Annotated in this window: 49 protein-coding genes, 1 tRNA gene and 1 pseudogene (1 of these 51 only partly in view); 35 read left to right on the top strand and 16 right to left on the bottom strand. The window is 67.1% G+C overall.

What is annotated here, in order from left to right:
• Together LMJ29_RS05065 and LMJ29_RS05060 are read right to left on the bottom strand one after the other, a co-directional pair.
• Window positions 1–830: the 5' portion of a 2-hydroxymuconic semialdehyde dehydrogenase gene (locus LMJ29_RS05065; protein ID WP_229604430.1), read on the bottom strand. 631 nt of this gene lie to the left of the window's left edge; 830 of the gene's 1461 nt are visible here — the first part of the coding sequence; it begins with the start codon at window positions 828–830; its stop codon lies beyond the left edge, outside the window.
• Between the two features lie 16 nt (window positions 831–846).
• The gene (locus tag LMJ29_RS05060) at window positions 847–1770 is read right to left on the bottom strand and encodes a catechol 2,3-dioxygenase (protein ID WP_229604429.1); all 924 of its coding nucleotides are present in this window, start codon (window positions 1768–1770) and stop codon (window positions 847–849) included.
• A gap of 622 nt (window positions 1771–2392) precedes the next feature.
• Here LMJ29_RS05060 and LMJ29_RS05055 point away from each other — a divergent pair.
• On the top strand, window positions 2393–4081 hold the full coding sequence (locus LMJ29_RS05055; protein ID WP_229604428.1) for a sigma-54-dependent Fis family transcriptional regulator: 1689 nt from the start codon (window positions 2393–2395) through the stop codon (window positions 4079–4081).
• Between the two features lie 149 nt (window positions 4082–4230).
• Here the strand turns inward: LMJ29_RS05055 and ald are convergent, their stop codons facing one another.
• Entirely contained in the window at window positions 4231–5352 is a 1122-nt protein-coding gene (ald, locus tag LMJ29_RS05050) for an alanine dehydrogenase (protein WP_229604427.1), read from the bottom strand.
• Window positions 5353–5523: 171 nt separating this feature from the next.
• On the opposite strand from ald, the gene LMJ29_RS05045 reads away from it, so the two are divergent.
• The 3 genes from LMJ29_RS05045 to LMJ29_RS05035 are packed head-to-tail and all read left to right on the top strand — an operon-like array spanning window position 5524 to window position 7748.
• A complete protein-coding gene (locus LMJ29_RS05045) occupies window positions 5524–6414 on the top strand; it encodes a pseudouridine synthase (RefSeq protein ID WP_229604426.1) in 891 nt (296 codons plus the stop codon).
• A gap of 58 nt (window positions 6415–6472) precedes the next feature.
• Complete coding sequence (locus LMJ29_RS05040; RefSeq protein WP_229604425.1) at window positions 6473–6832, top strand: cupin domain-containing protein; 360 nt, start codon at window positions 6473–6475, stop codon at window positions 6830–6832.
• 31 nt (window positions 6833–6863) lie between these two features.
• Window positions 6864–7748, top strand: coding sequence for a Dyp-type peroxidase (locus tag LMJ29_RS05035; protein WP_229604424.1), 885 nt, complete (start codon window positions 6864–6866; stop codon window positions 7746–7748).
• A 158-nt stretch (window positions 7749–7906) separates the two neighbouring features.
• Here the strand turns inward: LMJ29_RS05035 and LMJ29_RS05030 are convergent, their stop codons facing one another.
• From LMJ29_RS05030 to dnaA, 5 genes are all read right to left on the bottom strand, one after another.
• The gene (locus LMJ29_RS05030) at window positions 7907–8254 is read right to left on the bottom strand and encodes a bacteriocin (RefSeq protein ID WP_229604423.1); all 348 of its coding nucleotides are present in this window, start codon (window positions 8252–8254) and stop codon (window positions 7907–7909) included.
• 305 nt (window positions 8255–8559) lie between these two features.
• On the bottom strand, window positions 8560–10980 hold the full coding sequence (gene gyrB / locus LMJ29_RS05025; RefSeq protein ID WP_229604422.1) for a DNA topoisomerase (ATP-hydrolyzing) subunit B: 2421 nt from the start codon (window positions 10978–10980) through the stop codon (window positions 8560–8562).
• A complete protein-coding gene (gene recF, locus LMJ29_RS05020) occupies window positions 10977–12077 on the bottom strand; it encodes a DNA replication/repair protein RecF (RefSeq protein WP_229604421.1) in 1101 nt (366 codons plus the stop codon). The genes gyrB and recF overlap by 4 nt, the downstream gene beginning before the upstream one ends.
• Window positions 12078–12226: 149 nt before the next feature.
• A complete protein-coding gene (gene dnaN / locus LMJ29_RS05015; RefSeq protein ID WP_229604420.1) occupies window positions 12227–13330 on the bottom strand; it encodes a DNA polymerase III subunit beta in 1104 nt (367 codons plus the stop codon).
• 31 nt (window positions 13331–13361) lie between these two features.
• A complete protein-coding gene (gene dnaA, locus LMJ29_RS05010; protein WP_229604419.1) occupies window positions 13362–14810 on the bottom strand; it encodes a chromosomal replication initiator protein DnaA in 1449 nt (482 codons plus the stop codon).
• Window positions 14811–15460: 650 nt separating this feature from the next.
• Between dnaA and rpmH the strand changes: the two genes are divergently transcribed.
• From rpmH to LMJ29_RS04895, 23 genes are all read left to right on the top strand, one after another.
• Window positions 15461–15598 (top strand): 50S ribosomal protein L34, encoded by a 138-nt coding sequence (gene rpmH / locus LMJ29_RS05005; protein WP_229604418.1) that lies wholly within the window; start codon window positions 15461–15463, stop codon window positions 15596–15598.
• A gap of 13 nt (window positions 15599–15611) precedes the next feature.
• The gene (gene rnpA, locus LMJ29_RS05000; protein WP_229604417.1) at window positions 15612–16016 is read left to right on the top strand and encodes a ribonuclease P protein component; all 405 of its coding nucleotides are present in this window, start codon (window positions 15612–15614) and stop codon (window positions 16014–16016) included.
• On the top strand, window positions 16009–16254 hold the full coding sequence (yidD, locus tag LMJ29_RS04995; RefSeq protein WP_229604416.1) for a membrane protein insertion efficiency factor YidD: 246 nt from the start codon (window positions 16009–16011) through the stop codon (window positions 16252–16254). Before rnpA ends, yidD begins: the two co-directional genes overlap by 8 nt.
• Before the next feature lie 4 nt (window positions 16255–16258).
• Entirely contained in the window at window positions 16259–17923 is a 1665-nt protein-coding gene (gene yidC / locus LMJ29_RS04990) for a membrane protein insertase YidC (RefSeq protein WP_229604415.1), read from the top strand.
• A gap of 79 nt (window positions 17924–18002) precedes the next feature.
• A complete protein-coding gene (gene mnmE, locus LMJ29_RS04985) occupies window positions 18003–19370 on the top strand; it encodes a tRNA uridine-5-carboxymethylaminomethyl(34) synthesis GTPase MnmE (RefSeq protein WP_229604414.1) in 1368 nt (455 codons plus the stop codon).
• A 513-nt stretch (window positions 19371–19883) separates the two neighbouring features.
• Entirely contained in the window at window positions 19884–21776 is a 1893-nt protein-coding gene (mnmG, locus tag LMJ29_RS04980) for a tRNA uridine-5-carboxymethylaminomethyl(34) synthesis enzyme MnmG (RefSeq protein ID WP_229604413.1), read from the top strand.
• Entirely contained in the window at window positions 21776–22423 is a 648-nt protein-coding gene (gene rsmG, locus LMJ29_RS04975) for a 16S rRNA (guanine(527)-N(7))-methyltransferase RsmG (protein ID WP_229604412.1), read from the top strand. The genes mnmG and rsmG overlap by 1 nt, the downstream gene beginning before the upstream one ends.
• 13 nt (window positions 22424–22436) lie before the next feature.
• Entirely contained in the window at window positions 22437–23228 is a 792-nt protein-coding gene (locus tag LMJ29_RS04970; RefSeq protein ID WP_229604411.1) for a ParA family protein, read from the top strand.
• A 10-nt stretch (window positions 23229–23238) separates the two neighbouring features.
• Window positions 23239–24108, top strand: coding sequence for a ParB/RepB/Spo0J family partition protein (locus LMJ29_RS04965; RefSeq protein ID WP_229604410.1), 870 nt, complete (start codon window positions 23239–23241; stop codon window positions 24106–24108).
• Between the two features lie 143 nt (window positions 24109–24251).
• On the top strand, window positions 24252–24650 hold the full coding sequence (locus LMJ29_RS04960) for a F0F1 ATP synthase subunit I (protein ID WP_229604409.1): 399 nt from the start codon (window positions 24252–24254) through the stop codon (window positions 24648–24650).
• Window positions 24651–24664: 14 nt separating this feature from the next.
• Window positions 24665–25483, top strand: coding sequence for a F0F1 ATP synthase subunit A (gene atpB / locus LMJ29_RS04955; protein WP_229604408.1), 819 nt, complete (start codon window positions 24665–24667; stop codon window positions 25481–25483).
• Window positions 25484–25547: 64 nt separating this feature from the next.
• Window positions 25548–25775: a F0F1 ATP synthase subunit C gene (gene atpE / locus LMJ29_RS04950; protein WP_072325766.1), complete on the top strand. Its 228-nt coding sequence runs from the start codon at window positions 25548–25550 to the stop codon at window positions 25773–25775.
• 101 nt (window positions 25776–25876) lie between these two features.
• Entirely contained in the window at window positions 25877–26347 is a 471-nt protein-coding gene (locus LMJ29_RS04945; RefSeq protein ID WP_229604407.1) for a F0F1 ATP synthase subunit B, read from the top strand.
• Between the two features lie 12 nt (window positions 26348–26359).
• Window positions 26360–26896, top strand: coding sequence for a F0F1 ATP synthase subunit delta (locus tag LMJ29_RS04940; protein ID WP_229604406.1), 537 nt, complete (start codon window positions 26360–26362; stop codon window positions 26894–26896).
• A gap of 15 nt (window positions 26897–26911) precedes the next feature.
• On the top strand, window positions 26912–28456 hold the full coding sequence (atpA, locus tag LMJ29_RS04935) for a F0F1 ATP synthase subunit alpha (RefSeq protein WP_229604405.1): 1545 nt from the start codon (window positions 26912–26914) through the stop codon (window positions 28454–28456).
• A 50-nt stretch (window positions 28457–28506) separates the two neighbouring features.
• On the top strand, window positions 28507–29376 hold the full coding sequence (atpG, locus tag LMJ29_RS04930) for a F0F1 ATP synthase subunit gamma (protein ID WP_229604404.1): 870 nt from the start codon (window positions 28507–28509) through the stop codon (window positions 29374–29376).
• Window positions 29377–29404: 28 nt separating this feature from the next.
• Entirely contained in the window at window positions 29405–30781 is a 1377-nt protein-coding gene (gene atpD / locus LMJ29_RS04925; protein WP_229604403.1) for a F0F1 ATP synthase subunit beta, read from the top strand.
• Window positions 30782–30857: 76 nt separating this feature from the next.
• On the top strand, window positions 30858–31292 hold the full coding sequence (locus tag LMJ29_RS04920) for a F0F1 ATP synthase subunit epsilon (protein ID WP_229604402.1): 435 nt from the start codon (window positions 30858–30860) through the stop codon (window positions 31290–31292).
• A 143-nt stretch (window positions 31293–31435) separates the two neighbouring features.
• Complete coding sequence (gene glmU, locus LMJ29_RS04915; protein ID WP_229604401.1) at window positions 31436–32803, top strand: bifunctional UDP-N-acetylglucosamine diphosphorylase/glucosamine-1-phosphate N-acetyltransferase GlmU; 1368 nt, start codon at window positions 31436–31438, stop codon at window positions 32801–32803.
• Between the two features lie 278 nt (window positions 32804–33081).
• Window positions 33082–33864, top strand: coding sequence for a DeoR family transcriptional regulator (locus tag LMJ29_RS04910; protein WP_229604400.1), 783 nt, complete (start codon window positions 33082–33084; stop codon window positions 33862–33864).
• Between the two features lie 10 nt (window positions 33865–33874).
• The gene (gene glmS / locus LMJ29_RS04905) at window positions 33875–35710 is read left to right on the top strand and encodes a glutamine--fructose-6-phosphate transaminase (isomerizing) (protein ID WP_229604399.1); all 1836 of its coding nucleotides are present in this window, start codon (window positions 33875–33877) and stop codon (window positions 35708–35710) included.
• A 167-nt stretch (window positions 35711–35877) separates the two neighbouring features.
• On the top strand, window positions 35878–37065 hold the full coding sequence (gene cfaB, locus LMJ29_RS04900) for a C17 cyclopropane fatty acid synthase CfaB (RefSeq protein WP_229604398.1): 1188 nt from the start codon (window positions 35878–35880) through the stop codon (window positions 37063–37065).
• 206 nt (window positions 37066–37271) lie between these two features.
• Entirely contained in the window at window positions 37272–40181 is a 2910-nt protein-coding gene (locus LMJ29_RS04895) for a bifunctional diguanylate cyclase/phosphodiesterase (protein WP_229604397.1), read from the top strand.
• Between the two features lie 42 nt (window positions 40182–40223).
• On the opposite strand, the gene LMJ29_RS04890 is transcribed toward LMJ29_RS04895, so the two are convergent.
• On the bottom strand, window positions 40224–41552 hold the full coding sequence (locus tag LMJ29_RS04890; protein WP_229604396.1) for an OprD family porin: 1329 nt from the start codon (window positions 41550–41552) through the stop codon (window positions 40224–40226).
• 251 nt (window positions 41553–41803) lie between these two features.
• The gene (gene modA, locus LMJ29_RS04885; protein ID WP_229604395.1) at window positions 41804–42565 is read right to left on the bottom strand and encodes a molybdate ABC transporter substrate-binding protein; all 762 of its coding nucleotides are present in this window, start codon (window positions 42563–42565) and stop codon (window positions 41804–41806) included.
• 367 nt (window positions 42566–42932) lie between these two features.
• Between modA and LMJ29_RS04880 the strand changes: the two genes are divergently transcribed.
• Entirely contained in the window at window positions 42933–43973 is a 1041-nt protein-coding gene (locus LMJ29_RS04880) for an NADP(H)-dependent aldo-keto reductase (RefSeq protein WP_229604394.1), read from the top strand.
• A gap of 12 nt (window positions 43974–43985) precedes the next feature.
• Window positions 43986–44351, top strand: coding sequence for a YidH family protein (locus LMJ29_RS04875; protein ID WP_229604393.1), 366 nt, complete (start codon window positions 43986–43988; stop codon window positions 44349–44351).
• Between the two features lie 6 nt (window positions 44352–44357).
• Here LMJ29_RS04875 and LMJ29_RS04870 read toward each other — a convergent pair whose 3' ends face one another.
• Window positions 44358–45164: a DODA-type extradiol aromatic ring-opening family dioxygenase gene (locus LMJ29_RS04870; RefSeq protein WP_229604392.1), complete on the bottom strand. Its 807-nt coding sequence runs from the start codon at window positions 45162–45164 to the stop codon at window positions 44358–44360.
• Window positions 45165–45297: 133 nt separating this feature from the next.
• On the opposite strand from LMJ29_RS04870, the gene LMJ29_RS04865 reads away from it, so the two are divergent.
• Complete coding sequence (locus LMJ29_RS04865; RefSeq protein WP_229604391.1) at window positions 45298–46404, top strand: glycoside hydrolase family 5 protein; 1107 nt, start codon at window positions 45298–45300, stop codon at window positions 46402–46404.
• Here LMJ29_RS04865 and LMJ29_RS04860 read toward each other — a convergent pair.
• Window positions 46390–48168: an ABC transporter ATP-binding protein/permease gene (locus tag LMJ29_RS04860; protein ID WP_229604390.1), complete on the bottom strand. Its 1779-nt coding sequence runs from the start codon at window positions 48166–48168 to the stop codon at window positions 46390–46392. The genes LMJ29_RS04865 and LMJ29_RS04860 overlap by 15 nt on opposite strands.
• Before the next feature lie 429 nt (window positions 48169–48597).
• On the opposite strand from LMJ29_RS04860, the gene siaA reads away from it, so the two are divergent.
• The 4 genes from siaA to siaD are packed head-to-tail and all read left to right on the top strand — an operon-like array spanning window position 48598 to window position 52373.
• Window positions 48598–50583, top strand: coding sequence for a biofilm regulation protein phosphatase SiaA (gene siaA / locus LMJ29_RS04855; RefSeq protein ID WP_229604389.1), 1986 nt, complete (start codon window positions 48598–48600; stop codon window positions 50581–50583).
• 18 nt (window positions 50584–50601) lie between these two features.
• On the top strand, window positions 50602–51144 hold the full coding sequence (gene siaB / locus LMJ29_RS04850) for a biofilm regulation protein kinase SiaB (protein ID WP_229604388.1): 543 nt from the start codon (window positions 50602–50604) through the stop codon (window positions 51142–51144).
• 23 nt (window positions 51145–51167) lie between these two features.
• Window positions 51168–51548 (top strand): biofilm regulation phosphoprotein SiaC, encoded by a 381-nt coding sequence (gene siaC, locus LMJ29_RS04845; protein WP_229604387.1) that lies wholly within the window; start codon window positions 51168–51170, stop codon window positions 51546–51548.
• Between the two features lie 6 nt (window positions 51549–51554).
• Window positions 51555–52373, top strand: a complete 819-nt coding sequence (gene siaD / locus LMJ29_RS04840) for a biofilm regulation diguanylate cyclase SiaD (RefSeq protein WP_229604386.1) — start codon at window positions 51555–51557, stop codon at window positions 52371–52373.
• Window positions 52374–52392: 19 nt separating this feature from the next.
• On the opposite strand, the gene LMJ29_RS04835 is transcribed toward siaD, so the two are convergent.
• The 3 genes from LMJ29_RS04835 to gabD form a co-directional block, all read right to left on the bottom strand.
• Entirely contained in the window at window positions 52393–53463 is a 1071-nt protein-coding gene (locus tag LMJ29_RS04835; RefSeq protein WP_229604385.1) for an FAD-dependent oxidoreductase, read from the bottom strand.
• 208 nt (window positions 53464–53671) lie between these two features.
• Entirely contained in the window at window positions 53672–54952 is a 1281-nt protein-coding gene (gene gabT, locus LMJ29_RS04830) for a 4-aminobutyrate--2-oxoglutarate transaminase (RefSeq protein WP_229604384.1), read from the bottom strand.
• 144 nt (window positions 54953–55096) lie between these two features.
• On the bottom strand, window positions 55097–56551 hold the full coding sequence (gene gabD / locus LMJ29_RS04825; protein WP_229604383.1) for an NADP-dependent succinate-semialdehyde dehydrogenase: 1455 nt from the start codon (window positions 56549–56551) through the stop codon (window positions 55097–55099).
• A gap of 249 nt (window positions 56552–56800) precedes the next feature.
• Between gabD and LMJ29_RS04820 the strand changes: the two genes are divergently transcribed.
• Window positions 56801–56877 (top strand) — tRNA-Arg (locus LMJ29_RS04820).
• Window positions 56878–57050: 173 nt separating this feature from the next.
• Here LMJ29_RS04820 and LMJ29_RS04815 read toward each other — a convergent pair.
• Window positions 57051–57360 (bottom strand): annotated as a pseudogene (locus LMJ29_RS04815) (hypothetical protein); the annotation flags it as partial.

Raw genomic sequence — 57360 nt, 5'->3', positions numbered from 1 at the left:
AGGGTGCCCTCGATGGCCTTGTCCATATCGCAGTCGGCGAACACGATGCCGGCGTTCTTGCCGCCCAGCTCCAGCGACACCTGGCGCACGCCCTTGGCGGCGGCGCGCATGATGGTCTCGCCGGTGCCGGTCTCGCCGGTGAAGGTGATGGCGTCGACGTCCGGGTGGGCGGTGAGGAAGGCACCGGCCGAGTTGCCACCAAAACCGTGCACCACGTTGTACACCCCGGCCGGCACGCCGGCGGCGTTCATCACCTCGCCCAGCAGCGCGGTGGTGGTGGGGGTTTCCTCCGACGGCTTGACCACCACGGTGTTGCCGCAGGCCAGCGCCGGGCCGACCTTCCAGGTCATCAGCAGCAGCGGCAGGTTCCACGGGCTGATCACACCGATCACGCCCTTGGGACGGCGCACGCCGTAGTTGAGCGCGCCGGTGCCGTCCGGGGTGGCCATCTCGAAGGCCTCGGTCGGCACGTTCTTCACCAGGTCGGCGAACACCTTGAAGTTGGCCGCGCCGCGCGGGATGTCGATGTGCGAGGCCAGCGACTTGGGCTTGCCGGTGTCCAGGCACTCGGCCTCGAGGAACTCGTCGAAGCGCGCGGTGATGCCGTCGGCGACGCGATGGAGGATCTCGGTGCGCTCGGCCACGCTCATCTTGCCCCACGGGCCCTTGAGCGCGGCGCGGGCGGCCTTGACCGCGGCGTCGACCTCGGCCTCGCCGGCCTCGTGGATCTTGGCGATCACCTGGCCATTGACCGGGCTGACGTTGTCGAACAGCTTGCCGCTGGCGGAGCCGACGTATTCGCCGTTGATGAAGTGCTTGATCTCTTTCATGGATGCGGTCTCGGGATCAGGTCAGGACGGTGAGGAAGCGCTCGTTGAGCTCGCGGTCGTGGTAGAAGATCGCCTTGCCCAGCTGGTCGGCGGTCCAGGTCACCGGCGGGTGGTCCGGGTAGTGGTAGTCGCCGCCGCAGAACACCTCGTTGCGGTTGCCGGACGGGTCGAAGAAGTAGATGGTCTTGCCGTGGGTCAGGCCGTGGCGGGTCGGGCCGATGTCGATCGAGGTGTTGGTCATGCTGATCAGGTCGGCGGCGCGCAGCACGTCGTCCCAGGTCTCGAGGAAGAACGAGGCGTGGTGCAGCTTGCCCTGCTCCGGATGCAGGATGAACGCCACGTCGTGGGCCTTCATGCCGACGCTGAGGAACTGGGCGACGCGCTTGCCCTCGGGGTCGATCACCTGCTCGGCCAGGTCGAAGCCGAGCACCTCGGTGAACAGGCGCAGGGTCTCGTCGAGGTGGCCGCCGTAGAGCAGGGCGTGGTCGAAGCGGGTCGCCTTCATGCCCTTGAGGCCGCGCGGCCAGGCTTCCGGGTTGATCTCGGACAGGCCCCACTTGCCGGTCTGCTCCTTGTCGGCGAACAGTTCGAAGCGGTGGCCGGTCGGCGCGCTGAAGCGGATACGGCGGCCGCAGCCCTTTAGCTCGCCGGCCGGAATGCTCTCCACCAGGCAGCCGAAGGCCACCAGGTCCTCGGTCAGGCGGCCGAGGGTGGCGTCGTCGAGCACCTTGAAGGCCATGAAGTCCATGCCGGCCTCGTCGGCCTCGCGCAGTACCACGGAGAACTTGTCGACCTCGGTCCAGCCCTTGAGGTACACGCGGCCCTTGTCGTCGCGGTCGACCTCGATCAGGCCGAGCAGCTCGACGTAGTGCTCCAGGGCCTGGGCCATGTCCAGCACGCGCAGCTGGATGTGCCCGGGGCGCATCACTCCTTTCTTCATCTCGACACCTCTTGTCTTTGTTGTCGGGTCAAACGGGTTTGGATCCGCGCACGGATCCGCGGGCCATGACGCCGCTCAGCGCGGCACGCGCTGCGAACGGGAGGGAAGGGGCAGGACGGCGCCCGGCACAGCGGCGGCGGGCGGGGAGGGATGACGCGCGGGGCGCGGCAGAATGGCGATGGGCATGGCGAGCGTACCGTCGTTGTTATTGTCTGCGGCTGGCCCGGGCAGTGCGGTCGTGACAGCAGCGACCGGCATTGCCTGGTGGCAGTGCTTCAGCAACGGCTGTGCCAAAGCCCCCATGGCGATCCGGCCTTTATTGCAAGCTACTGATTTACAAGGATTTTTGTGAGGATGATGGGTGACGCCGGCGCTGCCTGGGCGCCACTGCCGGCGCGGACGAGCGCTGACCGGCGGGCGATTTTCACCATATGATCAAGCCCAGCGGCGGGCCCGGCGCCCGGAGTGCGCCGCAGAGCCCTGGCGGGTGCCGGCGGGCAATTGAGCAAATGCTCAAGTGGCGAATTTTTTGATCATTTGGTTGAATTTTTCCTGGCCAGCGGCTTCCATGCAGGCATGAGCGCCGCGCCGGCGCCCATAACAACAACAGCGAATCCCCACGATGGCCATCACCTACAAGCCCCAGCTGCGCTACCCCGACCTGCAGGACCTGAGCAATCAGATCCGCTTCGTCAGCCAGGAGGGCAAGATCTGGCTCGGCGAACAGCGCATGCTGCTGATGCCGCTGTCGGCACTGGCCAACTTCCGCCGCGAAATGATCGACCTGCTCGGCATCGAGCGCGCCAAGGGCTTCTTCCTGCGCCTGGGCTACCAGTCCGGCCTCAAGGACGCCGAGATGGCGCGCAAGCTGCGCCCGGAGGCCAGCGAACTGGACATCTTCCTCGCCGGGCCGCAGCTCCACATGCTCAAGGGCATGCTGCGCTCGCGGCCGATCGAGGTCGACATCGACATCGAGAAGGGGCGCTTCTACGCCGAGATCGAGTGGCAGGACTCCTTCGAGGTGGAGATCTGCCAGACCGAACTGGGCCTGATCGACCAGCCGGCCTGCTGGACCCTGCTCGGCTACGCCTGCAGCTACACCTCGGCGTTCATGGGCAAGGAAATCATCTTCCGCGAGGTGAGCTGCCGCGGTTGCGGCGACGAGCGCTGCCGGGTGATCGGCAAGCCCGCCGAGGAGTGGGACGACGTCGCCGAGTTCAAGGCCTACTTCAAGAACGACCCGGTGATCGAGGAACTCTACGAGCTGCAATCGCAGGTCGCCACCCTGCGCAGCCGCCTGCACACCCAGGACGGCCAGTACTACGGCATCGGTCAGTCGCCGGCCTACCAGCGCATCTGCCAGACCATCGACAAGGCGGCGGGCGGCAAGGTCTCGGTGCTGCTGCAAGGCGAGACCGGAGTGGGCAAGGAAGTGATCGCGCGCAGCGTGCACCTGCGCAGCGCGCGCGCCGAGCAGCCGTTCGTGGCGGTCAACTGCGCGGCCATCCCCCCCGACCTGATCGAGGCCGAGCTGTTCGGTGTCGACAAGGGCGCCTACACCGGTGCCCAGCAGTCGCGCGCCGGGCGCTTCGAGCGCGCCCACGGCGGCACCATCTTCCTCGACGAGGTGGTCGAGCTGTCGCCGCGCGCCCAGGCCACCCTGCTGCGCGTGCTGCAGGAGGGTGAGCTGGAGCGGGTCGGCGGCGACCGCACGCGCAAGATCGACGTGCGGGTGATCGCCGCGACCAACGAGGACCTCGCCCAGGCGGTACAGGCCGGGCGCTTCCGCGCCGACCTGTTCTACCGCCTCAACGTGTTCACCGTGCAGATCCCGCCGCTGCGCGCGCGCCGCGAGGATATCCCGTTGCTCGCCGAGCATTTCCTCAAGAAGTTCCACGCCCAGTACGGCAAGAAGACGCTCGGCCTCTCCGACCGCGCCCTGGAGGCCTGCCAGCACTACGCCTGGCCGGGCAACATCCGCGAGCTGGAAAACGTCATCGAACGCGGGGTGATCCTCACCGAGAGCAACGAGAGCGTCAGCGTCGAGGCGCTGTTCCCCGGTCTGCCGCTGGAGGGCGAGGACAACGGCGAGCGGCTGTCCAGCGCCGGCGCGCTGGTGCACGGCACACCCGCCCCGGCGCAGCACTGGCTGGAGCAGATCCTCGCCACGGGGATCAGTCTGGATGAGGTGGAAGCCGACCTGATGCGCGAGGCCATGCGCCGCAGCAAGGACAACGTATCGCGCGCCGCACGCCTGCTCGGCCTGAGCCGTCCGGCGCTGGCCTACCGGTTGAAGAAGCTCGACGGCTGACACCCGATTGTTCCACGTGGAACGTGCCGAGGCGCGCCAGCAAAACCGTGGATGCGCCCATACGACAGTGGCGCGACTGCCCGGCTGGCCGAAGCCAGCCGGCAGGCCGCGCCACTCTCTCAACGACCTGAGTCCGGGACGTGCACCGTCTACAGCCGCGCCAGGACCTCTTCCGCCGGCACGTAGGGCAGCTGGTGCGCCGCCGCCACGCCGGTGTTGGTGATCACTCCGGCCGCCACGTTGAGGCCGTGGCGCAAGTGCACGTCTTCCTCCAGCGCGCGGCGGATGCCCTTCTCCGCGAGGGCGACCACGAAGGGCAAGGTGGCGTTGTTCAGCGCCAGGGTCGAGGTGCGCGCCACGCCGCCGGGCATGTTGGCCACGCAGTAGTGCACCACCTCGTCGACCACGTAGGTCGGGTGGGTGTGGGTGGTCGGCCGCGAGGTCTCGGCGCAGCCGCCCTGGTCGATGGCGACGTCGACCAGCACCGCACCGGCCTTCATCTGCCGCACCATGGCCGCGGTGACCAGCCGGGGCGCGGTGGCGCCCGGGATCAGCACGCTGCCGATCACCAGATCCGCCGCCAGTACCTGCTCGCGCACCGCGGCGCCGGTGGAGTACAGCGTGGTGATACGATTGCCATACTGCGCGTCCAGACGGCGCAGGGTATCCATGTTCTTGTCGAGGATGGTGACGTCGGCGCCCAGGCCGATGGCCATCATCGCCGCCTGGCTGCCGACCACACCGCCACCGAGGATCACCACCTTGCCCGGCGCCACCCCCGGCACCCCGCCGAGCAGCACGCCGCGCCCGCCATGCGCCTTCTCCAGGCAGCTGGCGCCGACCTGGATGGACATGCGCCCGGCCACCTCGGACATCGGCGCCAGCAGCGGCAGACGGCCCTGGGCATCGGTGACCGTTTCGTAGGCGATGCAGGTGGCGCCGCTGGCCAGCAGCTCGTCGGTCTGCAATCGGTCCGGCGCCAGGTGCAGGTAGGTGAACAGGGTGTGCTGCGTTCCCAAGCGGGCGCGCTCGGAGGCCAGCGGCTCCTTGACCTTGACGATCAGCTCGGCCTCGGCGAACACCTTGGGCGCGTCGAGGGCGATGTGCGCACCGGCCTTCATGTAGTCGGCGTCGCTGAAACCGATGGCCGTGCCGGCCTGGCTCTCCACCCACAGCTCGTGGCCGAGCGCGTGCAGTTCGGCCACCGACTGCGGCGTCAGGCCGACGCGGCACTCGTGATTCTTGATTTCCTTGGGCACCCCGATACGCATGGCAGTCGTCCCCTGCTGCTGTCGTTTCATGAGACTAGCACGGCGCCAGCATCCGGCTGCCGGCGCCGCCACCGGAGCGTTCGTCGCCCTTCGCGGGCGGAATTTTGACGGGCGGGGCCAACCTGCGGCCTAATGCGCCTCCCTCACTCGCACCGCCCCGTATCGAACGTCATGTCCCAGTCATCGTCCGCCGACTTCCAGCGCCCGAGCACCCTGCACCTGCCGCAGGGGGACTGGGCGACCGTGCTGGACTGCCTGTGCGCGCGCTTTCCGGCCATCGATCGCGCCACCTGGCGCTCGCGCATGCAGCGCGGCAAGGTGCTGGATGGTGCGGGCCGCCCACTGGACGAGACGCACCCGTATCGCGAAGGCCTGCGCGTGCACTACTTCCGCGAGGTGGCGCAGGAGACGCCGATTCCGGTCACCGAGCAGATCCTCCACCTCGACGAGCACCTGCTGGTGGTCGACAAGCCGCACTTCCTGCCGGTGATTCCCTCGGGCGGCTACGTCGAGGAAACCCTGCTGGCGCGCCTCACCCGGCGCCTCGGCAATCCGCAACTGGTGCCGCTGCACCGCATCGACCGCCATACCGCCGGACTGGTGCTGTTCTCCACCAATCCGGACAGCCGCGATCGCTATCACGCGCTGTTCCGCGAACGGCGCATCGACAAGTGCTACGAGGCGATCGCCCCGGCGCTGCCGCACCTCGACTTTCCCTACCGACACCACAGCCGCCTGGTGCGCGGCGAGCCGTTCTTCCGCATGCAGGAGGCACCCGGCGCGCCGAACAGCGAGACGCTGCTCGCCGTGCGCGAGCGCCGCGGCAAGCTGTGGCGCTACGCGCTCCACCCGGTGACCGGCCGCCAGCATCAGTTGCGCGTGCACCTGGCCGCGCTCGGCGCGCCGATCTGCAACGACCCCTTCTATCCGGTAGTGCAGCCGGCCGATGCCGCCGACGACCATGACCGGCCCCTCAAGCTGCTGGCCCAGACCCTGCAGTTCGACGACCCGCTGAGCGGCGCGCCGCGCGCCTTCGCCAGCCGCCTGCGGCTGGACTGGTAGCGCGCGCCGGGCGGAGTAAGATCGCTTTCCCGCCCCACCGGCCTGACCGGAGCCGCCCATGCCCGCCAACCTCTTCCAACCCCTGCCGGACGCCCGCGCCGGCGAGTGCTTCGACGACTTGCTGCGCCGTCCCGGCTGCCGCGTCGAGCGCATCGTCTCCCATGGCCAGGCCAGCCCGCCGGGATTCTGGTACGACCAGGCTTGGGACGAATGGGTGCTGCTGCTGGCCGGCAGCGCTGTACTGCGCCTGGCTTCCCAGGCCGAGGCGATTGCCCTGGTGCCCGGCGACCACCTGCTGATCCCGGCCGGCGAGCGCCACCGCGTCGAGGCGACCGCGGTGGACATGCCGACCGTGTGGCTGGCGGTGCATTGCGGCGAGGCGGACGACGGTCGTCCAAGCCCGCCGACCAGCGGTTAATATGCGGGCTTTCCGTCTACAGGAGTTGCCCATGACGCTTTGCCAGCCCGGCATCCTCGCCAATCCCGTTCCGCCGCACGCCCGCCACCTGTTCTTCGCCCTGGACAATCCCGCCGACCTGCCGCAGGCGCTGGCCAGACTGGTCGAGCGGGTCGATGGCGAAACCATGGTCGTCGGCCTCGGCGCATCGCTGCTGCACGCCCTCGGCCAGCCGCTCGCCGGCCTGCGCGCCTTCCCGGCGCTGAGCGGCGCCGGCGTTGACGTCCCGTCCACCCAGCACGCGCTGTGGTGCTGGCTGCGTGGCGAAGATCGCGGCGAGCTGCTGCTGCGCGGCCGCGAACTGGCCGTCGCCCTGGCTCCGGCGCTGCGTCTGGAGCAGACGACCGACACCTTCCGCTACCGCGAGGGCCGCGACCTGACCGGCTACGAGGACGGCACCGAGAACCCCGTGGATGAGGAGGCCGTGGCGGCTGCCATCGTCGCCGCCAATGGCGAGGGCATGGATGGCGGCAGCTTCGCCGCCGTGCAGCACTGGGTGCACGATCTCGATCATTTCGCCGCCTTGCCGCCCGGCGAGCAGGACGACATCGTCGGCCGGCGCAAGAGCGACAACGCGGAGCTGGAGGACGCCCCCGCGTCCGCCCACGTCAAGCGCACCGCCCAGGAGAGCTTCGAACCCGAGGCCTTCGTGCTGCGCCGCTCGATGCCGTTCAGCGACGGCGCGCAGGCCGGCCTGCTGTTCCTCGCCTTCGGCCACAGCTTGGACGCCTACGAGGTGCAGATGCGGCGCATGGCCGGCCTCGACGACGGCATCGTCGACGCGCTGTTCCGCTTCAGTCGGCCAACCAGCGGCGGCTACTACTGGTGCCCGCCGCTGCAGAGCGGCCGCCTCGACCTGCGCGCCGTGCTGCGCTGAGGGATGATGCAGGGCTGTGGACAAGTGCCGCCGCGTCCGCCAGCCCGCGCTCGGAAATCTATCCACAGCATAAAAAAAGCCCCGGTCGAAGCCGGGGCTTTTTTCTTGCCGAAGGCGCCTCGAGGTTATCCACAAGGCGTCCCTTCGGGCGGCGGCATTTACTTGCTGCCGATCGCCGCGCCAGCCGCGCCGCCGAGACCGGCACCGATCGCCGAGCCGGTGCTGCCGCCCAAGGTATTGCCGAGCAGCGAGCCGCCGGCGGCACCGAGGCCACCGCCCACCGCCGCCTTGGTCTTGCTGCCGCTCTTGGCGGTAGCCGCGCCGCCCACCGCGCCACCGACACCGGCGCCGACCGCCGCCCCGGTTTTGCCACCGAGCGATTGACCGAGCACGCTGCCCAGCGCACCGCCGACGCCGCCGCCGAGGGCCGCCTGGGTAGTACCGCCGGCCATGGCGCCCTGGGCGAACAGCAGGCTGAGAGTCAAAACGGAGAGTGCTTTGCGCATGGGATGAACCTCGAAGAAGAACGAATGTGTATTGTCGCAGGCTAGCCGGTTGGACAAATGTTAAGAACGCCCGGTTCCGGCAATCCGGCGAATTATTCCCTGCCGGACGGTAGCTTCCATCCATCGTGCGCGGTGGCCGGCGCAGCTATGACGACGGCAAATCCCCCTGGCGCGGCCTGGAGCCTGACCGGCCGCCAGCCATCCACTCCTCCAGTCGCTCAAAAAAAACCAAGCCCCGGCGGACCGGAATCCGTCGGGGCCTGGCCTTTTCAATACCTGTGGATAAGCAGCTTATCCACAGCGGATCACACGTCCAGGTTCGACACCGCCAGGGCGTTGCTTTCGATGAACTCGCGGCGCGGTTCCACGGAATCGCCCATCAGGGTGTTGAAGATCTGGTCGGCGGCGATGGCGTCCTCGATGGTCACCTTGAGCATGCGGCGCACCGCCGGGTCCATGGTGGTTTCCCACAGCTGCTCGGGGTTCATCTCGCCGAGGCCCTTGTAGCGCTGGATGCTGTGGCGCTTGGTGCTCTCGGTCATCAGCCAGTCGAGGGCTTCCTTGAACGAGGCGACCGGCTTCTTGCGCTCGCCGCGCTGAACAAAGGCGCCTTCCTCGAGCAGACTGTTGAGCTGCGCGCCGAGGTCGGTGACGGTGCGGTAGTCGTTGCTGGCGAAGAAGTCGCGGTTGAAGGTGACGTAGCTGGACAGGCCATGGGCGATGGTCTGCACCTCCGGCAGCCACAGGTGGCGCTCGCGATCCTCGCGCAGGCTGACCTGGTGGACCTGCCCGGACTTTTCCACCGCCTTGAGGCGCTCGCCGAGGGCGGCGACCCAGTCCTGCATGGCAGCTTGGTCGGCCAGCTGGTCGAGTTCGACGCGCGGCAGATAGACGAAGTGCTCGGTGATTTCCTGCGGGTACAGGCGCGACAGGCGGGCGAGGGTCTTCATCACCGTGCGGTAGTCGCTCACCAGCTTCTCCAGCGCAAGGCCGGCGAGGCCGGGGGCGCCTTCGTTGACGTGCAGGCTGGCGTCCTCGAGGGCCGACTGGGTCATGTATTCCTCCATGGCCTCGTCGTCCTTGATGTACTGCTCCTGCTTGCCCTTCTTGACCTTGTACAGCGGCGGCTGGGCGATGTAGATGTAGCCGCGCTCGACCAGCTCGGGCATCTGGCGGAAGAAGAAGGTCAACAGCAGCGTGCGGATGTGCGAACCGTCAACGTCGGCATCGGTCATGATGATGATGTTGTGGTAGCGCAGCTTGTCGATGTTGTACTCCTCGCGGCCGATCCCGCAGCCCAGCGCGGTGATCAGGGTGCCGACCTCCTGGGAGGAGAGCATCTTGTCGAAGCGCGCCTTCTCGACGTTGAGGATCTTGCCCTTGAGCGGCAGGATCGCCTGGGTGCGGCGGTTGCGGCCCTGCTTGGCCGAGCCGCCGGCGGAGTCACCCTCGACGATGTACAGTTCGGACAGCGCCGGGTCCTTCTCCTGGCAGTCGGCCAGCTTGCCGGGCAGACCGGCGATGTCCAGTGCGCCCTTGCGGCGGGTCATCTCGCGGGCCTTGCGCGCCGCCTCGCGGGCGCGCGCGGCGTCGAGCATCTTGCCGACCACCGCCTTGGCCTCGTTGGGGTTCTCCAGCAGGTAGTCGCCGAAGTACTTGCCCATCTCCTGCTCGACCGCGGTCTTCACCTCGCTGGAGACGAGCTTGTCCTTGGTCTGCGAGCTGAACTTGGGATCGGGCACCTTGACCGAGATGATCGCGGTGAGGCCCTCGCGGGCGTCGTCGCCGGTGGTGGCGACCTTGAACTTCTTGGCCAGGCCCTCGGCCTCGATGTAGTTGTTCAGGTAGCGGGTGAGGGCGGAGCGGAAACCGGCCAGGTGGGTGCCGCCGTCACGCTGCGGGATGTTGTTGGTGAAGCAGAGGATGTTCTCGTTGAAGCTGTCGTTCCACTGCAGGGCCACCTCGACGCCGACGCCGTCCTCCTCGCGCTGCACGTTGAAGTGGAACACCTGGTTGACCGCGGTCTTGTGGGTGTTGAGGTACTCGACGAAGGCCTTGAGGCCGCCCTCGTACTTGAACAGCTCTTCCTTGCCGGTGCGCTCGTCCTTGAGGACGATGCCCACCCCGGAATTGAGGAACGACAGCTCGCGCAGACGCTTGGCGAGGATGTCCCAGCTGAAGTGGATGTTGTGGAAGGTCTCGGCCGACGGCTTGAAGTGGATCTGCGTGCCGGTGCCCTCGGTGTCGCCGACCGCGGCCAGCGGCGCCTGCGGCACGCCGTGCACGTAGGTCTGCTCCCACACCTTGCCGCTGCGGCGGATGGTCAGCACCAGCTCCTTGGACAGCGCGTTGACCACCGAGACACCGACGCCGTGCAGGCCGCCGGAGACCTTGTAGCTGTTGTCGTCGAACTTACCGCCGGCGTGCAGCACGGTCATGATGACCTCGGCGGCGGAGACGCCTTCTTCCTTGTGGATATCCACCGGAATGCCGCGGCCGTTATCGCGTACGGTGATCGATTCGTCGGTGTGGATGGTGATGCTGATGTCCGAGCAATGGCCGGCCAGCGCCTCGTCGATGGAGTTGTCCACAACCTCGAAGACCATGTGGTGCAGACCGGTGCCATCGTCGGTGTCGCCGATGTACATGCCGGGGCGCTTGCGTACGGCATCCAGACCTTTCAGCACCTTGATGCTGGAGGAGTCGTACGTGTTGTTCTCGCTCATGCCTTCACTCCCGAGGATTCAATACGGCCATGCTCCACCTGGAACATGGCGACCGGCGTATCCGGGCGCCAGCCGTCTTTGAGGGTTTCGCCGTCGACGCCGGTGATGAATACCTGGCAGTCGAGGTCTTCCAGCAAGCGGCACAGCGCGTGACGATGCTGTTCGTCGAGTTCCGAGGGCAGGTCGTCCACCAGGTAGACGCACTGCCCGTGTTTGGCCTGGTTGACCAGGTGGCCCTGGGCGATGCGCAGGGCGCAGACCACCAGCTTCTGCTGGCCGCGCGAGAGGATGTCGGCGGCGTTGTGACTGCCGATGCGCAGGCGCAGGTCGGCGCGCTGCGGTCCGGCCTGGGTGTGGCCGAGCTGCTGGTCGCGCGCCAGGCTCCCCGCCAGCACCTCGGCGAGGCTGCGTTCGCGGTCCCAGCCGCGGTAGTAGCTGAGGGTCAGTTCCGGCAGTTCGACCAGCTGCGCGAGGGTGCGTTCGAACACCGGCTTGAGCGCCTGGATGTAGGCGCGGCGGTATTCGTCGATGGCCTCGCTGGCGAGGCTCAACTCGCGGTCCCAGGCCGCCTGCGCAGCAGCGTCGATTCTACCATGGCGCAGCCAGGAGTTCCGCTGCCGCAGGGCGCCCTGCAGGCGCTGCCAGGCACCGAGAAAGCGCGGCTCGACGTGGAACACGCCCCAGTCGAGGAACTGCCGGCGAATCTTCGGGCTGCCCTCGAGCAGGCGGAAGCTGTCCGGATTGATCAGTTGCAGTGGCAGCAGGCCGGCGAGCTGCGCGGCGCTGCGCGCGTTTTGCCCGTCGATGCGGATCTGGCAATCACCGTTGCGCTCGCGGGCGATGCCCAGGCTGGTCAGGCGGCCGTCGGCCAGGCGTACCTGACCGAACACCAGGGCGCGCTCCTGGTCGTGCTGGATCACCGGAGTCAGCCGCGAACTGCGGAACGAGCGGGCCAGGCCGAGCAGGTGGATGGCCTCCAGCACGCTGGTCTTGCCGCTGCCGTTGGCGCCGTACAGCAGGTTGATGCGCGGCGAGGGCGAGAGTTCCAGCGGCTGCAGGTTGCGCACCGCACTGACGGTCAGTCGAACCAGGGACATGACGGGCGGGCGCTGTGGAAAAGGGCTGCGGGGAACTTGCGCACAATGTTATCCACAGCTTGGCGGGCGTGTAGCACGCGAAATCCGCGGCAGGGCAGATCCTGTGAACGCTTAATCGACATCTTATCCACAGGATCCGCCCAGGTGGGTCACAGGCGCATCGGCATCACGACATAGGCCGAATCGTCGTTGCCGGCCTCCTGCAGCAGGGCGCTGCTGTTGGCGTCGGCCAGGGTGATGCGCACCTGGTCGGCGGTCATCACGCCGAGCACGTCGAGCAGGTAGCTGACGTTGAAGCCGACTTCCAGGGCGTCGCCGAAGTAGTCGACCTGTACTTCCTCCTCGGCCTCCTCCTGTTCGGGGTTGTTGGCCTGGATCTTCAAGAGCCCGCTGGCCAGCTGCAGGCGGATGCCGCGGTACTTCTCGTTGGAGAGGATCGCGGTTCGGCTGAACGCCTCGCGCAGCGCCTGGCGATCGCCGACCACCAGCTTGTCGCCGTTGCGCGGCAGCACGCGCTGGTAGTCGGGGAACTTGCCGTCGACCAGTTTGGAGGTGAAGGTGAAATCACCGGTGGTGGCGCGGATGTGATGCTGGCCGAGCACGATGCTGACCGGTTCGTCCGGCTCGGTGAGCAGGCGCGCCAGTTCGAGGATGCCCTTGCGCGGCACGATGACCTGGTGCTTGTCCGGCGCCTCGAGACCGGCGTCCAGCGCGCACAGCGCCAGGCGGTGGCCGTCGGTGGCCACCGCGCTGAGGCGGCCGGCGTTGACCTCCAGCAGCATGCCGTTGAGGTAATAGCGCACGTCCTGCTGGGCCATGGCGAAGCTGGTGCGCTCGATCAGCCGACGCAGCTTGCTCTGCGCCACGGCGAAGGTCAGCGAGCCCTGGCTTTCCTCCACCGACGGGAAGTCGTTGGCCGGCAGGGTGGACAGGCTGAAGCGGCTGCGTCCGGCCTTGATCAGCAGTTTCTGCTCGTCGACGCGAATGTCGATCAGTGCGTCGGACGGCAGGCTCTTGCAGATGTCCATCAGCTTGCGCGCCGGCACGGTGATCTCGCCGGCCTCGGCCGGCTCTTCGAGGGCGACGCGGCCGACCAGCTCGACCTCGAGGTCGGTGCCGGTCAGCGACAGCTGCTGGCCCTGGACCACCAGCAGCACGTTGGACAGCACCGGCAGGGTCTGCCGGCGTTCGACGACCCCGGCGACCAGTTGCAGCGGCTTGAGCAGGGCTTCGCGTTGAATGGTGAAATGCATCTTGAATCCTTGGCCTCTGGAGGCGCCCCCGTCAGGTGGTCAGGGTGCGCAGCAGGTTCTTGTAATCTTCGCGAATATCGGCGTCTTCCTCGCGAAGCTCGGCGATCTTGCGGCAGGCGTGCAGCACGGTGGTGTGGTCGCGGCCACCGAAGGCGTCGCCGATTTCCGGCAGGCTGTGGTTGGTCAGCTCCTTGGACAGGGCCATGGCCACCTGGCGCGGGCGCGCCACCGAGCGCGAGCGGCGCTTGGACAGCAGGTCGGCGATCTTGATCTTGTAGTACTCGGCCACGGTGCGCTGGATGTTGTCGACGCTGACCAGCTTGTCCTGCAGGGCGAGCAGGTCCTTCAGCGACTCGCGCACCAGCTCGATGCTGATGTCGCTGCCGGTGAAGTGGGCATGGGCGATCACCCTTTTGAGCGAGCCTTCCAGTTCGCGCACGTTGGAACGGATGCGCTGGGCGATGAAGAAGGCGGCGTCGTGGGGCAGCTCGACCCGCGCCTGTTCGGCCTTCTTCATCAGGATCGCCACCCGGGTCTCCAGCTCCGGCGGCTCGACCGCCACGGTCAGGCCCCAACCGAAGCGCGACTTCAGGCGTTCCTCCAGGCCCTCGATCTCCTTCGGATAGCGGTCACTGGTGAGGATCACCTGCTGGCCGCCCTCGAGCAGGGCGTTGAAGGTGTGGAAGAACTCCTCCTGGGAGCGCTCCTTGCGGGCGAAGAACTGGATGTCGTCGATCAGTAGGGCGTCCACCGAGCGGTAGAAGCGCTTGAAGTCGTTGATCGCGTTGAGCTGCAGCGCCTTGACCATGTCGGCGACGAAGCGCTCGGAATGCAGGTAGACCACCTTGGCATTCGGATTCTTCTTCAACAGATGGTTGCCCACCGCGTGCATCAGGTGGGTCTTGCCCAGGCCCACGCCGCCATACAGGAACAGCGGGTTGTAACCGTGCTTGGGATTGTCGGCCACCTGCCAGGCGGCGGCCCGCGCCAGCTGGTTGGACTTGCCCTCGACGAAGTTCTCGAAGGTGAAGTTGCGGTTCAGGTAGCTGGTGTGCTTGAGGCCGCCCTCGACCTGCACCCTGCGCTCGGGGCGCGGCAGCTCGGCGGCCACCTCGATTTCGATGGCCGGCTCGCGGTCCAGCAGAGCCGGCTCGCTGGGCGCGGCGGGCGCCTCAATCGGCGGCGCAGCGGCGGCGACCGGCGCCGGAGCAGGCGCGGGGCGCGGCGGGGTGGGGCGCTTGCTGCCGATCAGCAGCGACAGCGCCGGCACCTGGCCGTCGCTGCGTTCGTTCATCAGTTCCATCAGACGACTGATGTACTTCTCGTTGACCCAGTCGAGCACGAAGCGATTGGGCGCGTACACGCGCAGCTCGTCGCCGTGCGTTTCGACCTGCAGCGGACGGATCCAGGTGTTGAATTGCTGGGAAGGCAGCTCGTCGCGCAGGACTTCCACGCACTGCTGCCACAGTTCCACGGACACTCGGTTTCCCTCGCTTGGAAAGGTGCCTCGAAGGGCGAGGCAAAGGGCACATTGTAGCGATGCGGCCCCGAGTTATCCACATGCTGGCGCGAGACGTGGCTGCAGGGCGGCGGACAGATTGTCCATCAGGCCGCCGGGCGATGTGGATAACCGCATCGCAAACCCCATCGCAGCCCTCGGGAAAAGTCGGTTGACAAGTCGCCTGTGGATAATCACCGATTTCATCCCCAGTTTTCCCCAAGTCGCCGCACATCCGGCGCACCTCTTCTCGACAAGCTTGTCATTTCGTCCAACCCTTGTGGATAAAGGCCTTGGCCTAGTTATCCACACCGTGTCGGGTGCCTAAACATCATTACCAGAACGATCTTTTAAAACATTTCTCCTTTTTGTCTTGATTGTGGACAGTGCACAACCTGGCTAACCGCGTTGCCCGAGGTAGAAGAAGGGGAGGTGAAGAAGGACAGCCCTGAGGACGTTCCTCAGGCAAGGGTGTAGAGAGATATCCGCGACAGGCGCGGCTCGACGCCCTGTGGATGACCGTCAACGAAGGCTGGTTGGAAATTGACCTGTGCCCAGGCTTTCACTAGAATCGCCGGTCTCTTTAACTGGGGCCCCCTCGCGGAGCTCTGCGATTACTAGGTAACTGACCCATGAAACGTACTTTTCAGCCCAGCAATCTGAAGCGCGTCCGCAACCACGGTTTCCGCGCTCGTATGGCCACCAAGAACGGTCGTGCTGTCCTGTCGCGTCGTCGCGCCAAGGGCCGCAAGCGTCTGACCACCGTTTGATTGCCCGGAACGGGTGGTGAGTCGGAGTTTCGGCCGGGACAAGCGACTGCTGACGTCCCGCCAGTTCTCGGCAGTCTTCGACTCCCCCTCCGGTAAGGCTCCCGGCAGGAGCGTTCTGCTGCTGGCCCGTGACAACGGGCTCGATCATCCACGGCTCGGCCTGGTGATCGGCAAGAAGAGCGCCAAGCTTGCCGTCGAGCGCAATCGACTCAAGCGCATCATCCGCGATTCCTTCCGCCTGCATCAGGAGATGCTCGCCGGGCTGGACATCGTGGTGGTGGCGCGCAAAGGTCTCGGCGATCCGGACAACCCCGAGCTGCACCAGCAGTTCGCCAAGCTCTGGAAGCGCCTGGCCCGCCAGCGGCCCAGTCCGCAGGCGCGTCCCGAACAACCGCTGTCCGACGGATCCCATGCGTAAACTGGCCCTCGCCCTGATCCAGTTCTATCGCTACGCCATCAGTCCCCTGATGGCCAGTCGCTGCCGCTTCTATCCCAGTTGTTCCTGCTACGCTCACGAAGCCATCAGTACGCATGGCCTCGCCCGCGGTGGTTGGCTGACCCTGCGTCGGCTGTCCCGCTGCCACCCCTGGCATGCCGGTGGTTACGATCCGGTGCCCCAGTTCCGCACGTCCCGACCCTCCTCGATGGCCGAATAAAACCATGGACATTCAACGCTCGATACTGATCGTCGCTCTGGCAATCGTGTCTTACATCATGGTCCTCAAGTGGAACGAGGACTACGGCCAGCCGCAGCTGCCGCCGCAAGCCGTGGCCGACAGCGCCACACCGGCGCTGCCGAACGACAATGTGCCGACCCAAGGCAGCCAGGCCGACGTGCCGCCGGCCGGCGAGCAGCCCGGCACTCCGGTGGTCGCCGCGGCGACGAGCAAGCAGCTGATCCAGGTGCAGACCGACGTGCTCAAGCTGGCCATCGACCCGCAGGGCGGCGACGTGGCACAGCTGGCTCTGCCGAAATACCCGCGCAGCCTGCAGAACCGCGAGGTGCCGTTCGCCCTGTTCGACAACGGCGTCGAGCGTACCTACGTGGCGCAGAGCGGCCTGACCGGCGCCAACGGTCCGGACGCCCGTGCCAGCGGCCGCCCGCTGTACACCAGCGAGAAGAGCGTGTACCAGATGGCCGACGGCCAGGACGAGCTGGTGGTCGAGCTGAAGTTCAGCGAGGCCGGGGTCAACTACGTCAAGCGCTTCAGCTTCAAGCGCGGCGAGTACGACTTCACCGTCAGCCACCGCATCGACAACCAGAGCGGTGCGCCGTGGAGCGGCAACCTGTTCGCCCAGCTCAAGCGCGATGCCAGCAAGGACCCGTCGCAGACTAGCGCCACCGGCATGGCCACCTACCTGGGCGCCGCGCTGTGGACCAAGGACGAGCCGTACAAGAAGGTCGCCATGAAGGACATGGACGACAAGAACCTGCGCGAAACCGTGCAGGGTGGCTGGATCGCCTGGCTGCAGCACTACTTCGTCACCGCCTGGGTGCCGAACAAGGACGACGCCAACCTGGTCACCACCCGCAAGGACAGCCAGGGCAACTACATCATCGGCTTCACCGGTCCGGCGCTCAACGTGCCGGCCGGCGCCAGCGCCGAGACCAGCGCCACCCTGTACGCCGGTCCGAAATCCCAAGGCATCCTCAAGGAGCTGTCGCCGGGTCTGGAGCTGACCGTCGACTACGGCTTCCTGTGGTTCATCGCCCAGCCGATCTTCTGGCTGCTGCAACTTATCCACAGCCTGCTCGGCAACTGGGGCTGGTCGATCATCGCCCTGACTGTGGTGATCAAGCTGGCGTTCTTCCCGCTGTCGGCGGCCAGCTACCGGTCGATGGCGCGCATGCGCGCCGTGGCACCCAAGCTGCAGGCGCTCAAGGAACAGTTCGGCGAAGACCGCCAGAAGATGTCCCAGGCGATGATGGAGCTGTACAAGAAGGAGAAGATCAATCCGCTGGGCGGCTGCCTGCCGATCCTCGTGCAGATGCCGGTGTTCCTCGCCCTCTACTGGGTGCTGCTGGAAAGCGTGGAAATGCGCCAGGCGCCGTGGCTGGGCTGGATCGTCGACCTGTCGATCAAGGATCCGTACTTCATCCTGCCGATCATCATGGGCGCCAGCATGTTCTTCCAGCAGACCCTCAATCCGACCCCGCCGGATCCCATGCAGGCCCGCGTGATGAAGCTGATGCCGATCATCTTCACCGTGTTCTTCCTGTGGTTCCCGGCCGGTCTGGTGCTGTACTGGGTGGTCAACAACGTCCTGTCCATCGCCCAGCAGTGGTACATTACCCGGCAGATCGAAGGGGCCGCCAAGGCCTGACGCCGCGGCACCGCTCGACGATCCCGACGCAGACGCCCCCTCGTGGGGCGTCTTGCTTTTTCGCCATCCGGAGGCCGCCATGCAACCCGTCCGTGACACCATCGCCGCCGTCGCCACCGCCCAGGGCAGGGGTGGGGTGGGCATCGTCCGCGTCTCCGGGCCGCGCGCGCGGCCGATCGCCATCAGCTTGAGCGGTCGCGAACCCGAGCCGCGGCATGCCTACTACTGCGAGTTCTTCGCCGACGACGGCGAGGTGATCGACCAGGGCCTGCTGCTGTTCTTCCGCGGTCCGAACTCGTTCACCGGCGAGGATGTCCTCGAGTTGCAGGGCCACGGTGGCCCGGTGGTGCTCGACATGCTGCTGCGCCGCTGCCTGGAACTGGGCGCGCGTCTCGCCCGCCCCGGCGAGTTCAGCGAGCGCGCCTTCCTCAACGACAAGCTCGACCTGGCCCAGGCCGAGGCGATCGCCGATCTGATCGAGGCGAGCAGCGAACAGGCGGCGCGCAACGCGGTGCGCTCGCTGCAGGGCGAGTTCTCGCGCAAGGTCCAGCGCCTGGCCGACAAGCTGATCGAGCTGCGCATGTACGTCGAGGCGGCCATCGACTTTCCCGAGGAGGAGATCGATTTTCTCGCCGACGGCCACGTGCTCGGCCAGCTCGACGGCGTGCGCGGCGAACTGCTGGCGGTGCAGCGCGAGGCCGGGCAGGGCGCCCTGCTGCGCGATGGCATGAGCGTGGTGATCGCCGGCCGCCCCAACGCCGGCAAGTCCAGCCTGCTCAACGCCCTGGCCGGCCGCGAGGCAGCGATCGTCACCGACATCGCCGGCACCACCCGCGACGTGCTGCGCGAGCATATCCACATCGACGGCATGCCGCTGCACGTGGTCGACACCGCCGGCCTGCGCGATACCGAGGATCAGGTGGAGCGGATCGGCGTCGAGCGCGCCCTGAAGGCGATCGGCGAGGCCGACCGCGTGCTGCTGGTGGTCGACGCCAGCGCGCCGGAGGCCGCCGATCCGTTCGCCCTATGGCCGGAATTCCTCGACCAGCGTCCGGATCCGGCACGGGTCACCCTGATCCGCAACAAGGTCGACCTGTCCGGCGAGGCGGTGGGCCTGGAAAGCTGCGCCGACGGCCACGTGACCCTCAGCCTGTCGGCCCGCAGCGGGGCCGGTCTCGAGCTGCTGCGCGAGCATCTGAAAACCTGCATGGGCTATGAGCAGACCACCGAGAGCAGCTTCAGCGCGCGGCGCCGCCACCTCGACGCACTGCGCCAGGCCGGCGCCTGCCTCGAGCATGGCCGCGCACAGCTGACCGCGCTGGGCGCCGGCGAACTGCTCGCCGAGGACCTGCGCATGGCCCACCAGGCGCTCGGCGAGATCACCGGCGCCTTCACCCCCGACGACCTGCTCGGGCGGATCTTCTCCAGCTTCTGCATCGGCAAGTAGTGCCTCCCGGCCGGTGGCGCCTGCTACCGGTCGTCGCCTTCCCTCGTCCCTCTCTCTGCCGGAAGCGCCTGCGCGCGGCCGCGTCTCCCCCTGCGCGCCAGTTGTCCACACGCTCCTCGGCCGCTTCCTGAGCCCTGTGGAAAAGCGCTCGGCAGCGCTCTCGATAAGCGCGACCGAGGATTGTGGATAACTGCGCCTGTGGATAACCGACTTGTCCACACACAGCCCCAGGCGGGTTTTCCAGAGACCTCAGGAAGGGCTGTGTACAACCTTATTCATAGCATAACTTGTTGATCTGAAAGGGATAGAAGGAACTATCCACAGATTTTGTGCACACCTAAAACAAACACAAGAACAAGCTTTTTAAAAATTCGACCTATTTATTTTCTGTTGTCCGCTGGCGAAGCGCTCCGGGCTGGCTACTTTTTGTTCACCTGACTTCATTCACCCTGGATAAGCCTCTATACTGTGCGGCTCCCTGAATTACCTTCTCGAACAGGCACGAGGTGCGTGGTGGATTTCCCTTCCCGTTTTGATGTGATCGTCATCGGTGGCGGCCATGCCGGTACCGAGGCGGCACTGGCAGCCGCACGCATGGGGGTGAAGACCCTGCTGCTCTCCCACAACGTGGAAACCCTCGGCCACATGAGCTGCAATCCGGCCATCGGCGGCATCGGCAAGAGCCATCTAGTCAAGGAAATCGACGCTCTCGGCGGTGCCATGGCCGAGGCCACCGACGTGGCCGGTATCCAGTTCCGCGTCCTCAACAGCCGCAAGGGACCCGCGGTGCGCGCCACGCGCGCCCAGGCCGACCGCGCGCTGTACAAGGCGGAAATCCGTCGCGTGCTGGAAAACCAGCCCAACCTGTGGATATTCCAGCAGTCCGCCGACGACCTGATCGTCGAGGGCGAGCAGGTGCGCGGCGTGGTCACCCAGATGGGCCTCAAGTTCCACGCCGACAACGTGGTGCTCACCACCGGCACCTTCCTCGGCGGACTTATCCACATCGGTCTGGAGAACTACTCCGGCGGCCGCGCCGGCGATCCGCCCTCGATCGCCCTGGCCCGCCGCCTGCGCGAATTGCCGCTGCGCGTCGGCCGCCTGAAGACCGGCACGCCGCCGCGCATCGACGGCCGCTCCATCGATTTCTCGGTGATGACCGAGCAACCCGGCGACACGCCGATCCCGGTGATGTCCTTCCTCGGCGCGCGCGAACAGCATCCGCAGCAGGTCAGTTGCTGGATCACCCATACCAACGCGCGCACCCACGAGATCATCGCCGGCAACCTCGATCGCTCGCCGATGTACTCGGGAATCATCGAGGGCGTCGGTCCGCGCTATTGCCCGTCGATCGAGGACAAGATCCATCGCTTCGCCGACAAGGACAGCCACCAGGTATTCCTCGAGCCGGAAGGCCTGTCGACCCACGAGATCTACCCCAACGGCATCTCCACCTCGCTGCCGTTCGACGTGCAGCTGGCCATCGTCCGTTCGATCCGCGGCATGGAGAACGCCCACATCGTGCGCCCGGGCTACGCCATCGAGTACGACTACTTCGATCCGCGCGATCTGAAGTACTCGCTGGAGACCAAGGTGATCGGCGGGCTGTTCTTCGCCGGGCAGATCAACGGCACCACCGGCTACGAGGAGGCCGGCGCCCAGGGCCTGCTCGCCGGCGCCAACGCCGCGCTGCGCGCCCGCGGTCGCGAGGCCTGGTGCCCGCGCCGCGACGAGGCGTACCTGGGCGTGCTGGTCGACGACCTGATCACCCTCGGCACCCAGGAGCCGTACCGCATGTTCACGTCGCGTGCCGAGTACCGGCTGATCCTGCGCGAGGACAACGCCGACCTGCGCCTGACCGAGAAGGGCCGCGAGCTGGGTCTGGTCGATGAGCGGCGCTGGGCGGCGTTCTGCGCCAAGCGCGAGGGCATCGAGCGCGAGGAGCAGCGCCTGAAGAGCACCTGGGTACGACCGCACACCGCACAGGGCGAGGCCATCGCCGCGCGCTTCGGCACGCCGCTGGCCCACGAGTACAACCTGCACAACCTGCTGGCGCGGCCGGAGATCGACTACGCGGCGCTCACCGAGATCACCGGCGAGGCTGTGGATAACCCGCAGGTCGCCGAGCAGGTGGAAATTCGCATCAAGTACGCCGGCTACATCGACCGCCAGCAGGAGGAGATCGAGCGCCTGCGCGCGAGCGAGAACACCGTACTGCCGGACGACATCGATTACGCCGCGATCGGCGGCCTGTCCAAGGAAATCCAGGGCAAGCTGTCCACAGCCCGGCCGCAGACCCTCGGCCAGGCCTCGCGCATCCCCGGCGTCACCCCGGCCGCGGTGTCGCTGTTGCTGATTCACCTGAAGAAACGCGGCGCCGGCCGCCAGCTGGAGCAGAACGCCTGATGTCCGCCGTCACCCCGGCCCACGCCGCCGAACTGGCGCGTGGCGCCGCCGAGCTCGGGATCGAGCTCACCGCCCAGCAGCAGGAGCAGCTGCTGGCCTACCTGGCCCTGCTGATCAAGTGGAACCAGGCCTACAATCTCACCGCGGTGCGCAACCCGGACGAGATGGTCTCCCGCCATCTGCTCGACAGCCTGAGCATCGTGCCGTTCGTGGCCGCGGCTGGGGATAACTGGCTGGATGTCGGCAGCGGCGGCGGCATGCCCGGCATTCCGCTGGCCATCCTGTTCCCCGAGCGGCGCTTCACCACCCTGGATTCCAACGGCAAGAAGACCCGCTTCCAGACCCAGGTGAAACTCGAACTCCAGCTGGGCAACCTCGAAGTTGTCCACAGCCGGGTGGAAAACTTCCGTCCGGTCCAACCATTTTCCGGCATCGTGTCGCGGGCGTTCAGTTCGCTGGCCGACTTCGCCACCTGGACCCGCCACCTGGGCGACCAGGGCACGCGCTGGCTGGCCATGAAGGGCCAGTATCCGCACGACGAACTCGTCGCCCTGCCGGCGGATTTTGCCGTCGAAGCCGACCATCTGCTGCAGGTGCCCGGTTGCCAGGGCCAGCGCCATCTGCTGATACTGCGCCGCAGCGCATGAGGGGGAGCCAAGCATGGCCAAAGTATTTGCGATCGCCAACCAGAAGGGCGGGGTGGGCAAGACCACCAGTTGCGTCAACCTGGCCGCCTCGCTGGTGGCCACCCAGCGCCGCGTCCTGCTGATCGACCTCGATCCGCAGGGCAACGCCACCTCCGGCAGCGGGGTCGACAAGCTCGGCCTCGAGCACTCCGTCTACGACGTGCTGGTCGGCCAGTGCGACCTGGCCCAGGCCATGCAATCGTCCGAGCACGGCGGCTACCAGCTGCTGCCGGCCAACCGCGACCTGACCGCCGCGGAAGTCACCCTGCTCGATCTGCCGAACAAGGAGCAGCGCCTGCGCCAGGCGCTGGCGCCGATCCGCGACAACTACGACTACATCCTGATCGACTGCCCGCCGGCGCTGTCGATGCTCACCGTCAACGCGCTGGTCGCCGCCGACGCCGTGATCATCCCCATGCAGTGCGAGTACTACGCGCTGGAGGGGGTTTCCGACCTGGTCAACAGCATCCAGCGCATCGGTGCGCTGCTCAACCCGAGCCTGCGCATCGAGGGCATCCTGCGCACCATGTATGACGGGCGCATCGGCCTGACCAACGAGGTCACCGCCCAGTTGCAGGCGCACTTCGGCGACGCCGTCTACGAGACCACCATTCCACGCAACGTGCGCCTGGCCGAAGCGCCCAGCCACGGCATGCCGGCGCTGGCCTACGACAAGGGCTCGCGGGGCGCCAAGGCTTATCTGGAACTGGCCAAGGAACTGGTCGCCCGCCAGCGTCGCGTCAAGCGCGCCGCCACCACCGCTTGAGGAGCCGCACATGGCTGTGAAGAAACGAGGCCTGGGTCGCGGCCTGGACGCCCTGCTCGGCGGCACCAGCGTGAGCGTCCTGCAGGAGCAGGCGAGCCGCGTGCCGCGCGAGGAACTGCAACAGCTACCGGTGGAGCTGCTGCAGCGCGGCAAGTACCAGCCGCGCCGCGACATGGATCCGCAGGCGCTGGAGGAGCTGGCGCAATCGATCCGTCGCCAGGGCCTGATGCAGCCAGTGGTGGTGCGCCCGCTCGACGACGAGCGCTACGAGATCATCGCCGGCGAGCGGCGCTGGCGGGCCTGCCAGCTGGCCGGCCTGGAGCGCATACCGGCGCTGGTGCGCGAGGTCAGCGACGAGGCGGCGGTCGCCATGGCGCTGATCGAGAACATCCAGCGCGAGGACCTCAATCCGATCGAGGAAGCCACCGCCCTGCAGCGCCTGCAGCAGGATTTCCAGCTCACCCAGCAGCAGGTCGCCGACGCGGTGGGCAAGTCGCGGGTCAGTGTGGCTAACCTGCTGCGCCTGATCGCCCTGCCGGAGGAGGTGAAAACCCTGCTGGCGCACGGCGATCTGGAGATGGGCCATGCCCGCGCGCTGCTCGGTCTGCCGGTCGCACGCCAGGCGGAAGGGGCGCGGCACGTTGTCGCACGTGGCTTGACCGTTCGTCAGACCGAAGCGCTGGTGCGCCAGTGGCTGAACGACAAGCCGCAGGAGACGTCGGCCAAGGCCGATCCGGACATCGCCCGCCTCGAACAGCGGCTGGCCGAGCGGCTTGGCGCCGAGGTGCAGATCCGCCATGGCGACAAGGGCAAGGGGCAGCTGGTGATTCGTTATGGCTCGCTGGACGAGTTGCAGGGTGTGCTGGCGCATATTCGCTGAGGCGCCGCTCTTGTAGCGAATGACCTTTTTTGGCTACCGGGCAGTTGAATGGGGCCACTTCCACCCATATACTCCCGCCGCAATTTTGGCCGGTTCCAGGCCGGTCCGTCCGGTGACCGAGCGACGTGAGGGCGGACCGCGTGGTGAAGATCCGCAACAAGACCCCCCTGCATCGTCTGCCGGTGTTTCCGCTGCTCCTCACCGAGCTGGGGATGGCCGTACTGGCCGGCCTCGCAGGCTGGTGGTGGAGGGATCCGGTAGCCGGATATTCCGCGCTGCTCGGCGGCCTGATCGCCTGGGTGCCGAACGTGTACTTCGCGATGAAGGCGTTCCGCTACTTTGGTGCCCGTTCGGTCAAGGCCATCGTCCAGTCCTTCTGGTCGGGCGAAATGGGCAAACTGTTTCTGACGGCAGCGTTGTTTGCGCTGGTGTTCGCAGGGGTTGAGCGGTTGAACGTGGCGGCGCTGTTTGCCGGTTACGCGCTGGTGCTGGGCACCGCGGCCTGCTCGCTCCTGCTGGTGAAAGGCTTTCCGAAGCATTGAGCATTGAGGCGACTATGGCTAACACACCGGCTGAATACATTCAGCACCACCTGCAGAACCTGGTCTTCGGATCCCATCCGGAGAAGGGCTGGGTCTTTGCCCAGAACCATGAAGAAGTCAAGGAAATGGGCTTCTGGGCCATCCACGTCGACACCCTCGGCTGGTCGATCTTCATGGGCCTGATCTTCCTGTGCCTGTTCCGCAGCGTGGCCAAGAAAGCCAACGCCGGCGTGCCCAGCGGCCTGCAGAACCTGGTGGAAATGGTCTTCGAATTCGTCGAAGGCGTGGTCAAGGACACCTTCCACGGCCGCAACCCGGTGATCGCCCCGCTGGCGCTGACCATCTTCGTCTGGGTGTTCCTGATGAACAGCCTGAAGTGGATCCCGGTCGACTACATCCCGGGCCTGGCCCACCTGATGGGCGTGCCCTACTTCAAGATCGTGCCGACCGCCGATCCGAACGGCACCTTCGGCCTGTCCCTCGGCGTGTTCCTCCTGATCCTGTTCTACAGCGTCAAGGTCAAGGGCCTCGGCGGCTTCACCAAGGAGCTGGCGTTCACCCCGTTCAACCACTGGTCGCTGATTCCGTTCAACCTGTTCCTCGAGATCCTCGGCCTGCTGACCAAGCCGCTGAGTCTCGCCCTGCGTCTGTTCGGCAACATGTACGCCGGTGAGGTGGTGTTCATCCTCATCGCCCTGCTGCCGTTCTGGGCTCAGCCGGTTCTGAACGTGCCGTGGGCGATCTTCCACATCCTGGTGATCCCGCTGCAGGCCTTCATCTTCATGGTGCTGACGGTGGTCTACCTGAGCGCCGCCCACGAAGACCACCACTGAACAGTGGATCAACCCTAGCTTTACCAACGAAAACCTTAACCTTTAGAAAACCTCAGGAGCTGTTATGGAACTCGTCTACATCGCCGCCGCCATCATGATCGGTCTGGGTGCTCTGGGCACCGGCATCGGCTTCGCCCTGCTGGGCGGCAAGCTGCTGGAATCCACCGCCCGTCAGCCGGAGCTGGGCGCCCAGCTGCAAACCAAGACCTTCCTGATGGCCGGTCTGCTCGACGCCGTCCCGATGATCGGCGTTGGTATCGCGATGTACCTCATCTTCGTTGTTGCCGGCTAAGTTCAGGCATCCGCGGATTCTTGGCCGGACTGCGCCCGCGCGGTCCGGCCTGCCGAGGCTCTGACTACCCGGACCCACGAGATAGCACGAGGTAAATCGCTGTGAATATTAACTTGACGCTGTTCGGTCAAACGATTGCCTTCGCTATTTTCGTCTGGTTCACCATGAAGTTTGTGTGGCCGCCGATCACCGCCGCCATGCAAGCCCGCCAGAAGAAAATTGCCGAAGGTCTGGATGCCGCCGGCCGTGCCCAGCGCGACCTGCAGATGGCCCAGGAAAAAGCTGCCCAGACGCTCCGTGAAACCAAGGAGCAGGCTGCCGAGATTCTCGAGAAGGCGAACAAGACCGCCAACGCGATCGTCGAAGAAGCCAAGCAGCAGGCCCGTAGCGAAGGCGAGCGCCTGCTTGCCGGTGCCAAGGCTGAAATCGAGGTTGAAGTGAATCGCGCCAAGGATCAACTGCGCGCCGAAGTTGCGGCTCTCGCCGTCGCCGGTGCCGAGAAGATCCTGGAGTCCTCCGTGGATTCCAAGGCACACAACGATCTGGTCGCAAAACTGGCCTCCCAACTCTAAGCGAGGCGAGCGATGGCAACTATCAATACGCTTGCTCGGCCTTATGCGAAAGCCGCCTTCGAGTTCGCTTCCGCAGCCAAACAGACCGATGCCTGGTCGAACATGCTGGCACTGAGCGCCGCCTTCGTGGAGTCCCCCGAAGTCATCGCCCAGCTGCGCAATCCGGCCCTGACCCGCGACCGCAAGGCCGAGGTTCTGGTTCAGCTGTGTGCTGAAAGCATCGACGAGTCGTTCCGCAACTTCGTGGTGGCCCTGGGCGAGAACGATCGCCTGGAACTGCTGCCGACCGTGCTCGAGCAGTTCGAGACGCTCAAGGCGGAAGCCGAGCGTTCGCTCGAGGTCGTGGTCGAAACGGCTCACGAACTGAGCGCCGAACAACTCCAAACTCTGGCTGCCGCCTTGTCGAAGCGGCTAGATCGCACCGTCCAGCCTACCCCGACCGTCAATCCCGCCCTTATCGGCGGTTTGATCATTCGTGCGGGTGACCTGGTTATCGACGGTTCGGTCCGCGGCAAACTGAACCAGTTGGCCGAAGCGTTGAAATCCTGATTTGAGGGGCATGGCATGCAGCAACTGAATCCTTCCGAAATTAGCGAAATCATCAAGCAGCGTATCGCCAAGCTTGATGTGTCCGCTCAGGCCCGTAACGAAGGCACCGTCGTCAGCGTTTCCGACGGCATCGTGCGTATCTTCGGTCTGGCCGACGTGATGTACGGCGAAATGATCGAGTTCCCGGGCGGCGTCTACGGTATGGCGCTGAACCTGGAGCAGGACTCCGTCGGCGCCGTGATCCTGGGCAGCTACCAGGGTCTGAAAGAGGGCATGAGTGCCAAGTGCACCGGCCGCATCCTCGAAGTCCCGGTCGGTCCGGAACTGCTGGGTCGCGTGGTCGATGCCCTGGGCAATCCGATCGACGGCAAAGGCCCGATCAACGCCAAGGAAACCGACGCGGTCGAGAAAGTCGCCCCGGGCGTGATCTGGCGTAAGTCGGTCGACCAGCCGGTACAGACCGGTTACAAGTCGGTCGACGCCATGATCCCGGTCGGCCGTGGCCAGCGCGAGCTGATCATCGGTGACCGTCAGATCGGCAAGACCGCGATGGCCATCGACGCCATCATCAACCAGAAGAACAGCGGCATCCGCTGCGTGTACGTGGCCATCGGTCAGAAGCAGTCGACCATCGCCAACGTGGTGCGCAAGCTGGAAGAGCACGGCGCCCTGGCCAACACCATCGTGGTCACCGCGTCCGCTTCCGAATCCGCTGCCCTGCAGTATCTGGCGCCGTACTCCGGCTGCACCATGGGCGAATACTTCCGCGACCGCGGTGAAGACGCCCTGATCGTGTACGACGACCTGTCCAAGCAGGCTGTCGCCTACCGCCAGATCTCCCTGCTGCTGCGCCGTCCGCCGGGCCGCGAAGCCTACCCGGGCGACGTGTTCTATCTCCACAGCCGTCTGCTGGAGCGCGCTTCCCGCGTATCCGAAGAGTACGTCGAGAAGTTCACCAATGGCGCCGTGACCGGCAAGACCGGCTCGCTGACCGCTCTGCCGATCATCGAAACCCAGGCCGGCGACGTTTCCGCGTTCGTTCCGACCAACGTGATTTCGATCACCGACGGTCAGATCTTCCTGGAATCCGCCATGTTCAACTCGGGTCTGCGTCCGGCGGTCAACGCCGGTATCTCGGTATCCCGCGTCGGTGGTGCGGCCCAGACCAAGATCATCAAGAAGCTGTCCGGTGGTATCCGTACCGCGCTGGCCCAGTACCGGGAACTGGCGGCCTTCGCCCAGTTCGCCTCGGACCTGGACGAAGCGACCCGCAAGCAGCTCGACCATGGTCAGCGCGTTTCCGAACTGATGAAGCAGAAGCAGTTCGCGCCCATGTCCATCGCTGACATGTCGGTGTCCCTGTACGCCGCCGAGCGTGGCTTCCTGGCCGACGTCGAAGTGAAGAAAGTCGGCGCCTTCGAGCAGGGCCTGATCGCCTTCTTCAACCGTGATTACGCCGACCTGATGGCGAAGATCAACGTGAAGGGTGACTTCAACGACGAAATCGACGCAGGTCTGAAGGCCGGTATCGAGAAGTTCAAGGCCACTCAGAGCTGGTAAGCCGCAGCGGGAGCCGCAAGGCTCCCGCCTGCTAACCCGAAAGGTGTCACATGGCAGGCGCAAAAGAGATTCGCAGCAAGATTGCGAGCATCAAGAGCACGCAGAAGATCACCAACGCCATGGAAAAAGTGGCGGTCAGCAAGATGCGCAAGGCTCAGCAGCGCATGGCCGCCGGCCGTCCCTACGCGGTGCGTATCCGCGAGGTGATCGGTCACCTGGCCAAGGCCAACCCGGAATACCGCCATGCCTTCATGGTGGAACGTCCGGTCAAGCGTGTCGGCTACATCCTGGTGTCGAGTGATCGTGGTCTCTGCGGTGGTCTGAACATCAACCTGTTCAAGGCCCTGATCAAAAACATGAAGGACTGGAGCGATGCGGGCGTTGAGGCAGAGTTCTGCGTCATCGGCAGCAAGGGCGCCAGCTTCTTCCGCAGCTACGGCGGCAAGGTCGTCGCTGCGGTCAGCCACCTGGGTGATGCGCCGTCGGTCAACGATCTGATCGGCAGCGTCAAGGTCATGCTGGACAAGTTCAACGAAGGTCAGCTGGATCGCCTGTACCTGGCGTCCAACAAGTTCGTGAACACCATGACCCAGAAGCCGGCGGTTGAACAATTGCTCCCCCTGGCTCCCGCCAGCGACGCCGATGACGGCGCCAAGCAGGGCCTGTGGGATTACCTGTATGAACCCGACGCCCAGCAGCTGCTGGATGCCCTGTTGGTTCGCTACGTCGAATCGCAGGTGTATCAGTCCGTGGTCGAGAACAACGCCTGCGAGCAGGCGGCGCGAATGATCGCGATGAAGAATGCCACCGACAACGCCGGTCAGCTGATCAAGGATCTGCAGCTGATCTACAACAAGGCGCGTCAGGCTGCGATCACGCAAGAGATCTCGGAAATCGTCGGCGGCGCTGCCGCGGTTTAACAGGTTCAAATATTCAGAGGAACCAGATATGAGTAGCGGACGTATCGTTCAAATCATCGGCGCCGTTATCGACGTGGAATTCCCGCGCGATCAGGTGCCGAACGTCTATGACGCGCTGAAAGTGGAAGGCGCGCAGACCACCCTGGAAGTCCAGCAGCAGCTGGGCGACGGCGTGGTTCGTTCCATTGCGATGGGTTCCACCGAAGGCCTCAAGCGTGGCCTGGGCGTGAGCAACACCGGCACCGGCATCTCGGTACCGGTCGGCAAGCAGACCCTCGGCCGTATCATGGACGTGCTGGGCAACCCGATCGACGAAGCGGGCCCCATCGGCGAGGAAGAGCGCTGGAGCATCCACCGCGCCGCGCCGTCCTACGCCGAGCAGGCGGGCGGCAACGAGCTGCTGGAAACCGGCATCAAGGTGATGGACCTGGTGTGCCCGTTCGCCAAGGGCGGTAAGGTCGGTCTGTTCGGTGGCGCCGGTGTCGGCAAGACCGTGAACATGATGGAGCTGATCCGCAACATCGCTATGGAGCACAGCGGTTACTCCGTGTTCGCCGGCGTGGGTGAGCGTACTCGTGAAGGTAACGACTTCTATCACGAGATGAAGGACTCCAACGTTCTGGACAAGGTGGCCCTGGTTTACGGCCAGATGAACGAGCCGCCGGGCAACCGTCTGCGCGTGGCGCTGACCGGTCTGACCATGGCCGAGAAGTTCCGTGACGAAGGCCGCGACGTTCTGCTGTTCGTCGACAACATCTACCGTTACACCCTGGCCGGTACCGAAGTGTCCGCGCTGCTGGGTCGTATGCCGTCCGCGGTGGGTTACCAGCCGACTCTGGCCGAGGAAATGGGCGTTCTGCAGGAGCGCATCACCTCCACCAAGAACGGCTCGATCACCTCGGTGCAGGCCGTATACGTTCCCGCGGACGACCTGACCGACCCGAGCCCGGCGACCACCTTCGCCCACCTCGACGCCACCGTCGTACTGTCCCGTGACATCGCCTCCCTGGGTATCTACCCGGCGGTCGATCCGCTGGACTCCACCTCCCGTCAGCTGGATCCGCTGGTGGTTGGCCAGGAGCACTACGAGACCGCCCGCGGCGTGCAGTACGTGCTGCAGCGCTACAAGGAGCTGAAGGACATCATCGCGATCCTCGGCATGGACGAACTGTCCGAAGCCGACAAGCAGCTGGTGTCCCGCGCTCGTAAGATCCAGCGCTTCCTGTCCCAGCCGTTCTTCGTGGCCGAAGTCTTCACCGGCTCCCCGGGCAAGTACGTACCGCTGAAGGAGACCATCCGTGGTTTCGCCGGCATCCTGAACGGTGACTACGATCACCTGCCGGAGCAGGCGTTCTACATGGTCGGCACCATCGACGAAGCCGTCGAGAAAGCCAAGAAACTGTAACTGGCGCACCCGCTAGCGGGTGCTCCACCAGGCGGCGGCTACTGCGGTGGCGCCGCCTGCTTACCGAGGCATGAATATGGCTATGACAGTCCATTGCGACATCGTCAGTGCGGAAGAAGAGCTGTTCTCGGGGCTGGTGGAAATGGTCGTTGCTCATGGTAACCAGGGCGATCTGGGTATTCTCATGGGCCACGCGCCGCTGCTGACCGATCTCAAGCCGGGTCCGGTGCGGGTGATCAAGCAGGGTGGCGAGCAGGAAGTCTTCTACATTTCCGGCGGCTTCCTCGAAGTCCAGCCGAACATGGTGAAGGTTCTCGCCGATACCGCCGTGCGTGCCGCCGACCTCGACGAAGCGGCGGCCCTCGAAGCCCAGAAGGCGGCGGAGAAGGCGCTCAGCGAGAAGGGTGCCGAGTTCGACTACTCGACCGCTTCCGCCCGTCTGGCCGAAGCTGCCGCGCAGCTGCGGACCATTCAGGAACTGCGCAAGAAGTACGGTGGCCCGATGCACTGATCCGCTCAGCGGTTCGGTCATCCGGTCGACGAGAAAAGGGGGTAGCCTTGGCTATCCCCTTTTTTATTTTTTGCGGCTGCGCGCTGCAGCGTCTATCTATTCATTCTCAGTCCGCCTCCCGGGCTGTATAGGGAAGTTCTCCAATGAGTCTGGAAATCGTCATTCTCGCCGCCGGCCAGGGCACCCGCATGCGCTCGGCGCTACCCAAGGTGCTGCATCCGGTGGCCGGCAAGTCGATGCTCGGTCATGTCATCGACACCGCCCGCGCCCTGCAGCCGCGGCGCATCCATGTGGTGATCGGCCACGGCGCCGAAGCGGTGCGCGAGCGCCTGGCGGCAGATGATCTGAACTTCGTCCTTCAGGAGCAGCAGCTCGGCACCGGCCACGCCGTCGCCCAGGCGCTGCCGTTCATCCGTGCCGAGCAGGTGCTGGTGCTGTACGGCGATGTGCCGTTGATCGAGGCACCGACCCTGCAGCGCCTGCTGGCCCATGCCGGCGCCGAGCAGCTGGCGCTGCTCACCGTCGAGCTGGCCGACCCCACCGGCTATGGCCGCATCATCCGTGATGAGCAAGGGCAGGTGATGGCCATCGTCGAGCAGAAGGACGCCAGTGCCGAGCAGCGCGCCATCCGCGAAGGCAACACCGGCATCCTCGCCATGCCGGCGGCACGCATGGCCGACTGGATGGGCCGGCTGTCCAGCGACAATGCCCAGGGCGAGTACTACCTGACCGACGTGATCGCCATGGCGGTGGCCGACGGCCTGACGGTGGCCACCGCGCAGCCGGAAGATGCCATGGAGGTGCAGGGCGCCAACGACCGCCTGCAGTTGGCGCAGCTCGAGCGCCACTTCCAGCAACGTGCCGCGCGCCGGCTGATGGCCCAGGGCGTGACTCTGCTCGATCCCGCGCGCTTCGACGTGCGCGGCGAGGTCACGGTCGGCCGCGACGTGCTGATCGACGTCAACGTGATCCTCGAGGGGCAGGTGGTCATCGAGGACAACGTCGAAATCGGCCCCAACTGCGTGATCCGCAACAGTACCCTGCGGCGCGGCGCGGTGGTCAAGGCCAACAGCCATCTGGAAGGCGCCGAGCTGGGCGAGGGCGCCGACTGCGGGCCATTCGCCCGTCTGCGTCCGGGCAGCGTGCTGGGCGCCAAGGCGCATGTGGGCAACTTCGTCGAGCTGAAGAACGCGGTGCTGGGCGAGGGCGCCAAGGCCGGTCATCTGGCTTATCTGGGCGACGCCGAGATCGGCGCGGCGAGCAACATCGGCGCCGGCACCATCACCTGCAACTACGATGGCGCCAACAAACACCGGACGGTGATCGGTGTGGATGCCTTCATCGGCACCAACAACTCGCTGGTGGCGCCGGTGATCATCGGCGATGGCGCCACCACCGCCGCCGGCTCGGTGATCACCAGCGAGGTACCGGCGGCCGCCCTGGCGGTCGGTCGTGCGCGCCAGCGCAATATCGACGGCTGGCAGCGCCCGGTGAAAAAGCCCAAGACCTGAGCCCTGGCCGGGCCCGTGGTTATTCACAGGGCCCGGCTCGTCGCTTTCCCATCCGTCCCCTCTCGATTTATCCACAGGACGGTTATGCCATCCACTTCTCCCCCTTGGGGATAACCTCGGCGCCCGGCCGCTGACGTTTATCCACAGGCTCTCTCACCGTTACGCCGCCGCACTCCACAGCGAGTGCTTTTGTCGGCCATCCCTTGACCTCGCGCCCTGGCTAGGTTTTGATTCGCACCTATAATTTACGAATCGAAACTTCCGAAGCGAAACATCGAATGTCCAAGCGCAATACTCCGCAGCGCCGCCACGCCATCCTCGCGCTGCTCGCCGAGCAGGGCGAGGTGCATGTCGAGGCCATGGCCCGTCACTTCGCCACCTCGGAAGTGACCATTCGCAAGGATCTCGCGGCCCTGGAGAGCAACGGCCTGCTGCTGCGCCGCTACGGGGGGGCGCTACCGATCCCCCACGAACTGGTGGTCGAGCACAGTCAGGCAGTGTCGCCGTACAAGCAGGCCATCGCCCGCGCCGCAGCGGCCTGCATCCGCGAGCATGCGCGGATCATCATCGACAGCGGCAGCACCACGGCGGCGCTGATTCCCGAGCTGGATCGCCGACCCGGTCTGGTGGTGATGACCAACTCGCTGAACGTCGCCAACGCGCTGCGCGAGCTGGAACAGGAGCCGGTGCTGCTGATGACCGGCGGTACCTGGGATCCGCATTCGGAGTCGTTCCAGGGCCAGGTGGCCGAGCAGGTGCTGCGTTCCTACGACTTCGACCAGCTGTTCATCGGTGCCGACGGCCTCGACCTGGCGCGTGGCACCACCACTTTCAACGAGCTGCTCGGACTTTCCAGGGTGATGGCCGAGGTGGCCCGCGAGGTGATCGTCATGCTCGAGGCCGACAAGGTCGGTCGGCGCATGCCCAACCTGGAGCTGCCGTGGCACAGCATCCACACCGTGATAACCGACGAGCGCCTCGCTGCCGAGGCGCGCGAACAGATTCAGGCGCGCGGCATCCGGTTGATCTGCGCCGCTATTGCCAATAGAACGGAAAAATAAGGAGAGCCGCATGTGCGGAATTGTCGGGGCGATTGCCGAACGTAATGTCAGCGCCATCCTCATCGAGGGCCTCAAGCGCCTCGAATATCGCGGCTACGACAGCGCCGGCGTGGCCGTCTGCGGCCCGGACGGCCAGCTGCGGCGCAGCCGGCGCATCGGCAAGGTCGCCGCGCTCGAGCAGGCGCTGATCGAGGAGCCGCTGCCCGGCCGCCTGGGCATCGCCCACACCCGCTGGGCCACCCACGGCGTGCCCAGCGAGGCCAACGCCCACCCGCACTTTTCCGGCGAGGAACTGGCGGTGGTGCACAACGGCATCATCGAGAATCACGAGGCGCTGCGCGAACGCCTCCAGGGCCTCGGCTACGTGTTCAGCTCGCAGACCGACACCGAGACCATCGTCCACCTCCTGCACCACACCCTCAAGCGTCTGCCCGATCTCACCGAGGCGCTCAAGGCGGCGGTGCACGAGCTGCACGGGGCCTACGGCCTGGCGGTGATCAGCGCCGCGCAGCCCGACCGCATCCTCGCTGCGCGCAGTGGCAGCCCGCTGGTGATCGGCCTGGGCCTGGGCGAGAACTTCCTCGCCTCCGATCCGCTGGCCCTGCGTCAGGTCACCGATCGCTTCGTCTATCTGGAGGAAGGTGACATCGCCGAGATCCGCCGCGACACGCTGCAGATCTGGGATGCCGAGGGTCGCAGTGTGCAGCGCGAGAGCGTGCAGTTCCACGAGGGCGCCGAGGCGGCGGAGAAGGGCGAGTATCGCCACTTCATGCTCAAGGAGATTCACGAGCAGCCGCGCGTGGTGCAGCGCACCCTGGAGGGACGCCTGGGCTCCGATCACGTGCTGGTGCAGGCCTTCGGCCCGCAGGCCGCCGAGCTGTTCGCCCGGGTGCGCAACGTGCAGATCGTCGCCTGCGGCACCAGCTTCCACGCCGGCATGGTCGCCCGCTACTGGCTGGAGGAGCTGACCGGTATTCCCTGCCAGGTCGAGGTCGCCAGCGAGTTCCGCTACCGCAAGGTCGCCGTGCAGGCGGACAGCCTGTTCGTCACCATCTCGCAGTCCGGCGAGACCGCCGATACCTTGGCCGCGCTGCGCAACGCCAAGCAGCTCGGCTACCTGGCCAGCCTGGCGATCTGCAACGTCGGCACCAGCTCGCTGGTACGCGAATCCGATCTGGTACTGCTGACCAATGCCGGGCCGGAGATCGGCGTGGCTTCGACCAAGGCCTTCACCACCCAGCTGGTCGGCCTGCTGCTGCTGACCCTGGCCCTCGGCCGGGTGCGCGGCACCCTCGACAGCGGTATCGAGGCCGAGCTGGTCGCCGCCTTGCGCCGTCTGCCGGTCAACCTCGAGGAGGCATTGGCCATGGACAAGACCGTCGAGCAGGTGTCGGCGCTGTTCGCCGAGAAGAACCACACCCTGTTCCTGGGTCGTGGCGCCCAGTATCCGGTGGCCATGGAGGGGGCGCTCAAGCTCAAGGAGATCTCCTACATCCATGCCGAGGCCTACCCGGCCGGCGAGCTCAAGCACGGCCCGCTGGCGCTGGTCGACAGCGACATGCCGGTGGTCACCGTGGCGCCGAACAACGAACTGCTGGAGAAGCTCAAGTCCAACCTGCAGGAAGTGCGCGCCCGCGGCGGCGAGCTGGTGGTGTTCGCCGACCGCGAGGCGGGGATGAGCAACGGCGAGGGTACCCACGTGGTGGCGATGCCGCGCATCCACGACCTGCTGGCGCCGATCCTCTACACCATCCCGCTGCAGCTGCTGTCCTACCACGTCGCCGTGCTCAAGGGCACCGACGTCGACCAGCCGCGCAACTTGGCCAAGAGCGTGACTGTCGAATAAGTAGCGGGCCTTGTGCCTGTGACGATACCCGGCAGCGGCCGGGCATCGTGGTTTTGGGCTGCGCGGTCATGTTGTTCCACGTGGAACATCGATGCTAGACGTGCCGTCCCAGTTGCCGATCCTGGGCTACCCTTGGGATGTTTTCCACGCAACAGGGGAGAGAGGACATGCAGGCACTGCTTCCGCCGTCCCTGCGCAAGTTGCGACTGCCGTTGCGACTGCGCCTGTGGGACGGCTGCGAACTGGATCTGGGCCCCGAGCCCGAGGTGATCCTCGAGGTTCACGATCCACAGCTGCTTCGCGGGCTGGGCCGGCCAAGCCTCGACCTGCTCGGCAGTGCCTATGTCGAGGGCGCGATGGATATCCATGGCCCGATCGCCACGGTGATCCGCCTGGCCGATCAGCTCAGCGCGGCGTTGCCCGGCGAGGCGACCGCCGCGCTGCCGCCGCGGCCGGCGCATAACAAGGCGAGCGACGCCGAGGACATCCACTACCACTACGACCTGTCCAACGACTTCTACCGCCTGTGGCTGGACCGCGACATGGTCTACTCCTGCGCCTACTTCGAGACCGGCACGGAGGACCTCGACACCGCCCAGCAGGCCAAGTTGCGCCATCTGTGCCGCAAGCTGCGCCTGCAGCCCGGCGACCACCTGCTGGATGTCGGCTGCGGCTGGGGCGGCCTGGCCCGCTTCGCCGCCCGCGAGTTCGGCGCCCGTGTGCTGGGTATCACCCTGAGCCGCGAACAGTTGGCACTGGCCCGCCAGTGGGTGGCGGAGGAGGGTCTGCAGGACCGCGTGCAGCTGGAGCTGATGGACTACCGCGACCTGCCGGGCGACGGCCGCTTCGACAAGGTGGTCAGCGTCGGCATGTTCGAGCATGTCGGGCACGCCAACCTGCCGCTGTACTTCAAGACTCTGTTCCAGGCGGTGAAACCCGGCGGCCTGGTGATGAACCACGGCATCACTGCCAAGCACACCGACGGCCGCCCGGTCGGGCGCGGCGGCGGCGCGTTCATCGGCCGCTACGTGTTCCCCCATGGCGAGCTGCCGCACCTGGCCACCGCGGTGGCGCGCATGAGCGAGGCGGGGCTCGAGGTGGTCGATGTGGAGAGCCTGCGCCTGCACTACGCGCGCACCCTGCGCTTCTGGAGCGAGCGCCTCGAGGCGCACCTGGACGAGGCGGCGCAGCTGGTCCCGGCGCGTGCCCTGCGCATCTGGCGGCTGTATCTGGCCGGCTGCGCCTACGGCTTCGAGCACGAGTGGATCAACCTGCACCAGATCCTGGCCGTGCGGCCGCGTCCCGATGGTTCCCATGACTTGCCGTGGAGTCGCGCGGACCTTTATCGGCCTTAACTCCGGTGATCCGTCGTCAAAAAAACGTCTTCCTGGCCGGACGATGACCGTCTTCCTCCGCCCTTTCGACCTTGGTTGACAATGCGTTGACGCCGCGGGTGTCTGCAGGCACATTCGTCGCCCACCAGACGATGCGCGTCCCGACCGGCAGCTGCCGGTCGTCTCGGCGACCGTGAAAGGATCATCAAGGGGAAGGGGCGCCAGGCGTGCGATCGGCTCTGCAGTGGGTACATCCGCAACACCGCGATTCACTCCGCCTGCCCCTGGCGGTTCTGCTCGGCCTGCTGACCGGCCTGGCGTTGACCGGGCAGCTCGCCGCCGTCTTCCCCCTGGTACCCGGCTACCTGGCCTGGCACATGCTGCTGGAGACCACCGCCATCGCGGTCGCGGCGCTGGTGTTCGCGGTCGGCTGGAACAGCCACAGCCTGCACCCGCAGCGCAACGTGCTGCTGCTCTCCTGTGCCTTCCTCGCTGTGGCGCTGCTCGACTTCTCGCACATGCTGTCCTACCGCGGCATGCCCGACTACGTGACCCCCAGCGGCGTGGAGAAGGCTATCCATTTCTGGCTGGTGGCCCGCTACGTAGCCGCCGCCGCGCTGCTGGTCGCAGTCTGGCTGCCCTGGCCGCCGGTGGCCGGCGAGCCGCTGCGCCGGGCGCGCCCCGGGCGCTTCCTGCCCCTGCTCGGCATGCTCCTGCTGGTGGCGCTGGCGCACGGACTGTTCCTCTATTATCCGCACTGGCTGCCGGCTACCTTCGTGCCCGGCCAGGGGCTCACCGCCCTCAAGCTGGGCGCCGAATACGGGGTGATCGGCGTCCACCTGCTCACCCTCGGCGTGCTGCTGCGCCGCCTGCGTCAGGCCAGCGGCTGCAACGTCGCTCTGCTGCTCGCGGCGGTGCTGGCGATGATCTGCAGCGAGGTGTTCTTCACCCTGTACGCCTCGGCCACCGACCTGTTCAACTTGGTCGGTCACCTCTACAAGGTGCTGGCCTATCTGCTGCTCTACCGGGCGGTATTCGTCGAGATGATCGCCGCCCCCTACCGCGCCCTCAGCGCTACCCGTCGCCACTCACAGGCGATCCTCGAGGCGATTCCCGACCTGCTGTTCGAGTTCGACGGCGACGGCCGCTACCTGCAGGTGCATGCACCCAGCGCGGAATTGCTGGTCGGCACGGGCAGCCAGTTGGTCGGCCGCACCCTGGACGAGGTGCTGCCCGCCGAAGCGGCACGGGCATGCCTGGCGGCGCTGCGCGAGGCGGGCGAGCGCGGCCACTCCGCCGGCCGGCAGGTCTGCATCCCGCTGACCGACGGCTCGCGCTGGTTCGAGCTGTCGGTATCGGCCCTGCACGCCGAGCGCGGTGGGGCGCCGCGCTTCGTCATGCTGGCGCGCGACGTCACCGCGCGCACCCAGGACCAGGCCACGCTGCGCCGGCTGAGCCAGGCGGTCGAGCAGAGCCCCAGCACCATCCTGATCACCGACCTCGAGGCACGCATCGTCTACGCCAACCAGGCCTTCACCCGCAGTACCGGCTACAGCCTGGAGGAAGCCCTCGGTCGCAACCCCCGCCTGCTGCACTCGGGCAAGACCGCACCGGCGGTGTACGCCGAGATGTGGCAGAGCCTGCTGAGCGGCCAATCCTGGCGCGGCGAGTTCGTCAACCGGCGCAAGGACGGCAGCGAGTACGTCGAGGCGGTGTTGATCTCGCCGGTGCTGGATACCGCCGGCCAGCCGATCCAGTACCTGGCGATCAAGGAAGACATCACCCAGCGCAAGCTGGACGAGCAGCGCATCGAGCGCCTGGCGCACTTCGATGCGCTGACCGACCTGCCCAACCGCAAGCTGTTCGCCGCCCGCTGCGAGCAGGCCCTGGGCCTTTCCGAGCGCAGTGGCCAGCCGCTGGCGGTGCTGCACCTGGGCCTCGACCACTTCAAGCACATCAACGACTCGCTCGGCTATCGCGCCGGCGATGCCCTGCTGGTCGAGATCGCGCAGCGCCTCAAGGCGGCGCTGCGCGACGAGGACACCCTGTCGCGCCAGGGCGGCGACGAGTTCGTCCTGGTCCTGCCCTACGCCGGCGCCCAGGAGGCCGCGCATATCGCCGAGCGACTGCGCGCGCTGGTGGCCGCGCCCTGCCAGGCGCGCGAGCACAGCCTGGTGGTCAGCGCCTCGATCGGCATCGCCGTGTTTCCGGAGGATGGCCACGACTTCGACACCCTGGCCCAGCGCGCCGACATCGCCATGCACCGCACCAAGCAGGAGGGACGCAACGGCTACCGCTTCTTCACCGCCGAGATGCAGCGCCACTCCGCGCGCATCCTCCAGCTGGAAAGCGCCCTGCGTCATGCGCTGGCCAACGGCGAGCTGCACCTGTGCTTCCAGCCGCAGGTGGCGCTCGGCCGCCTGCGCCTGGTCGGCGCCGAGGCGCTGCTGCGCTGGACCCACCCGCAGCTGGGAGCGATCAGCCCGGCCGAATTCATCCCCATCGCCGAAGGCAGCGGACAGATAGTCGCGCTCGGTGAGTGGGTGCTGCGCGGCGCGGTGGCGCAGATGCAGGCCTGGCTGGCGCAGGGCTATCCGCCGGGCATGACCGTGTCGGTCAACCTGTCGCTGGCGCAGTTCCGTCATCCGGGGCTGGTCGAACTGGTCGCCGCGCTGCTGGCCGACAGCGGCCTGCCGGCGCACTGCCTGGAGCTGGAACTGACCGAGAGCGTGGCCATGCACGAGCCGGCGGCGGCCATCGCAGTGGTCCGCCGCCTGCGCGCGCTCGGCGTGCTGCTGACCATCGACGACTTCGGCACCGGCTACTCGTCGCTGAGCTATCTCAAGCTGTTCGAGGTACACAAGCTGAAGATCGACCAGTCCTTCGTCCGCCATATCAACGAGGACGGCCACGACCAGTCGATCGTGCGAGCCATCACCGGCATGGCCAAAAGCCTCGGCATGCGCACCATCGCCGAGGGGGTGGAGACCGTCGCCCAGCTGACCGAGCTGGAGCGCCTGGGCTGCGACGGGGTGCAGGGCTACCTGTTCGGGCGCGCCCTGGCCCCGGCGGAGTTCGACATTTTCGTCGCCGAGCACCTGCAGGCGCGCCCGGCGCCACTGGCCACGCCGGCCTGAGCCGTCCCGGCAGCCCCTATCGGCCGGCTGCCGGGGCGCGCGTCACAGCAGCGGCACGCTGTAGCTGACGATCAGGCGGTTCTCGTCCTGGTCGGTCTGCGCGTCGCCGCGCAGCGAGGCGTTGCGCCAAGTGAAGGTGAGGCCCTTCAGCGCGCCGCTCTGCAGGCTGTAGTCCAGGCGCAGGTCGCGCTCCCACTCCTGCTGGTCGCCGCCGGCGGCGTCGATATGATCGCCGCTCAGGTACAGCGCGCTGGCCTTGAGCCCCGGCACGCCGAGCGCTGCGAAGTCGTAGGCGTAGCCGGCCTGCCAGGTGCGCTCGCCGGCGCTGGCGAACTTGTTGATCTGCACGTCGGTGATCAGGTAGGTGGAGGAGCCGTCGCCCTGGTTGAGGAACGGGAAGGCGCTGTCGCCGGAGACCTCCTGGTAGCCGGCACTCAGCGCGTGGCCGCCCAGGGTGTAGGTGAACAGGGCGCTCCAGGTCCGGTTGTCGACCTCGCCGCGATCGGGATCGCCGGTCACCCAGAAGCCGCTGCTGCGGTAGCCCTCGGCGCGCCCGGCGGCATTTGAGTTCTTGCCGTCGGAGCTGCTGTCGAAGTAGCGCAGGTCGGTCTTTAAGGCCCCGACCGGCAGCGCCCAGGTGTGCACCAGGCCGACGAAGTGCTGCTGGTAGTAGTCCTCGAGGTTGCCGAAGTAGTACTGCGCGGTCAGCGACTTGGTCAGCTTGTAGTCGCCGCCGGCGTAGTAGAACTTGTTCGATTCGGCCGCGGCGGTGGAGCCGGCGATGCGCAGGCCGACGTCGTCGGTGGAGCTGCGCGTCTTGGTGTGCTCCAGCTGGCCGGCGGTGAGGGTGAGGTCGGTGATCTCGGCGGAGGTCAGCTGGCCGCCCTCGAACAGCTGCGGCAGCAGGCGGCCGTCGTTGAAGGTGACCACCGGCAGCTTGGGCTGCAGGGTGCCGATGCGCAGCTCGGTCTTCGACAGTTTGGCCTTGGCGGTCACGCCGGCCTTGCTGTACTCGTGCACGGCGCTGCCGTCGCTGTCGAGCGGGAACAGCTGTCCGGGCTTGCGGCTGTCGGTCAGGTCGCCGTCACCGCCGCCGTCCAGGCGTACGCCGAGCAGGCCGATGGCATCGACGCCGACGCCAATGGTTCCGGGGGTGTAGCCGGAGGTGTAGTTGAGGATGAAGCCCTGACCCCACTCGCTGGCCTCGTTGCGGTTGTCGGCGGTGTTCTTGTCGTTGCGGTCGTAGTAGAAGTTGCGCAGGCCGAGGGTGACCTTGCTGTCTTCGATGAAGCCTGCGGCGGACGCCTGCTGCACGGACGGCAGACCCACGATGCCCGCCACGATGGCCAGGGCCAGGGTGGACTTGTTCATTGCTCGATACTCCATGCGAAAAAAACGGGCGGCCGCGCGGCGGCCGGCGCCGGTAAGGAAACTGGGTGGATCACCGTCGGCGACGGTGATGGCTAATGGAGCGGGCCTGACGGCCCGCGGGGAATCGCCGGTTGTTGTCGGTTGGTTCCGCGCCATCGCGCGGGCGAGCGAATCCCTCCCCCGTACACCGGGGCGAATGACAAGGCTTGGGGGGAGCATGCTGGCGCGCTTCGGCGCCAGCGCGGCGGCGGTCAGTCGACGGCGTAGCCGTAGCGGGCGATCACCGCCTTGGCTGCCGGGGTTTTCAGGTAGTCGAGCAGCGCCCTGGCCGCCGGGTTGTCCTGGCCGGCCTTGAGCAGCACGGCGTCCTGGGTGAGCGGCGCATGCAGCTTGGCCGGCACCTGCCAGGCGGAACCGCCGCTGATCCGGCCATCCTTGTAGACCTGCGAGAGCGCGATGAAGCCCAGCTCGGCGTTGCCGGTGGCGATGAACTGGTGGGTTTGGGCGATGCTTTCGCCCTGCACCAGCTTGCCCTTGAGCGGCTCTGCCACGTCCAGCGCCTGGAGGGTTTCCAGCGCGGCGGCGCCGTAGGGGGCGGCCGCCGGGTTGGCGATGGCCAGGTGGGCGAAGCGGCCCTGCTTGAGCACCGCGCCTTGGTCATCCACCAGCCCCGGCTGGGCCGACCACAGCACCAGCTGGCCGGTGGCGTAGGTGAACTGGCTGCCGGCCACCGCGGCGCCGTCGCCGATGAGCTTGCTCGGCGTCTTGCTGTCGGCGCTGAGGAACACCTCGAAGGGCGCGCCGTGGCTGATCTGCGCGTAGAACTTGCCGGTGGCGCCGAACGCCAGCTTGGCCTGGTGGCCGCTGCTCTGCGCGAAGCCCTTGGCCAGCTCCTCCATCGGCGCGGTGAAGTTGGCGGCCACCGCCACCTGCACTTCGCCGGCCTGGACGAGACCCAGCGGCGCCAGGGCGATCAGCAGGGCGCCGAGCAGGCGCGATACCTTGTGGGACATGCGAAAACTCCTTGAGTCGATGGCGAGGGGACGCCGCGATCCTTCCGCAGCCGAGGCGGGCACCAGTGATAGCCTCGGCTACATGATTTCAGCGCAGCCTGCGGTAGGAATTGCAAAAAGGCTGCCAGGTGCCTGCTTTTAATTAAATATCTTTTATTTCAATGACTTATCGATTTACAGGACAGGCGTCAGGTGCGCATTAATTATGTAGCGGAAGCTATAACGGCGCACATTCCATGTCGTTTTGTATACAACGCGACATGACGGTGCCGGCGAGCCTGGCGTGCGCGCAGACCGCGGGAGGCACCGCCGGCGGCATTTGGTAGTACCCTTGCGCTCTTGTGCGTGCCATCGACAGGAGTTTGCGATGCTTTACCGTCCACTGGGCAGGACCGACATCCAGGTCAGCGCGCTGGCGCTGGGCAGCATGACCTGGGGCGAGCAGAACAGCGAAGCCGAGGGCTTCGCGCAGATCGACCGCGCGCGCGCCGCGGGGATCAACTTCATCGACACGGCCGAGATGTACCCGGTGCCGCCCCGCGCGGAAACCTGTGGCGCCACCGAGACCATCATCGGCAACTACTTCAGGCGCCATGGCGGCCGTGAGCAGTGGATCATCGCCAGCAAGGCGGCGGCGCCGGGCAACGGCATCACCCATATCCGCGAGGGGCGCAACCACTTCGACCGTGCCAACCTGGTCGCCGCGGTGGAGGGCAGCCTCAAGCGCCTGCACACCGACTACCTCGACCTCTACCAGCTGCACTGGCCGGACCGGCAGACCAATTTCTTCGGCCAGCTCGGCTACACCCACGATCCGGACGCGCATATCACCCCCATCGAGGACACCCTGGAGGTGCTCGACGAGCTGGTGAGCAGCGGCAAGATCCGCCATATCGGCCTGTCCAACGAGACGCCCTGGGGCGTGCACCGCTTCCTGCAGCTGGCCGAAAGCCGCGGCTGGCCGCGCGTGGTGTCGATCCAGAACCCCTACAACCTGCTCAACCGCAGCTTCGAGGTGGGGCTGGCGGAGATCGCCATCCGCGAGCAGGTGGGTCTCTTGGCCTACTCGCCGGCGGCCTTCGGCCTGCTGTCGGGCAAGTACGAGAACGGCGCGCGGCCGGAAAAGGCCCGGTTGACCCTGTTCGAGCGCTTCCAGCGCTACAACAACCCCCAGGCGCGGCGCGCCGCCAGCGCCTATATCGCCCTGGCCCGCGAGCACGGCGTCGATCCGGCGCAGCTGGCGCTGGCCTACGTGACCAGCCGGCCGTTCCTGACCAGCAATATCATCGGCGCCACCACGCTGGAGCAGCTGGACAGCAACCTGGCCAGTTTCGATCTGAAGCTCAGCGACGAGCTGCTCGCCGGTATCGAGCGCATCCATACCGAGCAGCCCAATCCGGCGCCCTGAGGAACTGGCCGCATGTCCGAGCTCAACGACCCGCGGGTGTTCTTCGCCGCCGAGCGCACCCTGCTGGCCTGGAACCGCACCAGCCTGGCGCTGATGGCCTTCGGCTTCGTCATCGAGCGCTTCGGCTTGTTCATGCAGCTGATCCTGCGCCCCGGCGTCGGTCAGCTGGAGCGCGGCGCCTCGTTCTGGATCGGTGCCGGCTTCGTGCTGCTCGGCGCGTTGGTAGCGGTCAGCTCATCGTGGGAGTACCGCCGGGTGGTGCGCACCCTCAAGCCGATCGAGATCCCCGAGGGCTACCGGGTCAACGCCGGTCCGCTGCTCAACCTGCTGGTCGCCGCGCTCGGCCTGCTGCTGCTCGGTTACCTGTTCCTCGGCTGAGCGGCCTCAGCCGAACTGGAAGGCGGACAGGGTGGTCTCCAGCACCCGGTCGCTGAACACCCTGCGGCCGCGGGCTTCGCCCGCCGCGCCGGCCGCCACCAGCAGCGGCAGCAGGTGCTCCTCGGCCTGCGGCGGATGGCACAGGCGCGCGCAGGGCGCCTGCGCCCAGTCGCGCAGCGCGGCCGCCCGCGCGGCGGGGTCGCCCTCGACGGTGGCGGTCAGCCAGGCGTCGAATTGCGCGGAGATCGGCCCGAAGCGCGGGTCGCGGTAGCCGTCCATGTTGTGGAAGCTCATGCCGCTGCCGACGATCAGCACGCCCTCCGCGCGCAGCGGCGCAAGGGCGCGGCCGGCGTCCAGGTGCGCCTGGGCATCGAGGTCCTGGCGCAGCGACAACTGCACCACCGGCAGGTCGGCGGCCGGGAACATCAGCAGCAGCGGCACGAACATGCCGTGGTCGAAGCCGCGCAGCACGTCCTGGTGGCTGGCGATCTGCGCGGCGTCGAGCAGCGCCTGTACCCGCTCGGCCAGCGCCGGGCTGCCCGGCGCGTCGTAGCGCAGCTCATAGGTGGACGGCGGAAAGCCGTAGTAGTCGTAGATCAGCTCCGGCCGGGTGCCGCCGGTGACGCTGAAGCTCGGCTCCAGCCAGTGCGCCGAAACCAGCAGGATGGCCTTGGGCGGCTGCGCCAGGCTGGCGGCGATCCCTTTCAGATAGGCGGCCAGCGGCGCCCAGGTGGCCGGTGGCTGCCAGTCCATGAAGAAGCACGGACCGGCACCATGGGGGATGAACAGCGTCGGCAGCGGGGCGGCGGACATGCGGAACTCCTCGGCGCGGGAAGGCGTCACTCAGTATGGCCCACCGCGCCTGCGGCATGTCCCGTCGGCCGTCGCGGGCGCCACGAATCTGCTAGCTTGAGTCGCAGAAGGCCACGGAATGAGGAGGGCGGCGATGCGACATGCGGACCTGAAGCTGCGCGGGGTCAATCTGGGCAGCTGGCTGGTGCTGGAGAAGTGGATGGTGCCCAGCCTGTTCGCCGGGCTGGCGGCCACCGACGAGACCACCTGGTGCGCCGAACTGGGCGCGGCGGCCGGCGAGCGGCTGCGCCGCCACTGGGACAGCTTCATCACCCGCGACGACTTCGCCTGGCTCGCCGCCCGCGGCCTCAACGCCGTGCGCATCCCGGTCGGCCACTGGATCTTCGGCCCCGACTACCCCCATCACCGCAGCTACGGCGCGCACCGCTACCCCTTCGTGGAAGGCGGCGTCGCCGTGCTCGACCGCGCCATGGCCTGGGCCGAGGAATTCGACCTGCGCGTGGTGCTCGACCTGCACGCCGGGCCGGGTTGCCAGAACGGCTTCGACAACGGTGGCATCAAGGACGTCTGCGAGTGGCACACCCGTCCCGAGTACCTCGAGCATTCGCTGAGCGTGCTGGAGCGCCTGGCCGAGCGCTATGGCGACCATCCGGCGCTGCACGCCATCGAGGTGCTCAACGAGCCGCGCTGGGACGTGCCCACCGACTATCTCAAGGCCTACTATCTGGCCGCCTATGCGCGTATTCGCCGGCACTGTCCGGCCGAGCGCATCGCCGTGGTGTTCCACGACGGCTTCCGCGATTTCCGCGAGTACCTCGGCTTCATGCAGGAGCCGGAGTACCAGAACGTGATCTTCGATATCCACCGCTACCAGTGCTTCGAGCGCGGCGACATCGACATGGACATCTACGGCCATATGCGCAAGGCCGCCGGCGAATGGAAGCAGGAAGCCGACGCGATCATCACCGAGCTGGGCCTGCCGACCATCTGCGGCGAGTGGAGCCTGGGTTTGGACCTCAAGGTGGTGTCGCTGTGGGCCGAGGGGCCGTTCAACCATGCTCTCGAGCATATGGACGCCTTCCAGGAGACGGTCGCCTACCGCGGCTATGCCGCCGCCCAGCTGGCCACCTTCGAGAAGTACCAGGGCTGGTTCTTCTGGAACTACAAGACCGAGACCACGCCGGCCTGGAGCTTCCGCGATTGCGTGGAGCGCGGCTGGCTGCCGTCATTCTTTGCGTAGCGCACAGGGCTCCGGCTCCTCGCCGACGGGACTCGGGTAGCGCGCCTCGCCCGCCCGCTTGAGGATCAGCTTGCGGCTGAAATAGCGCTCCAGGCTGTCGTGGAAGCTGACCGTGAGCAGGGTCGAGTCGGGCAGTTCGCGCTGCAGGATGTCGGTCAGGCAGTCCTCGGCGTGCGGGTCGAAGGCGTCGCTGGCCTCCTCGATGAACACCCAGGCCGGGCGCTGCAGCAGCAGGCGGGCGATGCCCAGACGCTGCTGGGCGCGCAGCGGCAGCACGGCGTCCCAGCGGTCGCTGTCGCCCAGGCGCGGCGCCAGCCAGTCCAGCCCGGCACAGTGCAGGACGTGCTCGAGCGCGCCGCTGGGGAAGTGCCCGGGCGGATGCGGGTAGCTGAGCGCCGCGCGCAGGCTGCCGTCGGGCAGGAACGGCCGCTGCGAGAGGAATACGATGTGCTCCCCGGCAGGCAGGCGGATCTCGCCGCTGCCCCACGGCCACAGGCCGGCCACCGCCTTGAACAGGCAACTGGCGGCGCTGGCGTCGCCGTCGATCAGCACCCGCTCGCCGCGGCGGATCCTCGCATTCAGGTGCTCGACCAGCAGTCGCCCGTCCGGGCCGGCCAGGCTGAGATCGCGCAGCACCAGTTCGTCGTGGACGCCGGGATGCAGGTCGATGCGGTGCTCGACCGGTCCACGGGCGCGCTCCTCGAGCTCGCGCAGGTCGTGGTAGAGGCTGGCCACGCGGTCGGCCGAGGCGCGGCCCTTGGCCAGCTCGCCGAGGTTGTCGATCGGCCAGGATAGCGCCGAGGTCAGGCGCTGGAAGGCCTGCGCGGCCTGCATCAGCACCCCGAGGGTCATGGTCCCGGCGATGAACTGCGGGGCGGCGACCAGCAGCGGGAACACCGGCAGCAGGGTGCCGTAGCCGGTGGAGAAGGCGACGATGCCCAGATAGCCGAGGGTCTGGCGGTCCCAGCCGCGCCCGACGTCGGCGAACAGCCGCGCCGCCTGTTGCTGCTCGATGCCTTCGCCGTGCATCAGGGCGATCGACTCGGAGTTCTCCCGGGCGCGCGCCAGGCCGAAGCGCAGGTTGGCTTCCACCGCCTGCAGGCGGTTGGTGGCGTTGACCAGCGGGCGACCGAGCAGCAGGCCGAAGGCGGTGCCGGCGCCGGCGTAGAGGAACGCCAGCAGCACCAGGTAGCCGGGTATCACGATCTGGGTACCCGGTATCTGCAGGCTGCCGGAGACGCTGAGCAGGATGTCGATGAAGCTGCCGAGGATCAGCACCGAGTAGAGCAGCGACAGCGCCAGGCCGACCGCCGTCTCGGTGGCGATGCGGATGTCCTCGGCGATACGCCCGTCGGGGTTGTCGTGCTCGCCGCTGGTGAACTGCAGCTGGTAGTGGTGGGCGTGCGGCAACCACTGGTTGAGCAGGCGGCGGGTCAGCCAGCGCCGCCAGTCGAGCTGCAGCCAGCGCTTGACGTGCAGGTGCAGGGCGGTGACCACCATGGTCAGCACGAAAATCCCCACGAAGGTGGTGACCTGCAGCAGCAGGGCGCTCAGCGAGCGCGCTTCGAGGGCATCGAACAGCTCGCGGTTCCAGTAGCTGAGCCAGATCGCCAGGCCGACCTGCGCTTCGGTCAGCAGGATCAGCAGGAGCACGGCGCCGCGTACCCGCCACTTGCGACCGCTGCACCAGTAGGCGCTGATCACTGGCCACAGCTGCCCGCTCAACCAGGCGAGGGTGGACTGCTGTGCGGGGCCGGCCGCCATGCCTCAGCGCTCCGGCGCGGCGGCGCGTTGCCGCTGCCGGCGGCCGCCGGCGCCATGGTCGGGCAGCGCACGCGGGCAGGTGCCGCCGATGTCTGTCGCCAGGATGTTCATGCTGACCTCCTGTGCAGGTGGTGCCGGCCGAACAACGAGGCGCCCGCGCAGAAGGCGTCGGCCTGGCCAGAGGCGTGGCGGAGGCCGGCAGGTCGGCTCTCCGGCGCTCGCTGCTCATTCTGTACAAAAGTATAGGTGGGTGTGTCAGCAGGGAAACAACCGCTGGGCAGTGCAGCGAGCAGGCTCTGGCACGCGTTGGTCCCTGCGCCTGCAGCGGGACGCGGTTTTGCCCGCGGCCCCCTGTTGCCGGCAAATCCGGCGGCATACACAATGCCCGCTTGCCAGGGGCCGTCGGCGGCCACGCGACGGGAGCTTGGGATGGCGGTGAGTTGGGGGCTGCGCAGCAAATCGGTATTGGCCTTGCTGCTGGCGTGCGCGGTGGCGCTGATACCGGCGGCCTGGCTCGGCTGGCGCGCCATGGAGGAAATCCGCGAGCATTTCGGCGAGGCCTACGCGCGCAATTTCACCCTGCTGCAGCGCGAGCGCATCCTCGCCCCGCTGGCTCGCGAGCTGGCGCTGGCACGGCGCTTCGCCGACGGCGAGCTGACCCGCCGCTGGCTGCTGGCCGAGGGCGACGCCGAGCGCCGCGCGCAGTTCTTCGCCGAGGCCGCCGGTTACCAGCGCGACTTCCGCGACCATTCCTGGTTCGTCATTTCCGCCGCCACGCGCGACTACTACTTCAACGACGCCAGCCAGCCGATCAGCGAGCGGCCGCGCTACGTGCTCGATCCGGCGGATGGCGACGATGCCTGGTTCTTCGCCAGCGTCCAGGGCAGCGCCGACGCCAACGTCAACGTCAACGTCGACCACAAGCTCAAGGTCACCAAGGTCTGGTTCAACATGCTGGTGCGCGATGGCGACCGCACCCTCGGCCTGGCCGGCACGGGCATGGACCTCAGCGCCTTCCTCGAGCAGTTCGTGGTCACCGAAGAGCCCGGGGTGACGCCGATGATCCTCGCCGCCGACGGTGCCATCCAGGCCCATCCGGATCCGGCGCGCATCGCCTACAACTCCGGGGTCAGCGGCGTCGGCGGCGGCGCGCGGGTCTTCGACCTGCTCGCCGCGCCGGCCGAGCGCGAGGCGCTGCAGGCGGCCCTGCGCCGCGCCGAGGTTGCCGGCGACGGCGTGCAGCTGCTGCGCGCCCACCTCGACGGTCGCGAGCAGCTGCTGGCGCTGAGCTACATCGAACCGCTGCGCTGGCATCTGCTCACCGCCGTCGACCTGCACGCCGCGCGGGTGCTCGACGAACGCTGGCTATGGCCGCTGCTGGGCACCCTGGCGGCCCTGCTGGGCAGCCTGCTGATCGGTTTCGCCTACGTGGTGGACCGCCTGCTGCTGCAGCCGCTGCGCAGCCTGCAGCAGACCGCCAAGGCGATCGCCGCCGGCGACTACGCCACCCGCCTGCCGCCACCGCGCGGCGACGAGATCGGCGAGCTGTCGGCCGCCTTCGCCAGCATGGCCGAGCAGGTGCGCCGGCACACCGCCGAACTGGAGGACAAGGTGCGCGAGCGCACCGAGGCGCTGGAGCGCGCCAACCGCGAGATGGCCGCCGCGCACAAGCAGATCGACGACTCCATCGACTATGCCAGCCTGATCCAGCGCGCCATCCTTCCCGACCGCGAGCTGGCCGCCGCGCTCGGCGAACGCCAGCATGCGCTGTGGCTGCCGCGCGACGTGGTCGGCGGCGACTTCTACCTGTTCCGCGAGGGCGTCGACGGCTGCCTGCTCGGCGTGGTCGACTGCGCCGGCCACGGCGTGCCCGGCGCGCTGATGACCATGCTGGCGCGCGCCGCCATCGACCATGCCATCGGTGTGGCCGGCGCCACGGATCCGGCGGCGATCCTGGGCGAGACTGACCGCACGGTGCGTGGCATGCTGCGCGGCGAGCAGGGCGCGCTGGCGACCAACATGGACGCCGGCCTGGTATGGATCGATCGCGCGGCGCGGCGCCTGCGCTTCGCCGGCGCGCGCATGGCCCTGTTCGCCAGCGACGGCGTCGAGGTGCGCGAGTACAAGGGCGGTCGGCGCGCCCTGGCCGACAAGCGCCAGGGCGAGTACGCCAACCTCGAGATCGTCCTGGAACCGGGCTGGACCTTCTACCTGTGCACCGACGGCTTCCTCGATCAGACCGGCGGCGAGCTGGGTTTCGGCTTCGGCAACCGGCGCTTCGGCGATCTGTTGCGCAGCCACGCGCAGCGGCCGCTGGCCGAGCAGGCCGAGCGCTTCGTCGCCCGCCTGACGGCCTATCGCGGCGAGCGGCCGCAACTCGACGACATCACCGTGCTGTCCTTTCGTTTCGACTAGCTGGATACAGGAGTGCCGATGGATAACTACGACCTGCTGGCCATGCGCGAGCACTACAATCGCCAGCGCATCATGCTCTGCTTCAACGGGCCGATCTCGCGCAGCCTGATCGAGGAGATCGGCAACGCCCTGCGCAACTACCTGGCCGCCGAGCAGGCGCAGCCCTCGGCGGCGATGGATGTGTTCGCCGTGTACATCGAGATGACCCAGAACATCCGTCACTACGCCACGCGCATGAACTACCCCGAACAGGACGCCGCGGCCACGGTATCGATCTCCCGTGACGAGGAGGGCCGCTACGTGGTGGCGGCCGGCAATCTGGTGGAGCTGGACGACGGCCGCCAGCTGGTCGACTGGATCGCCAACCTCGCCGGGTTGGACAAGGCGCAGCTCAAGGCGGCCTACAAGGAGCAGCTGCGCCGGCCGCGCGACGACGAGCGCGCCAGCGGCGCCGGCCTTGGCCTGCTCGACATCGCCCGCAAGTCGAGCGCGCCGCTGCGCGCCAGCCTCAAGGAACAAGCCGACGGGCGCGCCTTCCTCAGCCTGCGCGCCGTGATCTGAACCTCATTCGCACGAGTACCACCATGACTGAACTGAACATTCCCGGTACCCAGTCCACGCCGACCATCCACGGCGACTGGCCGGCCGGCGTGCTGGCCATGCAGGGCGACTCCTATCCGGAAAACTCCTTCGAGCTGTTCGGCCAGGTGATCGACTGGGTCGAGCGCTTCCTGCGCGAGGAAGCCCGGCCGCTGGCCCTCGAGCTGCGTCTGCTGTACCTCAACACCAGCTCGATCAAGGCGCTGATGGACATCTTCGACCTGCTCGAGGAGGCCCACCGCGACGGCCTGCCGGTCAGCGTCAGCTGGCACTACGACAGCCGCAACGAGCGGGTCGCCGAGCTGGCCGAGGAGTTCCGCGAGGACTGCAGCTTCCCCTTCGCCATCCTGCCGTTCAGCGAGTGAGCCGCCATGAGCAGCGAGCGCGAGCTGGACCTGCTGGTGGAAAGTCTGCTGAGTGAACCGGCCTACTACGGCCATCCGCTGCGCGAGGCGCTGGCGCGCCTGCAGCAGCAGAACCTCGAGCAGCTGTCGCGGCTCGAGCGCATCGCGCGCATCTCCGACGGCTACCAGGCGCTGGCGCGCGAGCAGAACCTGACGCTGTCCGAGCGCTACCACCGCCAGCTGCGCCAGCTGGAGAAGGTCGCGCGCATCTCCGACCGCTATCAGGACATGCTGCGCGATCTCAACCAGGCGCTGCGCGACGCCTCGCAGCGCGACGTGCTCACGGGCCTGGCCAATCGCCGCATGCTGATGGAGCGCCTGCGCGAGGAGGAACTGCGCAGCCAGCGCAGCGGCCGGCCGTTCGTGCTGGCGATGGTCGACGTCGACCACTTCAAGCAGATCAACGACCGCTGGGGACACGAGGTCGGCGACCACGCCCTCAGCCAGATCGCCCGCGCGCTGCAGGACAGCGTGCGCGGCTGTGACTTGTGCGGGCGCTGGGGCGGCGAGGAGTTCCTGCTGCTGCTCACCGAAACCACGCTGGCCGAGGTGCAGCCGCTGATCGAGCGCCTGCGCGCGGCGGTGCGCAACCTGCGGGTGCGCCACGGCGAGGCGGAGCTGGCGCTCACCGTCAGCCTCGGGGTGGCCGAGTGCCGGAGGGGGGAGGGCTATTCGCTGGTGCTCAACCGCGCCGACGCGGCGCTGCTGGTCGCCAAGCGCAGCGGCCGCGACCGCTGCGTGCTGGCCCCGGCCGCGGATGCCGAGGACGTGACGGCCGGGGTCTGAGCAAGTCGCGGCGCTGGTGTCAGCCGCGATGGTGGAGCATGAACTGCCGGTCGCGCTGCTCTCGCCACCAGCCGCACAGGCGGCCGCCGGCGGACCAGCCGTGCCAGTCGAGCAGGGCGTGGCCGTCGCCGGTGGCGAGGAGCAGGAGCGCCTGACGTGGCGACCGGTAGCGTTGCAGGGGCCGCTGCTGCAAGGCCGCGGCCAGGTTGGCGGCCAACCGCGCGGCCTGGTGCGTGGCGTGCCAGGCGTTGCGGGCGAGCCCCGCCAGGCTGGCGCAGTCGCCGCTGGCGAAGATCTGCGGGTGGCTGAAGCTCTGCAGGGTGGCGCCGACGCGAATGAAGCCGTCTTCTGCGCACTCCAGACCGCTGGCGGCCAGCCAGGGCAGCGGCTGGCTGCCACTGGCCAACAGCAGGCGCGGCCCGAGCCAGACGGCGCCGGCCTCGCTGTGCAGGGTGTCGCCGTCGATGTGGCTGATCGGGCAATGTTCGCGGCAGTGCACGCCGAGCTGACGCAGCAGGCCGTGGGCGCGCATGCGCAGCCCCGGCGAATGGCCGTCGAGTAATGGCCCGGCGCTGAACAGACTGAGTTGTGGTACTTGGCCGGCCAGCGCCAGTGCCAGCTCGACGCCGGCGACACCGCCGCCGACCAAGGCCAGGGGCTGCGGATCCGCCTGCCACTGCCGCCAGCGGTCGAGAAAATCCGCGAAGGGTTTTACCGCCACTACCTCCATGACCGGGTTGTGCTGCGGCGGCGCCGGCGGCGCGGCGCCGACGTCGAGCGACAACCAACTGGCCTGCAGGCTGCTGCCGTCGGCCAGTTGCAGTCGGCGTTGTGCGGCGTCCAGGCCGACCGCGGTGCCCAACTGCAGCTCCACACCCGCGGCGCGGCACAATGGCTCCAGTTCGAGACGGCAATCGTTCTCGCCGATCCGTCCGGCGAGTAGGGCGGGAATTCGTCCGGCATACCAGGCATGCGGCGACTGGCTGAGCAGCAGCAGCCGTCCCGGCGGCCGCTCGCCGCGCGCCCAGCGGCGCAGCACGCCGAGATGACTGTGTCCGGCGCCGATCAGCAGCAGATCAGGATTGGGCATCGGCGCCTCGAGGGGCGGCGGAGGGGGCGGTCATCGGTGCGGCTCCTGGCAAGGGATCGGTGCCGGACCGGTGCGGGACTCCGGACGGCAGGCGCCAGTTGTAGCACAGGCGCCTGCCTGCGCGCTGGAGAGCCTGCAGAAACGCCAAGCCCGCGAGCGGAGCCGCGGGCTTGGCATATGCGGCTCCGTACAGAGCCTGAGAGGCGGATCAGGCCAGTTCGTCGAAGCACTCGGCGAGGATGGCCAGGCCCTTGTCCAGCTGGGCGTCCGGGATGGTGACCGGCATCAGGAAGCGGATGACGTTGTAGTAGGTGCCGCAGGACAGCAGGATCAGGCCCTTCTCGCGAGCGCGGGCGACGATCTTGCCGACCAGTTCGGCGGCCGGCTTGCTTTCGTCGCCGCCTTCGAACAGCTCGATGGCGACCATCGAGCCCAGGCCGCGGACGTCGCCGATGACCTTGTGCTTGGCCTGGATGCCGCGCAGGCCGGCCTTCAGACGCTCGCCGACGGCTTGGCTGCGCTCCAGCAGGTTCTCTTCGTCGAACACCTTGAGCACGGCCAGGGCCGCGGCGCAGGCGATCGGGCTGCCGGCGTAGGTGCCACCCAGGCCGCCGGGAGCGACGGCGTCCATGATTTCCGCCTTGCCGCACACGCCCGAGATCGGGAAGCCGCCGCCGACCGACTTGGCGAAGGTGGTCAGGTCCGGAACCACGCCCAGTTGTTCGGTGGCGAAGAAGGTGCCGGTACGGCCGGCGCCGGTCTGTACTTCGTCGGCGATCAGTAGGATGCCGTGCTGGTCGCACAGGGCGCGCAGGCGCTGCATGAACGGCTTGGAGTTGACGTAGAAGCCGCCTTCGCCCTGTACCGGCTCGATGATGATCGCGGCGATGTCCTGCGGCTGGGCATCGTTCTTGAAGATGCGCTCGATGCTGGCGATGGCGTCGTCTTCGCTGATGCCGTGCAGCTCGCACGGCGCGAGGGCGCGGAACACGCCACCCGGCATCAGGCCCATGCCGGCGGAGTAGGGGACCACCTTGCCGGTCAGCGACAGGGTCATCATGGTGCGGCCGTGGTAGGCGCCGGTGAAGGCGATCACCCCGGCGCGGCCGGTGGCGGCGCGGGCGATCTTCACGGCGTTCTCGACGGCCTCGGAGCCCGAGGTGACCAGCAGGGTCTTCTTGGCGAAGTCGCCCGGCACGCGCTTGGCGATCTCTTCGCACAGCTCGATGTAGGGCTCGTAGGCCAGTACCTGGAAGCAGGTGTGGGAGAGCTTGGTCAGCTGCTCCTGGACGGCGGCGATCACCTTCGGATGCAGGTGGCCGGTATTCAGCACGGCGATGCCGCCGGCGAAGTCGATGTACTCGCGGCCTTCGACGTCCCACACGGTGGCGTTCTCGGCGCGCTCGGCGACGATCGGGTGGATCTGGCTGACGCCGCGGGCGACGGCAGCTTGGCGACGTTGCAGCAGGGAGGCGTTGGTCTGGCTCATGGCATTCTCACGCAGGACAGTCGAAGGGTCGGTGGGGACCGGCCTGCCGCGCAGGCAGGCTGGTCGGAAGAGAGGGGTGGCAAACCGTCGCCGACAAAACACGGCTGCCACCCACCCCGGGCCGGAGCCCGGAGTTCGTACGAATCAGATGCCGCCGAGGCACAGGTACTTGATCTCCAGGTACTCGTCGAGACCGTACTTGGAGCCCTCGCGGCCGAGGCCGGAGGCCTTCATGCCGCCGAACGGCGCCACCTCGGTGGAAATCAGGCCGGTGTTGATGCCGACCATGCCGTACTCCAGGGCGTCGGCGACGCGGAACACCCGGCCGAGATCGCGGGCATAGAAGTAGGCGGCGAGACCGAACTCGGTATCGTTGGCCTGGGCGATCACGTCTTCCTCGTCGCGGAAGCGGAACAGCGGGGCCAGCGGGCCGAAGGTCTCTTCCTTGGCCACCCGCGCGCTGGTCGGCACGTCGACCAGGATGGTCGGCTCGAAGAAGTTGCCGCCCAGGCCGTTGCCGCCGGCGATCACTCGTGCACCCTTGCTCACCGCATCGTCGAGGTGCTGGCGCACCTTGGCGACCGCGTTGGCGTCGATCAGCGGGCCGGTGGTCACCCCGGCCTCGGCGCCGTTGCCGACCTTGAGCTTGGCCACCGCGGCGGTCAGCTTGGCGGCGAAGGCGTCGTAAACCTTGTCCTGCACGTAGATGCGGTTGGCGCACACGCAGGTCTGCCCGGCGTTGCGGTACTTGGAGATCATCGCGCCCTCGACCGCGGCGTCGAGGTCGGCGTCGTCGAAGACGATGAAGGGCGCGTTACCGCCGAGTTCCAGGGACAGCTTCTTCAGGGTCGGCGCGCATTGCTCCATCAGCTTGATGCCGACTCCGGTTGAGCCGGTGAACGACAGCTTGCGCACCACCGGGTTTTCGCACAGCTCGGCGCCCACCTCGCGGCTGGTGGCGACGTCCGCCGGCAGCACGCTGAGCAGGCCGGCCGGAATGCCGGCGCGTTCGGCCAGCGCGGCCAGTGCCAGCGCGGAGAAGGGCGTCTGCGGCGCCGGCTTGAGCACCATGGCGCAACCCACCGCCAGAGCCGGACCGGCCTTGCGGGTGATCATCGCCGCTGGGAAGTTCCACGGCGTGATCGCCGCGGTTACGCCGACCGGCTCCTTCTGCACCAGGATGCGCTTATCGGCGGCATGTGCCGGGATGACGTCGCCATAGGCGCGCTTGGCTTCCTCGGCGAACCACTCGATGAAGGAGGCGGCGTAGGCCACTTCGCCACGCGCCTCGGCCAGCGGCTTGCCTTGCTCGGCCGTCATGATCTGCGCCAGGTCTTCCTGGTTGGCCAGGATCAGTTCGTACCACTTGCGCAGCTTGGCAGCGCGCTCCTTGGCGGTGAGCTTGCGCCATGCCGGCTGGGCCAGACGCGCGGCCTCGATGGCGCGGCGGGTTTCCGCACGGCCCATGTTCGGTACGCTGCCCAGTTTTTCCCCGCTGGCCGGATTGAAGATATCGGTGCGCGCACCGCTGTCGGCCTCGCACCAATGACCGTTCACATAGGCTTGCTGGCGGAACAGGCTGGGGTCTTTCAGTTCCATCGCGGTCTCCGGCTGATTGTTCGAAATGTCAAACAATCCTAGGATCGACTGCAGCTTCACGCAATAGGGTGTGCAAAAAAAACAACGAATGAGACGGTTTGCGTAAATTTTTCAATGGCGTAGATGGCTGGGCGCGTCATTACCGTTCGGGATCGCGAACGAATTCCGGTGCCATGGACGATTCCGGACAAGATGCGTATGATGGCGCCCGCGCTGTCGCGCCGATTTTCGGGTCAGCTTAGCGCACAGGCATCCGTAGCTCAGCTGGATAGAGTACTGCCCTCCGAAGGCAGGGGTCGTGGGTTCGAATCCCGCCGGATGCGCCATATAGAAGAAAGGGCCTGCGTGCGAGCGCGGGCCCTTTTTGTTTTCGGGGATTCCGCTGAACCTCGGGTTGCATGATGGGCAGCTCGGCTCCCTCTATATAGTTAGCAGGTGGCGGTGCGTGCCTGGCGCGGGCGAATGTTGCAAAAAAGTGTTGACCTATCGATTCGAGTCCCTATAATGCGCACCACTCCCGGCGACGAGCTGAAAAGCCCTTGAATATCAAGGAGTTATCTTCAGTTTTGGCGATCGGGGGTGGCAGGGCTGCGGCCTTGCCGGCGCTTCCGGCTTCGCTTGGAGGTGCGCTGCGGAGGGGGTTGACAGCGATCTGGGTTGCTGTAAGATTAACCTCCCTCGCTTCGGTGGTGCAGGTTGTTCGCTGAAGCACAAGCGGTTGAATCGAAAAGAAAATTTTCGAAGCACGCTTGACAGGTTGAAAGGCTGCTGTAGAATGCGCGGCCTCGGTTGAGACGAAGCGATAAGCT

The sequence above is a fragment of the Pseudomonas oryzagri genome, from assembly GCF_020831405.1.
Classification (GTDB): domain Bacteria; phylum Pseudomonadota; class Gammaproteobacteria; order Pseudomonadales; family Pseudomonadaceae; genus Geopseudomonas; species Geopseudomonas oryzagri.
This window is presented reverse-complemented; position numbering and strand designations above follow the sequence as displayed.

Excerpts from the sequence above, each read along its gene's own strand:
- LMJ29_RS05060 (WP_229604429.1), bottom strand. The coding sequence starts at position 1,770 with ATGAAGAAAGGAGTGATGCGCCCCGGGCACATCCAGCTGCGCGTGCTG.
- LMJ29_RS05055 (WP_229604428.1), top strand. The coding sequence starts at position 2,393 with ATGGCCATCACCTACAAGCCCCAGCTGCGCTACCCCGACCTGCAGGAC.
- ald (WP_229604427.1), bottom strand. The coding sequence starts at position 5,352 with ATGCGTATCGGGGTGCCCAAGGAAATCAAGAATCACGAGTGCCGCGTC.
- LMJ29_RS05045 (WP_229604426.1), top strand. The coding sequence starts at position 5,524 with ATGTCCCAGTCATCGTCCGCCGACTTCCAGCGCCCGAGCACCCTGCAC.
- LMJ29_RS05040 (WP_229604425.1), top strand. The coding sequence starts at position 6,473 with ATGCCCGCCAACCTCTTCCAACCCCTGCCGGACGCCCGCGCCGGCGAG.
- LMJ29_RS05035 (WP_229604424.1), top strand. The coding sequence starts at position 6,864 with ATGACGCTTTGCCAGCCCGGCATCCTCGCCAATCCCGTTCCGCCGCAC.
- LMJ29_RS05030 (WP_229604423.1), bottom strand. The coding sequence starts at position 8,254 with ATGCGCAAAGCACTCTCCGTTTTGACTCTCAGCCTGCTGTTCGCCCAG.
- gyrB (WP_229604422.1), bottom strand. The coding sequence starts at position 10,980 with ATGAGCGAGAACAACACGTACGACTCCTCCAGCATCAAGGTGCTGAAA.
- recF (WP_229604421.1), bottom strand. The coding sequence starts at position 12,077 with ATGTCCCTGGTTCGACTGACCGTCAGTGCGGTGCGCAACCTGCAGCCG.
- dnaN (WP_229604420.1), bottom strand. The coding sequence starts at position 13,330 with ATGCATTTCACCATTCAACGCGAAGCCCTGCTCAAGCCGCTGCAACTG.
- rpmH (WP_229604418.1), top strand. The coding sequence starts at position 15,461 with ATGAAACGTACTTTTCAGCCCAGCAATCTGAAGCGCGTCCGCAACCAC.
- yidD (WP_229604416.1), top strand. The coding sequence starts at position 16,009 with ATGCGTAAACTGGCCCTCGCCCTGATCCAGTTCTATCGCTACGCCATC.
- yidC (WP_229604415.1), top strand. The coding sequence starts at position 16,259 with ATGGACATTCAACGCTCGATACTGATCGTCGCTCTGGCAATCGTGTCT.
- mnmE (WP_229604414.1), top strand. The coding sequence starts at position 18,003 with ATGCAACCCGTCCGTGACACCATCGCCGCCGTCGCCACCGCCCAGGGC.
- rsmG (WP_229604412.1), top strand. The coding sequence starts at position 21,776 with ATGTCCGCCGTCACCCCGGCCCACGCCGCCGAACTGGCGCGTGGCGCC.
- LMJ29_RS04970 (WP_229604411.1), top strand. The coding sequence starts at position 22,437 with ATGGCCAAAGTATTTGCGATCGCCAACCAGAAGGGCGGGGTGGGCAAG.
- LMJ29_RS04965 (WP_229604410.1), top strand. The coding sequence starts at position 23,239 with ATGGCTGTGAAGAAACGAGGCCTGGGTCGCGGCCTGGACGCCCTGCTC.
- atpB (WP_229604408.1), top strand. The coding sequence starts at position 24,665 with ATGGCTAACACACCGGCTGAATACATTCAGCACCACCTGCAGAACCTG.
- atpE (WP_072325766.1), top strand. The coding sequence starts at position 25,548 with ATGGAACTCGTCTACATCGCCGCCGCCATCATGATCGGTCTGGGTGCT.
- LMJ29_RS04940 (WP_229604406.1), top strand. The coding sequence starts at position 26,360 with ATGGCAACTATCAATACGCTTGCTCGGCCTTATGCGAAAGCCGCCTTC.
- atpA (WP_229604405.1), top strand. The coding sequence starts at position 26,912 with ATGCAGCAACTGAATCCTTCCGAAATTAGCGAAATCATCAAGCAGCGT.
- atpG (WP_229604404.1), top strand. The coding sequence starts at position 28,507 with ATGGCAGGCGCAAAAGAGATTCGCAGCAAGATTGCGAGCATCAAGAGC.
- atpD (WP_229604403.1), top strand. The coding sequence starts at position 29,405 with ATGAGTAGCGGACGTATCGTTCAAATCATCGGCGCCGTTATCGACGTG.
- LMJ29_RS04920 (WP_229604402.1), top strand. The coding sequence starts at position 30,858 with ATGGCTATGACAGTCCATTGCGACATCGTCAGTGCGGAAGAAGAGCTG.
- glmU (WP_229604401.1), top strand. The coding sequence starts at position 31,436 with ATGAGTCTGGAAATCGTCATTCTCGCCGCCGGCCAGGGCACCCGCATG.
- LMJ29_RS04910 (WP_229604400.1), top strand. The coding sequence starts at position 33,082 with ATGTCCAAGCGCAATACTCCGCAGCGCCGCCACGCCATCCTCGCGCTG.
- glmS (WP_229604399.1), top strand. The coding sequence starts at position 33,875 with ATGTGCGGAATTGTCGGGGCGATTGCCGAACGTAATGTCAGCGCCATC.
- cfaB (WP_229604398.1), top strand. The coding sequence starts at position 35,878 with ATGCAGGCACTGCTTCCGCCGTCCCTGCGCAAGTTGCGACTGCCGTTG.
- LMJ29_RS04890 (WP_229604396.1), bottom strand. The coding sequence starts at position 41,552 with ATGAACAAGTCCACCCTGGCCCTGGCCATCGTGGCGGGCATCGTGGGT.
- modA (WP_229604395.1), bottom strand. The coding sequence starts at position 42,565 with ATGTCCCACAAGGTATCGCGCCTGCTCGGCGCCCTGCTGATCGCCCTG.
- LMJ29_RS04880 (WP_229604394.1), top strand. The coding sequence starts at position 42,933 with ATGCTTTACCGTCCACTGGGCAGGACCGACATCCAGGTCAGCGCGCTG.
- LMJ29_RS04875 (WP_229604393.1), top strand. The coding sequence starts at position 43,986 with ATGTCCGAGCTCAACGACCCGCGGGTGTTCTTCGCCGCCGAGCGCACC.
- LMJ29_RS04870 (WP_229604392.1), bottom strand. The coding sequence starts at position 45,164 with ATGTCCGCCGCCCCGCTGCCGACGCTGTTCATCCCCCATGGTGCCGGT.
- LMJ29_RS04865 (WP_229604391.1), top strand. The coding sequence starts at position 45,298 with ATGCGACATGCGGACCTGAAGCTGCGCGGGGTCAATCTGGGCAGCTGG.
- LMJ29_RS04860 (WP_229604390.1), bottom strand. The coding sequence starts at position 48,168 with ATGGCGGCCGGCCCCGCACAGCAGTCCACCCTCGCCTGGTTGAGCGGG.
- siaA (WP_229604389.1), top strand. The coding sequence starts at position 48,598 with ATGGCGGTGAGTTGGGGGCTGCGCAGCAAATCGGTATTGGCCTTGCTG.
- siaB (WP_229604388.1), top strand. The coding sequence starts at position 50,602 with ATGGATAACTACGACCTGCTGGCCATGCGCGAGCACTACAATCGCCAG.
- siaC (WP_229604387.1), top strand. The coding sequence starts at position 51,168 with ATGACTGAACTGAACATTCCCGGTACCCAGTCCACGCCGACCATCCAC.
- siaD (WP_229604386.1), top strand. The coding sequence starts at position 51,555 with ATGAGCAGCGAGCGCGAGCTGGACCTGCTGGTGGAAAGTCTGCTGAGT.
- LMJ29_RS04835 (WP_229604385.1), bottom strand. The coding sequence starts at position 53,463 with ATGCCCAATCCTGATCTGCTGCTGATCGGCGCCGGACACAGTCATCTC.
- gabT (WP_229604384.1), bottom strand. The coding sequence starts at position 54,952 with ATGAGCCAGACCAACGCCTCCCTGCTGCAACGTCGCCAAGCTGCCGTC.
- gabD (WP_229604383.1), bottom strand. The coding sequence starts at position 56,551 with ATGGAACTGAAAGACCCCAGCCTGTTCCGCCAGCAAGCCTATGTGAAC.